Genomic DNA, 57,089 nt, shown 5'->3' on the forward strand with positions numbered 1-57,089 from the left:
CTGGCCGAGCGGGTCGCCGCCGCCAACACCGCCCGGCACGCCTACGAGCTGTGGGAGGAGGCCGGGCTGCTGGGGCCGTGCGGGCGGGAGCTGTGCCGCCGCGTCGCCGGGGTGCTGGAGCGCTTCGCCGCCGAGGCCGCCGGCGGGGGCCGCAGCCCGATCGCCGCCCAGGTGGTGCTGGTCGACTTCACCGGCGAGCGCATGGTCGGCATGTACGGGCGGGTGGCGCGGCAGCGGTGAAAGCCATGATCACGGTGATCGGATACGACGGGTCGCCGCTGCCCGACGCGGCCCGCACCGCCCTGGAGGGCGCTGCGCTCGTCGTGGGCGGCGCCCGGAACCTGGCGGCCGTCCCCGTTCCCGACACGGCCCGCCGCGTCGTCCTGGGCGACCTCGCCGCCGCCCTGGACGAGATCGACGCCGCCGGGGCCGAGACGAACGTCGCGGTGGTGGCCAGCGGCGACCCGGGGTTCTTCGGCATCGTGCGGGCGCTGCGGGAGCGGGGGCACCGCCCGCTCGTGCTCCCGGCGCTGTCGTCGGTGGCGCGGGCGTTCGCGCGCGCCGGACTGCCCTGGGACGATGCGCTGGTGGTGTCCGCGCACGGACGCCAGTCGCGCCGCGCCGTGAACGCGTGCCGGGCCCACCCCAAGGTCGCCGTGCTGACCGCCCCGGGCTTCGGGCCCGCCGAACTGGCGCGCGAGCTGTTCCCCCAGACGCCCCGCACGTTCGTGGTGTGCGAGAACCTGGGCGAGCCCGACGAACGCGTGGTGCACGTGCGTCCCGCCGAGGCCACCACGCGGCCCTGGCGCGACCCCAATGTCGTGCTGGTGCTGGACCCGTCCCGTTCGGTCGGCGCCAAGGGATGGATCGCCGGGACGCCGCCGGGCCCCGCGGGCTGGGCGCTGCCGGAGGAGGCGTTCGACCACCGCGACTCGATGGTGACCAAGGCGGAGGTGCGGGCGTTCGCACTGGCCAAGCTCGGGCCGCGCGTGGGCGACATGGTGTGGGACGTGGGCGCCGGCAGCGGTTCCGTGGCGATCGAATGCGCCCGCTTCGGCGCCGCCGTGGTGGCCGTCGACCGGGACGCGGCGTCGTGCGAACGCATCCGCGCCAACGTGCGCGCGCACGGGGTGAAGGTCGCCGTGTCCCGGGGGGAGGCCCCCCGCGTGCTGGAGCACCTCCCCGAGCCCGACGCGGTGTTCGTCGGGGGCGGCGGGCCGCAGGTGGTGCGCGCGTGCGCGGCCCGGGCGCTGCGCACCGTCGTCGTCGCGCTGGCGGCCGCGGAACGCCTGCGGCCGACCCTGGACGCCCTCACCGCCGAGGGCCTTACCGCCCAGGCCGTCCAACTCCAGGCCAACCGGCTGTCCCCCCTGCCCGGGGACGTGCACCGCCTGGCCGCGACCAACCCGGTGTTCGTGGTGTGGGGCGACCGCGAGCCGCCCCCCATGCCCTCTGCCCGCAACCACCGCGCGGCGCGCCGCCCCCAGACCATCGCCGAACTTCCGGACGACAGCCACACGAGGAGCGCACAGTGACGATCGGCATAGTCGCGGCCACCGCGGGCGGCCGCACCGCCGCCGACGCGCTCGCCGCCGCCTGGCCCGGCCAGGTGCGCCTGTTCACCGACGTCAAGGCCGCCGACGGGCTGCGCGAGGCGTGGCGGACGTGCGACGCCATCGTCAGCTTCCTGGCCGTGGGCGCGACGGTGCGCGTGCTGGCGCCGCTGCTGGAACGCAAGGCGACCGACCCTGCCGTGGTGTGCGTGGACGAGGGCATGCAGTTCGCCGTCGCTCTGCTCGGCGGCCACCACGGCGCCAACGAGCTCACCCACCGGCTGGCCGGCGTGCTCGGCTGCACCCCCGTCGTCACCACCGCCAGCGACCAGGCCAACGTCACGCCCCTGGACTCCTACGGCGCCGACCTCGGCTTCACCGTGCACAACCCCGACATGCTCCCCTACGTCGGCGCGGCCGTGCTGTCCGGCGAGCCGGTGCTGCTGGAGGGCGCCGACGACTGGCCGCTGCCCCCGCTGCCGCCCAACGTCCGCCCGTGGTTCGACGACGCCGGTCCGTCCGTCGGGATCCTGGTCACCGACGGCGCCGAGATCGAGTGCGTGTGCCACGAGGACTGGTTCGGCAACCGGCTCGTCTACCGGCCCCCGTCGCTGGTCGTCGGCGTCGGGTCGGCGCGCGGCGTCGCCGCCGACGAGATCGACGAGCTGATCGGCCTGGCGCTGGACATACCGGGCCTGGCCGCGGAGTCGGTGCGCTGCCTGGCGACCGTCGACCGCAAGGCCGACGAGGAGGGCATCCTGGAGGCGGCGCGGCGGCGCGGCTGGCAGGTCGTCGCCTACCCGGCCGAGGTGCTCGCCCGCGTCGAGGTGCCCAACCCGTCGCCGGTCGTGGCGGCCGAGGTCGGCACGCCCAGCGTCGCCGAGGCGGCCGCCCTGCACGCGGCCCGCACCTTCGGCCGCGCCGCCGAGCTGGTCACCGAGAAGACCAAGTCGGCCAACGCCACCGCCGCCGTCGCCCGGCTGCGGCCGCGCGGGCGGCTGAGCATCGTCGGGCTCGGACCGGGCGCCCGCGACCTGCTCACCCCGCGCGCCGCCGAGACGCTGCGGCGCTCGTCGGTCGTGGTCGGCCTGGACCAGTACCTCGACCAGGTCCGCGACCTGCTGCGCCCCGGCACGCGCGTGCTCGGCAGCGGGCTCGGCCGGGAGGAGGAACGCGCGCGCACCGCCGTGCGGGAGGCCGCGGCCGGACGCGCCGTCGCGCTCATCGGCTCCGGCGACGCCGGCGTGTACGCGATGGCGAGCCCCGCGCTGGAGATGCTCGCCGCGGAAGGCGCCGCGCACGCCGTGGACGTCGACGGCGTTCCCGGCATCACCGCCGCTGCGGCCGCGTCCGCCCTGCTCGGCGCGCCGCTGGGGCACGACCACGCCTACGTGTCGCTGTCGGACCTGCACACACCCTGGGAGGTCATCGAACGCCGCGTCCACGCCGCCGCCGAGGGCGACTTCACCGTCTGCTTCTACAACCCGCGCAGCCGCGCCCGCGACTGGCAACTGGCCGAGGCGCTGCGCATCCTGGCCGGGCACCGCCCGCCGCACACCCCGGTGGGCCTGGTCCGCAACGCCACCCGCCCGGACGAGTCGGTCACCCTCACCACGCTCGCGGACGTGGACCCCGCGCAGGCCGACATGTACACCGTCGTCCTGGTCGGCTCCAGCCGCAGCCGGGCCATGGCGGGCCGCTTCGTCACCCCCCGGGGCTACCGATGGGCGTAGCAGACGCACCCCGACGGGACGCACGCCGCCGGGGCGCGCGCCGTGACAGGCTTGGCGTGATCGTCACGGACCGGTGCCGAGGATGCGGCGCGTGCCTGCTCACCTGCCCCGAACACGCGATCCGCCCGCACGGGCAGCCGCTGCAGGTGCTGGACGCGCTGTGCACCGGCTGTGGCGAGTGCATCGAGGTATGCCCCGCCGACGCCATCGAGGAGTGCCCATGAGCGCGCGCCAGCCCCACCCCATCGAGGTGCGGTCCTACGAGATCCTGCGGTCCCGCGTCGACCTGTCGCCGATGCCGCCGCTGTGGCGCGCCGTGGCCGAACGGGTCATCCACGCCAGCGCCGACCTGGAGTACGCGGTGGACCTGGTCACCACGGAAGAGCACCTGGCGCGCGGCCTGGCGGCGCTGCGCTCGGGCGCGCCGATCGTCACCGACGTGGGCATGGTCGCCGCCGGCATCACCGAACGCCAGACGCTGTGCCACATCGGCGACCCGGCCGCCGCCCGGCTGGCGCGCGCGGCGGGCATCACCCGCTCGGCCGCCGCCGTCCGCCTCTCCTACGCCGAGGTCGGCCCGGGCGCGGTGTGGGTCGTCGGCTGCGCCCCCACCGCCCTGTTCGAGATCATCGAACGCAAGGTCGCGCCCGCGCTGGTCATCGGGCTGCCGGTCGGGTTCGTCGGCGCCGCCGAGGCCAAGGAGGCGCTGCGCGCCAGCGGCCTGCCCCAGCTCAGCAACGTCTCGGAGAAGGGCGGCTCCGCGGTCGCGGCGGCGGCCGCCAACGCGCTCCTCTACTACGAGGGGGACCCCGTGACAACGCAGGAAACCTCATGACAGCGCAGGAACAGGACCGCGGCGCGCCCCGGGCGCGCCGGAGCAGAACGGGGAACGCAGTGAAACCGCCCATGCTGGTGGTCGGACACGGTACGCGGGACGAGGCGGGCGTCGCGGAGTTCGGCAGGTTCGTCGAACGGTTGCGCCGCCGGATGGCGGTGGACGTGGCGGGCGGGTTCATCGAACTGTCCCCGCCGCCGCTGACGGAGGCGGTCGCCGACCTCTACGGCAGCGGCCACCGCTCCCTGACCGCCGTGCCGCTGGTGCTGGTGTCGGCCGGGCACGGCAAGGGCGACATTCCCGGGGCCATGGCACGCGAGCTGGTGCGCCACCCCGGCCTGTCGTACCGCTACGGCCGCCCCCTGGGGCCGCACCCGACCCTGCTGGCCCTGTTGCAGGAACGCCTGGACGCGGTGCTGCCCGACGCGGACCGCACGCCCGACACGGCGGTGCTGCTGGTCGGCCGGGGATCGACCGACCCCGACGCCAACGCCGAGGTGCACAAGGTCGCCCGGCTGTTCTGGGAGGGACGCGGCGCCTCCGGCCTCGACCAGGGGCACGGGCTGCTGTGCGTGGAACCGGCGTTCATCTCCCTGGCGCGCCCCAGCGTCACCGAGGGACTGGAACGTTGCCGGAGGCTGGGCGCACACCGCGTCGTCGTGCTGCCCTACTTCCTGTTCCCGGGCGTGCTCCCCGACCGCGTGGCCGACGAGGCCCGCGCCTACGGCGCCGCGCACCCGGACGTGGACGTGCGCGTCGCCGACGTCATCGGCGACTGCGACGGACTGGCGGACGTGGTGGCCGAACGCTACGAGGAGGCCCTCGCCGGAGATCTGCGCATGAACTGCGACACCTGCGTCTACCGCGTCGCCCTGCCCGGCTTCGAGGACCGCGTCGGCGCCCCCCAGACCCCGCACCACCACCCCGACGACCCCTCCGCCCACGGACACGGACACGCCCATGCGCACTGACCCGCCGCGCGCCGACTCCGCACGCGCCGACTCCGCACGCGCTGAATCTGCACGCGTTGACTCTGCACGTGCCGACTCCGCACGCGCTGGCTCTGTACGTGCCGGCGACGTCGATCTGCGGCATCACGGGGACGCCGAGGTCGCATCCGGACTCGTCGACTTCGCGGTGAACGTCCGCCCCGGCACGCCCCCGGAGTGGCTGGCCGAACGGCTGCGCGCGTCCGTGGCCGACCTCGCCGCCTACCCCGACCCCGGCCCGGCCCGCAGCGCGGTGGCCCGCAGGCACGGCCGCGCGGTGGAGGAGGTCCTGCTCACCTCCGGCGCCGCCGAGGCGTTCGTGCTGCTGGCCCGGGCGCTGCGGCCGCGGCGCGCCGCGATCGTCCACCCCCAGTTCACCGAACCCGAGGCCGCCCTGCGCGCCGCCGGGCACGCCGTGCACCGCGTGATCCTCGGCAAGGACTTCACTCTGGACCCCGACGCCGTGCCCCGCGGCGCCGACCTCGTCGTCGTCGGCAACCCCACCAACCCGACCTCCGTGCTGCACCCGGCCGAGACCATCGCCGCCCTGGCCCGCCCCGGCCGCACCGTGGTGGTGGACGAGGCGTTCATGGACTGCGTGCCCGGCGAACCGGAGACCCTCGCCGCGACGCTCCCGCCGGGGGTCGTCGTCATCCGCAGCCTCACCAAGACGTGGGGGCTCGCGGGCCTGCGCGCCGGATACGTCCTCGCCGAACCCGCGCTCATCGAACGGCTGGCCGAGGCGCAGCCCCTGTGGGCGGTGTCCACCCCCGCCCTCGTCGCGATCCAGGCGTGCTGCGAACCGTCCGCACTGGCCGAGGCGGAGCGGTGGGCCGCGGACCTGGCCGCCGAACGCGACCGCCTGGCCGGAGAGCTGAGCGCACGCGGACTGTACGTGGTGCCCCAGGCGCGCGCGTCGTTCCTGTGCCTCAACATGCCCGACGCCCTGGGAGTCCGCGCCCTGCTCCGCGAACGCGGATACGCCGTACGGCGCGGCGACACCTTCCCCGGGCTCGGCCCCGACTGGCTGCGCGTCGCCGTCCGCGACCGCGCCACCAACGACGCACTCCTGGGGGCGCTCGGTGAACTCGGCATCTGAGCCCGCCGGCCCCTACCCGGAGCCGGTGCGCCAGGCCGTCTACCGGGCGATCGCCGAACGGCGCGACATGCGCACCGGCTTCCTGCCCGACCCCGTGGACGACGCCGTCCTCACCAGGGTGCTGGAGGCCGCGCACCGCGCCCCGTCCGTCGGGCTGACCCAGCCCTGGGACTTCATCGTCATCCGCGACCCGCAGCGGCGCGCGCGCATCGGCGCCCTGGCCGACCGGCAGCGCGCCGTCTACGCCGAGACCCTGACCGCCCCGCGCGCCGCCGCGTTCGACCGGCTCAAGGTCGAGGCCATCCGCGAGGCCCCGGTGAACATCGCCGTCACCTGCGACCCCACCCGGGGCGGCCGCAACCCTCTCGGCCGCCACGCCCAGCCCCGCACCGCCCACTACTCGGTCGCCTGCGCCGTGCAGAACCTGTGGCTGGCCGCACGCGCCGAAGGGCTCGGCGTCGGCTGGGTCAGCTTCTTCGACGAACGGGAACTGGCCGACGAGCTCGGCCTCCCCGGCCACGTGGACGTCGTCGCCTACCTGTGCGTCGGCCACGTTGCCGACTTTCCGCCCGCGCCCCAGCTCGCCCTGACCGGCTGGGCCCGCCGCCGCCCCCTCGCCTGGGCCGTGCACGACGAGCGGTACGGGCGGCGCGCCCTGCCAGGAGAGGACACCATGGACCTGATCGAGCAGACCATCGCCGCCATCCGGCCCCTGGACCGGGCCGCCATGCGCGACGCCCGCGACCACCAGGCCCGGCTCACCAAGCCGCCGGGGTCCCTCGGCGTCCTCGAAGAGGTGTCGGTGCGGCTCGCCGGGCTGGCCGGGAGCTGCCCCCCGCCGGTCCCCGAACCGGCCGCCGTCGCGGTCTTCGCCGCCGACCACGGCGTCCACGCCCAGGGCGTCACCCCCTGGCCGCAGGAGGTCACCGCGCAGATGGTGGCCAACTTCCTGGCCGGCGGCGCGGTCGTCAACGCGTTCGCCGCCCAGGTCGGCGCCGAGGTCAGCGTGGTCGACGTCGGCGTGGCCCGCGACCTGGACCCCGCCCCCGGGCTGCTGCCCCGCAAGGTCGCCTACGGCACCGCCGACATGACCGCCGGCCCCGCGATGACCGCCGAGCAGGCCCGCCGCGCCGTCGAGACCGGCATCGAGGTCGCCCGCGACCTGGTCTCGGCCGGGGCGCGCTGCCTGCTCACCGGCGACATGGGCATCGCCAACACCACGGCCTCGGCCGCCCTGGTCGCCGCGTTCACCGGCCGTCCGCCCGAAGAGGTCACCGGCCGCGGCACCGGCATCGACGACGCCACCCACGCCCACAAGATCGACGTCGTGCGCGCCGCCCTCGCCCGCCACGGACTGGACGGCGGCGACGGCGCGGCCGCCGCACGCGACCCCCTCGCCGCGCTGGCCGCCGTCGGCGGCCTGGAGCACGCCGCCCTGGCCGGATTCCTGCTCGGCGCGGCCGCCCTGCGCGTCCCCGTCGTGCTGGACGGGGTGATCGCCGGAGCCGCCGCGCTGGTCGCCGCGGCGCTGTGCCCCGACGCGCTCTCGGCGTGTGTCGCGGGACATCGTTCTGCCGAGCCCGGACATTCGGCTACCGTTGCTCACCTGGGGCTTCGTCCTCTGGTGGACCTGGAGCTGCGGCTGGGGGAGGGCACCGGCGCCCTGCTCGCCCTGCCGCTGGTCCAGGGCGCGGTCCGGGTGCTGCACCGGGTCGCCACCTTCGACGCGGCCGGGGTGAGCGGCAAGGACGCCGCACCGACGGCGGAGCCCCCGCACGGTGACGACGGCGACGAGGAGTGACTGGGTGGGAGCACTCTCCATGAGCACCTCAACCCGAGTACCTTTGATCCACATACACCCTTGTCCGTCCCCGGCGTCCCGGAACGCCTGCCAAGCCCCGATCGAGAGAGCGACGTGCCCCCCTACCTGCTAGGACTGCGACTGAGCGGACGGAAGGTCCTCGTCGTCGGCGGGGGCCGGGTGGCTCAGCGCCGCGTCCCGGCGCTGCTGGCCGCGGGCGCCGCGGTGCGGCTGGTCGCCCCCGAGGTCACGCCGTCCCTCGAAGACCTGGTCGACGCCCGGGGCGGGGACGGCGCCGGGCAGATCGTCTGGCACCGGCGGCCCTACCGCGACGGCGACTGCGCCGGAGCCTGGCTGGTGCAGGCCCTCACCGACGACGCCAAGGTCAACGCGGCCGTCGCCGCCGAGGCCGAGCGGACCCGCGTCTGGTGCGTGCGCGCCGACGACGCCGAGTCGTCCGCCGCCTGGACCCCGGCGAGCGGGCAGGTCGGCGACACCACCGTGGGCGTGCTGGCGGGCGGCGACCCGCGGCACGCCGCCGGCGTGCGCGACGCGATCGTCGACGGGCTGCGCGACGCCACCCTCGAAGCGCGGCACCACCGCCGCAAACCGGTCGGGGTGGCACTGGTCGGCGGCGGCCCCGGCGACCCCGGCCTGATCACCGTGCGCGGGCGGCAGCTGCTCGCCCAGGCCGACGTGGTGGTCACCGACCGGCTCGCCCCCCGCGAACTGCTGGACGAGCTGCCCGCCGACACCGAGGTGATCGACGCCGCCAAGATCCCCTACGGGCGGACCGTCACCCAGGAGCGCATCAACGACTACCTCGTCGAGCACGCCCGGCAGGGCCGCTTCGTGGTGCGGCTCAAGGGCGGCGACCCGTTCGTGTTCGGCCGCGGCGCCGAGGAGGTGCTGCACTGCGCCCGGCACGGCATCCCGGTCACGGTCGTGCCCGGCATCACCAGCGCCGTGGCGGTGCCGTCGGCCGCGGGCATCCCGGTCACCCACCGCGGCGTCACCCAGGAGTTCCACGTGGTGTCGGCGCACGTCCCCCCGGGCGACCCGGCCTCCACCGTCGACTGGCCCGCGCTCGGCCGCGCGACCGGCACCCTGGTGCTGCTGATGGCGGTGGAGCGGATGACGCTCATCGCCGAGACCCTCATACGCTATGGTCGTTCGTCCACCACGCCCGTCGCCGTGATCCAGGAAGGCACCCTCCCGGGGCAGAAGGCGCTGACGGCCACGCTGGGCACGGTGGCCGGTGAGATGGCCGCGGCCGGGATCCGGCCGCCGGCGATCGTGGTCGTGGGCGATGTGGTGAACGTGGCACGAGAGATCGACATGATTCGAACGGACATGGGGCGGGATCCGTGACCAGGTACTTGACGGGAGAATCGGTCGGCCGCCTCTGGGCCGTGGCGTCCCGCCGGGGTGCCACGTGAGCGGCGCCGTAGGAGTCCCAGGGCGGCGCTCCGGGCAGGACGTCGCCGCTGAGGAGACCGCCTCCTCGGCCGCACCCGCGGACACCGAACCGGGCGCTGAGCGGCCCGGCGACGGGACGTCCGGGGGCGGCAGACCGGCCAAGGGCAAGGGCGCGTCCCCGAAGAAGGGCGGGCCGTCCGAAAAGCCGGACGACGCCCCCGTCGCAGGTGCGCCGCGGCCCCGGGACGCCTCAGCCGGGCAGGAGCAGCCCCTGCCCCCCGGCGCCGTGGACCTCTCCCAGACCGAGGCGCTGTCCGGCCGCGAGGCCTCGCCTTCCGCCCGGCGCCGCGGGACGGTGCGCCAGGGCGAGCTGATCCGCGCCCTGCGCACCCTGCGCGACCAGCTCGGCGCCTTCGAGCTGGTGCTGGACGTGCCCGGCGTCGAGGAGGCCCGCGAGGCCCAACTCCAGATCCGCAACCAGCTCGACGACTACGTGCTGCCCCGCATCCAGGCGGCCGGCACACCCATGCTGGTCGTCCTCGGCGGCTCCACCGGCGCGGGCAAGTCCACCCTGGTCAACACGCTCGTCGGGTCCCGTGTCAGCGCCACCGGCGTGCTGCGCCCCACCACCAGCAGCCCCATCCTGGTGTGCCACCCCGACCACGCCCAGTGGTTCCTGGAGGGGCCGCTGCTGCCCGGCATGGGCCGCGTCCCCGGCCCCGCGCCCGACGCCATCGCCGGCGACCAGCTCGTCATCATCTCCAGCGACGCGCTGCCGCCCGGCCTGGCCCTGCTCGACAGCCCCGACTTCGACTCGGTCTTCGAGGACCACTACGAGTTCGCCACCAAGCTGATGGCGGCCGCCGACGTGTGGCTGTGCGTCACCACCGCCGCCCGCTACGCCGACGCCATGGTGTGGCAGATGCTGCAGCGCGCCCGCGACAACGGCGCCACCATCGGCGTCGTGCTGTCGCGGGTGCCGCAGGGCGCGGGCGCCGAGGTCGTCGACCACTTCGCCGAGATGCTCACCGAGCACGGCGTCGGCGACGCGCGCCGCTTCACCATCCCCGAGACCCGGGTCGAGGACTCCCGGCTGCCCGAGGAGACCGTCGAGGACCTGCGCGAATGGCTGGTCGGCGTGGCCGAGGACGCCGAGGGCCGGCACATCGTCATCGAGGACACCCTCGCCGGCGTCCTGGACAGCTTCCGCACCCGCGTCCCCGAACTGGCCAAGCACGTCGAGACGCAGGTCGAGCAGCGCGCCGAGCTGGCCCGGCTGGTCGAGTCGGCCTACTCCACCGCCCTGGCCGAACTGGACGAGTCCACCCGCAACGGCTCGCTGCTGCGCGGCGAGGTGCTGGCCCGCTGGCAGGACTTCGCGGGCACCGGCGACCTGCTGCGCTCCCTGCACATCCGCGGCCGCGGCGCCCGGCGTTCCAACCGGCGTCGCAAGGGCAGCCCCACCCGGGTGCGGGCCCTCAAGAGCGCCCTGCGCGCCGGGCTGGAGTCGCTCATCCAGTCGTCCGCCGAGCACGCCGCCGAGCAGGTCATCGCCCGGTGGCGGGAACACCCCGCGGGCGGGCACGTGCTGGCCGGCCCCGCCGCCGACATGGGGCACGCCTCGCCCGAGCTGTCGCGCCGCATCACCCGCGCCGTCAGCGCCTGGCAGGACCACGTGCACGAGCTGGTCCGCACCGAGGGCGTCACCAAGCGCTCGGTCGCCAAACTCGTCTCGTTCGACACCGAGGCCCTGTCGCTGGTGCTGACGATCGGCCTGCTCGGCTACGGCACCGCCGACGTCGCCGTCGAAGGCGGCACCAGCGCCGTGCCGCAGCGGCTGCTCAAGGCGCTGTTCGGAGCCGAGTCGCTGCGCGGCATGGGCGCCAAGGCCCGCGCCGACCTGCGCAGCCGCATCGGGATGCTGTTCGACGAGGAGGCCATCCGCTTCGGGCAGGCGCTCGACGCGGCCGGCATCCCCGACGAGACCGTCCCCGTCCAGCTCTACCAGGCCACCTACGACCTTGAGGTTGCCCGATGACCACCTCGGCGCTCCCCGTGAACCCGTCGCCGGGCTCCGGCGCGACGCCGCCCGCGGCCGGCTCCGCCACCGAGCCCGAGCAGGCCGCGGCGCCCGCGCTGACCGAACGGCTCGACCACCTCGACGCGCTCGTGCGCCTCGGCACCGGCCGACTCGACCAGCCGCTGCTGGACGAGGCGCGGAGCCTGCTCGACCGCGCCGGCCAGCGGCTGCGGCTGTCCGGCGAGCACACCGTCGTCACCCTGGCCGGCGGCACCGGCAGCGGCAAGTCGTCGCTGTTCAACGCCATCTGCGGGCTGGAGCTGTCGCCCACCGGCATGCGCCGCCCCATGACGTCCCGCGCGCACGCCTGCGTGTGGGGCCTGGACGGCGCCGGCCCGCTGCTCGACTGGCTCGACGTCGACAAGCGGCACCGCTACGCCCGCGCCAGCGCCCTCGACCTGGAACGCGCCGACAGCTCCCTGCAGGGCCTGGTGCTGCTCGACCTGCCCGACCACGACTCCATCCGGGCCGTGCACCGCGCCGAGGTCGACCGCTTCGTCACCGTCGCCGACCTGCTGGTCTGGGTCGTCGATCCGCAGAAGTACGCCGACGCCGCCCTGCACCGCGACTACATCGTCCCGTTCGCCCGGCACGCCGGCGTCACCCTCATCGTGCTGAACCAGATCGACCGGCTGCAGCCCGGCGAGGCCGACGACTGCGTGGCCGACCTGCGCCGCCTGCTGGAGGCCGAGGGCCTTTCCGACCCGCGCATCATCACCACCTCCGCGGTGAGCGAGGACGGCGTGCGCGGCTTCCGGGACGTCCTGGTGGACACCGTCGCCGCCCGCCGCGCCCGCACCCAGCGCCTGGCCGCCGACATCGACCGGCTCGCCGAGCGGTTCGCCGCCCACCGCCCGCCCGCCGACATCCCGTCCGGCGTCGACGCCCCGCGCCGCGACGGGCTCGTCCAGGCCCTCACCGACGCGGCCGGGGCGCCCGCCGTCGCCGAGGCCATGGAGAGCGCCTACGAGCTGCGCGCCGCCGACTTCATCGGCTGGCCGGTCCAGGCCCTGGTGACGCGGCTGCGCAGCGACCCGCTGCGCCGCATGCGCCTCACCGAGCTGCGCGAGGAACTGCGCGGCGCCTTCACCGGCCCGGTCGGCGCCCAGCAGGGCGACGTCGACACCGCCCTGCAGGGCGTCACCGACGGCGTCACCGCCGACCTGCCCGCCCCCTTCGCCCGCTCGGTGCGCGCCGCCGCCCGCACCCACGCCGCCGAACTGCCCGAGGCGCTCGGCACCGCGGTGCGCGAGGCGCTGCCCACCTTCAACCAGGTGCCGCGCTGGTGGTGGCTGGTCAAGACCTGGCAGTACTTCCTGGTGCTGGTGAGCGTGCTCGGCGTCGCGTGGATCGTCCTGCTGGTGGTGTACGGCGCCGCCGGGGGAGAGTCGGGCAACCCGCTGCTCGGCGAGACCGGCCTGATCCCGTACGTGGCCGTGCTGGTGGTGTGCACCCTCGGCATGGGAGCGCTCACCGCGTCCGCCTGCCGCAACCTGGTGGCGCTGCAGTCCGCCAAGCACGGCGACCGCATGGAAGAGCACATGCGCGAACGCATCACCGAGGTCGCCGAGTCCAAGGTCCTGGCCCCGGTGGCCGACGAACTGAAGCTGTGCGCCGAGTTCCGCGACCACGTCGACGCGGTCAAGGGCTGAGTTATCCACAATCGCGCGGCGGCCTTCTCTCGCCGGTTGCGCTCCGCGACGCTGGAGTGACAGCACGAGAGGAGGCCACGTTGAACGAGGCGCACATCACCGTGATCGGCTGGGTCGCCGCCGACCCGTACTACACCGTCACCGCCAACGGCACCCCGTTCCTGTCGCTGCGGGTCGCCTGCACGCCGCGCCGCTACGACCGCGCCACCGGCCAGTGGCAGGACCTGGACACCATGTTCCTGACGGTCAACTGCTGGCGGCATCTCGCCGACAACGTCAACGGCTCGGACCTGCGGCGCGGCCAGCCCGTCGTGGTCACCGGCCGGCTGCGCATCCGCCAGTACGAAAAGGACGGCCAGTGGCGGTTCTCCGCCGAGATCGAGGCCAGCACGCTCGGCCACGACCTCAACCGCGGCACCGCCGAGTTCCGCCCCGTCCTGCGCGGCAACGCCCTCACCGACGACGACCGCCGCGAGGCCCAGGAGGTCGCCGACCAGTGGGCCCTGGGCGGCTCCGACCAACCCGCCGCCGACCCCACCGCCGAAGCCGCCGAAGCCGCCTGACCTGGGCCCGTGCCCGGACCCGTCCATGCCCCCACCACGCGCCCCGGGCCTGCGGACGACCTGTACGGCGTCCGGAGGGCCGCTGGCTCGTCGCCCAGAACCGACCGGATCCGCGCAGCGGGCTTCGCGGCACGGCGGGGCGGGGCCTGTCCGCCCTTGCTGCGGTCACGTGAGCGGACGCGACGGGCGGCTGCGGGGGTGCGGTGGCGGTGGTGGCGTTATGCGGATTATTCTCGCGTGCCTCATGAAAACGATGTCCGTCAATGGGCCCGATGCCGCACTGATATCTCGTGATTTCAGGGCAAGCGTTCGATCTGCTGCCGGCGGCGAGGGGTGAAAGAGCAAAGCCGCGGGCGCAGCCTTCGCGTCCGCCGCGCGACCGAGGTCCGCCAGGGGTCGGCGATACTCGACGAGAACGAGTTCCGGATTTTTGCGGCGCCGTCATTGACGCCGTTCCCGGCCGCCCGACGGCCGAGCGAACCGGAGCGGTCCAAGCCACCGCGGCAGTGCGGGGGAGACCGGCGCGCTGCGGCCCCCGCCCCTGATCGCGGGCATGGCGGCGCGTCGATCCGCCTCGCCGGGCATCGGGCGGTGCGCCCGTGCCGCCGGGGCGGACGGCGGGCTCAGATCCGCGAAACGCAGTGCATGATTCTTCCCCTCCGGAGGATGCCGGGGATAGCGTGTTCACCGCTCCGGCCGCAGGCGGCGTATCGGCCAGGCGCCTGCGCGCAACCGAGGTACCGGATTCCAACCCGCTCCGCACACGTTGCAATTATCGTGTTACACAACGTGATGCATTGGGGGGAAGGATGACGGCAGTGCAGTCGTCCGCCGAGGATCGCGGTGGGGAGTTGGCGCCCGCGCCGCGACGAGCAGGGCTGCCGGGGCGTCCGTCCCTGCTGGCGGTCTACGTGTCGGGGGTCGTCACCCTTCACCTGGCGCTGGCCGTGGCGGGAGTGCTGAGCACCCCCGTCCGCATCCACGATCTGGTCACCTTCACGGCGCTGCTGGTGTGCGGCGCGGTCTGCATCGAGGCGTCCCGCCGCCTGGGCATGCCCGCCGGGGTGGGGCGGGACCTGCTGTCGGCGTGGTGGCTGCCGGTCGCGCTGCTGCTGCCGCCGGTGTACGTGTTGCTGATCCCCATCCCGCTGCAGCTGCTGCTGCAGTACCGCGTCCGGCGCACCCTGCTGCACCGCAGGGTCATGGTGACGTCGGCGCTCGCGCTGGCGGGGGCGTGCGCGTCGGTGCTGTTCCACCTCGTCGTGCCCGAACCGCTGGTCCACGGCGCCGCGTGGGTGATCGACGGCTATCCCGGCATCCCGCTGGCGGTCGGGTGCGCCGCGCTGTTCACCGTGGTCAACCTCGCGCTGGTGGCGATCGCCGCGTACACGGCCAACCCCGAGAGCCGCTGGCGGGAGGTGCTGTGGAACCGCGAGAACCTGCTGCTGGACGTGGTGGAACTGTGCGTCGGCGTGATCGTGGCGATCAACAGCGCCCTGTCGCTGTGGCTGCTGCTGCTGGCCCTGCCGCCCGTCGTCCTCCTGCAGCGCAGCCTGATGCACCAGCAGTTGCAGGCCGCGGCCCGCACCGACGCCAAGACGGGTCTGCTGAACGCGGCGGCGTGGCAGCGCGAGGCCGACACCGAACTGTCCCGGGCCCAGCGCACCCACGAGCCGGTGGCCCTGCTGCTGATCGACATCGACTACTTCAAGCGGGTGAACGACACCCACGGCCATCTGGTCGGCGATCAGGTGCTGATCGGCGTCGCCAGCACGCTGTGCAACCAGCTGCGCGACTACGACGTGGTCGGCAGGTTCGGCGGCGAGGAGTTCGTCGTGCTGCTGCCGGGCGCCGACACCGTGGAGGCGTGCCGCGTCGCCGAACGCCTGCGCGGACGGGTGCGCCGACTGGCCGTCCCCGCCGAGGAGGGCACGGTCGGCGTGACGATCTCGGTGGGGGTGGCGCTGTTCCGCATGCACGGCGAGGACCTGGTCGACCTTCTGGCGGCGGCGGACCTCGCCCTGTACCGCGCCAAGCAGTCCGGCCGCGACCGCGTCTGCCTCCCCGCCGTGGACGGCCCCAAGCCCCCCGAAACCTGACGCCCCGACGCGGGGACTGCCTCGCGGCGCGGATCCCGTCCGTCGCGTCCTGCCGCGGCTGGTGACGGCCGCTCGTGCAGTGCGGATCATGTGACGATGGTGGCGGCCTGAGAGCGCACGCGAACGTGCCCCTGCCTGCCGGACGGCGGACAGGGGCACATCCCGGCCGATCAGTCGCGGGTGAGCTTGCGGTGGGTGACCCGGTGCGGGCGGGCCGCCTCGGCGCCCAGGCGCTCGATCTTGTTCTTCTCGTAGTCGGCGAAGTTGCCCTCGAACCAGAACCAGCTCGACCCCTCTTCCCAGGCCAGGATGTGGGTCGCGATCCGGTCCAGGAACCACCGGTCGTGCGAGGTGATGACGGCGCAGCCGGGGAACTCCAGCAGCGCCTTCTCCAGCGAGCCGAGCGTCTCGGTGTCCAGGTCGTTGGTCGGCTCGTCCAGCAGCAGCACATTGCCGCCGATCTTGAGGGTGAGCGCCAGGTTCAGCCGGTTGCGCTCACCGCCCGACAGCACTCCCGCGGGCTTCTGCTGGTCGGGGCCCTTGAACCCGAACGCCGCCACATACGCCCGCGACGGCATCTCCACCTGGCCGACCTTGATGTGGTCGAGGCCGTCGGAGACCACCTCCCAGACGGTCTTGTTCGGGTCGATGCCGCCGCGGCCCTGGTCCACGTACGACACGCTGACCGTCTCGCCGATGCGCAGGGCGCCGGAGTCGGGCTGCTCCTCGCCGACGATCATCCGGAACAGCGTGGTCTTGCCGACGCCGTTCGGGCCGATCACGCCGACGATGCCGTTCGGCGGCAGGTTGAACGACAGGTTCTCCATGAGCAGCCGGTCGCCGAACCCCTTGGTGAGGTTCTCGGCGACGATCACGGTGCTGCCCAGGCGCGGACCCGGCGGGATCTGGATCTCCTCGAAGTCCAGCTTGCGGGTCTTGGCCGCCTCGGCGGCCATCTCCTCGTACCGCTGCAGTCGGGCCTTGCTCTTGGCCTGGCGCGCCTTGGGGTTGGAGCGGACCCACTCCAGTTCCTCCTGCAGGCGCTTCTTGCGCTTGGCGTCCTTGTTGCCCTCGACCTTGAGGCGCTCGGCCTTCTTCTCCAGGTAGGTCGAGTAGTTGCCCTCGTAGGGGTAGCAGCGGCCGCGGTCGAGCTCGAGGATCCAGCCGGCCACGTTGTCGAGGAAGTACCGGTCGTGGGTGACGGCCAGGACCGTCCCCTCGTACTTCTCCAGGTACCCCTCCAGCCACTGCACGCTCTCGGCGTCGAGGTGGTTGGTGGGCTCGTCCAGCAGCAGCAGGTCGGGTGCCTCGAGCAGCAGCTTGCACAGTGCGACGCGGCGGCGCTCGCCGCCCGACAGCTTGGTCACGTCGGCGTCCGGCGGCGGGCAGCGCAGCGCGTCCATGGCCTGCTCGAGCTGGCTGTCCAGGTCCCAGGCGTTGCGATGGTCGAGCTGCTCCTGCAGCTTGCCCATCTCCTCCATCAGCTCGTCGGAGTAGTCCGTCGCCATCTTCTCGGCGATCTCGTTGAACCGGTCGAGCATCGCCTTGGTCTCGGCCACGCCCTCCTCGACGTTGCCGAGGACGGTCTTCGCCTCGTTCAGCGGCGGCTCCTGCTGCAGCAGCCCGACCGTGTAACCGGGCATCAGCCGCGCCTCGCCGTTGGACGGCTGCTCCAGACCGGCCATCATCCGCAGCAGCGTGGACTTGCCGGTGCCGTTCGGCCCCAGCACGCCGATCTTGGCACCGGGCAGGAAGTGCAGGGTGACGTCGTCCAGGACGACCTTGTCGCCATGTGCCTTGCGCACACGCTGCATCGTGTAGATGTACTCGGCCATATCGTCAAGCCTAGGGGGTCCCGCGCACCGTTCGTTGCAGCGTCAGTAGGGTTCCGGGCCCCATCAGCACCGGCATGACCGCAATCCGCCGATCCCCCGTCCCCGCCGTCCCAACCGCCCCCCCGAACACCACCCGAACACACCCCCGCGCGACTTCCGGTAAGGCATCGTGCGCCGAGAGCCACCAGACGCTTGATCCTCGCGGTGTGCCGCGCCCGCCGGTTCTCCCTGGCCCGACCACGCCGGCCTGTGTCGCCGCCTGGTCTGCGCGTTGTGCTCTGCCTGCGCCCTGATGCGGCGGTGATCTGATACGCCGGGCATGCTCACGACCAAGGCCGGTCTGGGCGTGGTCCTGTCTGCAAGCGTGATCACTCGGGTACCGGAACCGCTGTCGCTCGCGGGACGGTCGGGATGGAGTACGCGGCGGTGGTGCGCGACGGCCACCGGTTCTTCGCCGACGCGTTCCGCAACCACCAGATCCCGAGGCTGTGATTCCCGCCTCCGGCGCGGTGCCATGCAGCCGTGTCGGCGGGGGTGTGGGGCGACCTTCGTGCTCGGCAGCGCCGAGGGGGCAGGTGTGCGGCGGAGTGAGGCCGGGCCGTGGCGAGCCAGTAGCCGCGGGGGCGTGGGCGACGGGGGCGGACTCGGCTCCGGTCTCGTCGACGTTGCAGGTTGTGCTGTGCGGTCCGGGGAGCAGCGTCTTGGCGTGCAGTATCGGCGCGTGATTGTTGCTGGTGGGGGCGGGGTGTGGGGTGCAGGTTCCCGCTCAGTGGGTTGGGTGGCAGTGGGGGGTGCCTGTGTCGTGACCTTCGCTGGCCGAGCTTCGGCCGGGGGGAGGGGGGATACGGGCCGCGATCCGCTTACGGGCGTGCTCGCATTCGGCGAAGCCGTGCGGGCAGGCGAGCGCGTGCTCGACCAGCTCTTTGGCCGCGCGTGCCCGGGCGATGCGCCGTTCGAGCTCTTCGACATGGCGGCGCAGCAGGTCGCGATGGTCCACCGGGCCGGGGGAGAACAGCAGCGTGCGGAGCTCTCCCAGCGTGAAGCCGGCCTCCTTGCCGATGAGGATCAGTGCCACGCGCTCCAGGTCCGCCCGCTTGTAGGTGCGCCGACCGCCCGCGCGCCGCGCGGGTTCCAGCAGGCCCCTGCTCTCCCAGAAGCGCAGTACGTGCGTCGGGAGGCCGAAGCGCTCGGCCAGCTCACCGATGGTCAACTCCTCGCTCGACTCCATCCCTCCATGTAAGCGGCTGGGGGCGTCGGTGCGGTACGCGGCGGGCGCGGCTGCCGCGGGTGAGGAGTGCACGGTCTGGCACTGGTTATTGTTTTCGCACGCTGCGGGGTGTCCGAATGGTATTCGGGAATTGGCAATGATCATTTTGATATTGACCGGGTGGTCGGAAGTGAATTGGGTTCGGGTGGTATTGGTGGTGAGTGGTGGTTGGTGGTGAGTGGTTGTGGGGTCTGACTGTTTGTTGGGGGTGTGTCGGGTTTGTAGGGGATGGCGGTGGCGAATTTCGGTCACGTTTTGGGTAACGCGGCCGACGGCGCGGATGATTTGGGGGTGATGTCAACTTTTGCTGGCTCGGGTGGCAGTCATATGCGTAACACTGATGAGGTGGAAATGGCCGTCCACGGTCTCAAGCCACCCCCCGGAGTCGAGGAGAGCCCGTGCATGGATTTCTGACAGCATCCGCCGTCCCCCTCGGCGGGTGTCCGCGACACGTCCGGACGGACGGCCGGGCGGCCGTCTGGAGGGAGCCCAAGGGAAGCGTCATCGTCATCGGGGCGGCGCGGTGACGCGGGAGGGGAAGGAGCCTCCCGACCGGGCGGGTCGCGAGGCGCTGGGGTCGTACGCGGAGTTCTACCGCTACTGGATGCCGAGGCTGACCGGGTATCTGCGGGCCCAGACGTCCGACTCGCGGTGGGTGGAGGACGTGGCGCAGGAGAGCATGCTGGCCGCGCGCGCCCGCTGGGACGAGCTGATGACCTACGACAAGCCCGGAGCCTGGCTGTTCCGGGTCGCGACGATCATGTTGCGGCGGTGGCAGGCGCGGGCCCGGGAGCAGTGCACCTCGCTCGACGACATGGTGACGCGCGGCACCGCGCCGGTCGTCGTGGACGCAGGCGGCGCCGAGGAGCGGGTCGATCTGATGAACGCGGTGCGGACGCTGCCCCGGCGCCAGCGGGAGGCGGTCGCCCTGCACTGCCTGCTGGGGTTTCCGCTGGGGGAGGTGGCGCAGATCCTCGGGATCAGCGAGGGGGCGGCCAAGACCCACGTCCACCGGGCCCGGCGGAGGCTCGCGGAACTGCTGCGCCCGGCGGCCGGGCCCGCTGCGGCGCCGCGCGCGGAGGGGATGACGTGAAAGAGCAGGAGCACCTTGACCGGCTGCTGGCCGACGCGGCGTCCGCGATCGCGGCGATGCCCGAGGCCGAGTTCGCCGTCGGCCTGCGCGAGCTGGAGGAGGCCTACCGCAGGCGCCACCGCGACGACCTGGCCAGGGCGCGGTACGCGGCGTTCCTGGACTCGTTGGAGCTGGAGCGGGCGGCGTACGAACTGGCCGAGCGGTACGACCGGGAGGGCGGGCTGGAGGAAGCCGCCCGGTGGTACCGGGTCGCCGCGCGCAACGACCACGCCGACGCGGCGCTGCGGCTGGGGCGGACGCTCGATCTGCTCGCCGGACGGTGCGCCGAGCGGGCCTGCGGCGACTCCTACAGCGCTCAGCGCGAGGAGTTCCATCTGGTCACCGAGGCCGCGCAGGCGTACGCGGAGGCGTATGCGGCCGGGCATGTGGAGGCGGCGGACCTGATCGACGAGATGCTGGCGGCGTTCACCCGGCGGCAGCGGGTGCCGGTGCGGCCGGCGGACGGGGCCGAGCCCGCCGACGGCTGCACCTACATCCGCGACTTCACGCCCGCCACCGGAGTGCTGCGGGAGGAGGAGATCCAGGAGCTGAGCCGGCACGCCGCGCAGTGCCTGCCGTGCCTGGCGGAGTTCGTCCTGCTGGTGAAGGCGGCGGCCGCGGCGACCCCGGCGGGCTACGTGGCCGATCCGTTCGCCGTGGCGGATTAGCCCGAGGCCGGCGTCGCGGCCGTTGCGGGGCGTGGATACGATCGGCCCGGTTCGTCCGCTACTCCCGGGTGAGGGCATGCAACGCGAGATCTCCGCCGATGCCGGCTTCCGGCACGTCTACGAATTCCACATCAGGTTCGGCGACATCGACTCGCAGGGGCATGTCAACAACGTCAAGTTCCTGGGATACCTGGAGGACGCGCGGCTGGAGATGTTCCACGGCGACCCGGTGCGCAAGGGCGAGGAGCCGGTGCGCGGCATGGTCGTCGCCCGGCACGAGATCGACTATCTCCGGCCGCTGCTGCCGTCGGTGTATCCGGTGCGCGTGGAGAGCTGGGTCACCGAGGTGCGGAGCGCGTCGTTCAAGCTGGCCTACGAGGTGCGCGACGACGAGCAGGTGTACGCGCGCGCCGTCTCGGTGATGGTGGCGTTCGACGTGGAGGCGGGGCGGGTGCGCCGTTTCACCCCCCGCGAGCGGGAGTTCATCGCCCGCTATCAGCCCGCCGACCTGGGGTAACGATCTCCCTTTACGGGTAGTGAAGGGGAAGCGAAAACCTCCCTTGAGGTGGCGTTCATGTCCCCCTATATCGCTGCCTGGATCTTCTGGATCCTGATGTTCTTCGCCATCGAACTGCCCGCGGTGTTCAACCGGCAGCCCGGTGACACCCTCTCCGAACTGGTCTGGGGTGTGTTCGCCGTGCGCGGCAAGCCGGCCGGATGGCAGTTGCGACGGCTGGTGCTGGTGCTCGGGCTCGGATGGCTGGTCGCGCATTTCCTCTCCGGCGGCCGCATCTGAGCCGCATCCCCCCGGCGGGCCGGTCCGTTGTTGCGCGCTGTGCCTGTTGCGGATGCCACGACGCGTCCGTCACACACGGATGCGTAGCGAGCAGCGCAGGAGCCCGCGGCACAGGCTGAGTGGCCGGCCTTCGGACGCCACGTCCTACTGGCCGGAGACGGGGGCGTTGACCAGGCTGTGCGCGGCCATGGTCAGGTAGTTCCACAGCATCTCGTCGAGGTGCTCGGGCAGGCCCAGCTCGTCGACGGCGTCGCGCATGTGCTTCAGCCACGCGTCGCGCTCGGCCTCGCCGATCACGAACGGGGCGTGCCGCATGCGCAGCCGCGGATGCCCGCGCCGCCGGCTGTAGGTGTTCGGGCCGCCCCAGTACTGGATGAGGAACAGCCGCAGCCTCTCCTCGGCCGGGCCGAGATCCTCCTCCGGGTAGAGGGGACGGAGCAGGGGGTCCTCCGCGACGCCCTGGTAGAAGCGGTGGACCAGACGCCGGAAGGTCTCCTCGCCGCCGACCGCTTCGTAGAAGGTCACCTGTTGCTCAGCCATAGCGCGTCCAGCCTATTTCACACGGCGCACCCCGGCCGCCGGGCCGGGCCGCCCGCTCAGGCCGGGGCGGCGGGGGCGGCGACGGACACGCCCGCCTCGTCGAACGCCTTCTTGACGCGTTCGCGCAGCTCGCGGGCGACGTCGCCCTGCCGCCCGGGGGCGGTCTTGAGCACCACGCGGATGACCATGGCGTCGCCCGCCAGCGCCTGCACGCCCCATACCGACGGCTCCTCCAGGACGAGCTCCTCCCAGGCGGGGTCGGCGGCCAGCGCGTCGGCGGTGTTCTTGAGGATCTGGCTGACCTTCTCGGTGTCCTCGTGGATGTCCACGGGGATGTCCAGCACGGCGCGGCCCCAGTTCTGGGACTCGTTGCCCACCTTCTTGATCTCGCCGTTGGGAACGTACCACACCACCCCGTTGACGTCCCGCATCCGGGTGACCCGCAGGGTGACCGCCTCGACGGTGCCCTTGGCGCTGCCCACGTCGATCACATCGCCGACGCCGTACTGATCCTCCAACAGCATGAACAGCCCGGCCAGCACGTCCTTGACGATGTTCTGCGCGCCGAAGCCCACCGCCGCGCCGATCACGGTGGCGCTGGCCAGCACCGGGGTGAGGTTCAGGCCGATCTGCCCGAGGATGCTGAACAGCGCGGTCCCCATGATCACAATCGAGGCGATGCTGCGCAGCACCGACCCCACCGTCTTGGCGCGCTGGGCCCGCCGCTGGTTGAGCAGCGCCGGCGACCCGTCGAACACCGTGCGGGTCCGCTCGCGGACCTTCTCCGACATGGTGCTCTCGGCCATCCGCAGCGTGATGCGGGTGATCATGCGGTGCGCCATCGAGCGCAGCAGCAGCGCCACCGCGAGCGTGACGATGATCGTGAGGATCAGGTAGAGGGGCCGGTCCAGCCATGTCTTGAAGAACCGGGTGAACCCCTCGTTGTGGGAGATGCCCCATACCAGCCGGCAGGCGACGCTGGGGTCCTGGCTCTGGCACGCCTGCTCGGGTGTGCCGTCCTGGGCCCAGGGCAGGGACGCTTGGAGGCTGAGCGGCATAGGTGTCGAACCCTCCCGGCAGGTCGTCGACGTCGCCGCGGGTGCACGGCGTCAGCGGCGTGGACGCTGCGGCCACCGCCGTGGGGCGAGGCGTCCGCGACGATCGTAAGCGACGTCGCGCGGCGTTCCCACCTCGGCGAGCACGCCCTCACCCCACCGGCGGCGGCCACCGCACCCGACCGGCCGCCCGCTCCAGACGACGCCGACGCGGCACGTCCGAGGCGCGTGTCGGGTGGATGAAAGTCGCAAGGGCGGCGGTCGGTCGCGTGGGGCGGTGTGCGGACCCCAACGTGCCCCCGGGCGTCCGCGGGTATCGGCATGAGCCCACCGGGTGGGGGTGCGTGGAGATCGGAAAGAGTGGCGGTGGAGGATGGTCCGGGACCTCGTGGGGTCCGCGGCCGCCGCGCCAGGCCGCGGCCCCACGAGGCGGTGCCCCGGCTAGGCGTGGCGGTTGGGCCACTTCCCGGCCGGGTCCGGACCGCGACCCCGGAGTCCCTGCCCCTCCGGATCGCGGGTCTGAACGCAACTTTCGTCGCCAGTTTTGCCGTGAGTTTCGCGGCGCGTCTCCTCGGGAAGCGGCTGCAGCACGCGCTCCAGTTTGACGGCGGCGCCGGACGGGTCGTCCACCCGGTGCATACGCTCGCCCCAGGACCACCAGTAGTAGTGGTCCGGCGACTCGGGGGCGGGGGCGCAGGTGATGTCCTCCGCCAGGCTGGCCGCCTCGGGGTTGACCACCCGCAGGAACGCCGGGCCCGAGCGGGTGTGCACCACCCGGGCGACCAGCCCGCGCGTGTCGAGTTCCTGTTCAAGCTCCCTGAGGTAGCCGACGCGTTCGTCGCTGACCACCCGGGCACCCCCTCTGTCGATCGTGCTGCGACGAGGACCGACCGGACGCTTCCCCGTGGGCTCGAAGTGATCGAACTGTGTGGATCGGTTCTGTCGCTCGCCGTGAGAATTGCAACTCTCACGGTGGCCGGTCAAGAGGCGGCTGTCTCGCGAAGTCCCGGATTCGCCCGTGACTGGGCGACGGACGTCCACCGGCGGAGGAAAAATCTCTACCATCAGATCTCCTCCCACACACGATCCGTTCGCGTTTACGGGAAATGGCTTGGCCTGTCCCGGCGTCAGGGTTACGCTGCGTGCGCAAGAAATCATCTCCCGTGGTCATTGCAAACGCCGGTCGCCACGGCTCCGGGACGGTCCTAAATGATCATCCTGCGCCGTGCGGTGAGGAGGCCGGAAAACGATGTCGGACCCCCCACGCAAGGAAACCGACATAGCGCGCCAAATACGCGCGCGGGGTCTTGCGCACGGCCGTTCCCCCGTGCAGATCGCGCGGGAAATCCACGACCACTGCGGGCCGCTGTTCGGCACCAGCCGGATCAAGGCGCACCGGCTGTCCCACGGGGTCTCGCTGTCCGACATCGTCGCCCAGGTCAGGGCCCTGTACGAACTGGACGGCAAGGCGCCGCCCCGGCTCGGGGAGACGCTGCTGTCGGCCTATGAGAGCGGCTACAAGCGGCCCGGCCCCGAGTACCTCCACTACCTGTGCGCCGTCTACCGGGTGGAACCCGACGATCTCGGCTACCAGAACCCCTGCATCTGCGGCCGTGGTCACGCCGTCCGCCCCGCCGTCGCCGCCGCGGGCGGGCGCCCCGCCCCCGCGGCCGCGCCGGTGCCGGACGGGGAGGCCGACGCCCTCGTAGGAGCGGTCGTCCCGCGACCGGACGACCGCCAGTTGATAACGGTCAACGATTCGCGGGGGCCGGACCGCGCCGACGGGCCCGCGCCCATCGATGTGGGTGAGGAGGACATCGTGCTTCGTAGAACCCTTCTGCAGCTGCTGGCCGGGGCGGGCGTGACGCTGGACGGCCAGTTCCTCGGGGCGGTTGACGGCATCCGGCGCAAGATGGACGACACCCTGGTCAACGCGACCGTCTCGGCGACGATGCTCGACCAGTGGGAGGAGACCACGCTCGCCTACGGCCGCCAGTACCAGGCCACGCCGTCGCTGCGGATGCTGTGCGACGTGCTGCTCGACTTCAGCGAGGTGCGCCGCATGTGCGACCGGCGGCAGCCGGTGGAACTGCAGGAGCGGCTGTGCCGGATCGCCGCCCAGCTGGCCGGGCTGTCCGGGCTGATCATGATCAACCTGGGGGACCACCGGCTGGCGCGGTCCTTCTTTCGCACCGCCCGCACCGCCGCCGACGAGAGCGGCGACCGCGCGCTGCGGGCCTGGGTGACGGTGCGCGAGTCGCTGGTGCCGATGTACTACGGCGATCCGCGCGAGGCCCTCCAGCTGGCGCGCAAGGCGCAGGACCTGGCGGGACGCGGGCCCAGCGTGGCGGGCGCGATGGCGCCCGCCGTGGAGGCGCGCGCCCTCGGCATGCTCGCCCTGCGCGGACGCGGCGACGCCGCCCCCAGCGCCCGCCGCGCCCTGGTGCGCGGCCGCGCCGTGTTCGACCAGCTGTCCAAGGACAACACCAGCGACTTGGTGTTCGGATTCACCGAGCGGCAGCTGACGTTCTACGAGGGCGACACGCTCACCAGCCTGGGCGACCACCGGCACGGCGACGAGGTGCTCAGCCGCGCGCTGACCCTGTACTCGCCCAGCGACCACGTGGACCTGACCCTGGTCCGCCTCGACCGGGCCGCCTGCAAGTTGCAGGCCGGCCATCCGGACGCGGCGCTGCAGGAGGCGCAGGCCGCCATCACCGAACTGCCGGCCGAGCACCGCTCCGACATCCTGGTGCACCGCGCGCGTCAGCTCGGCGCCGCCGTGCGCGGCAAGCACGGCGAGATGCCCCAGTTGAACGAGTTCTACGAGGCACTGGCGGCGGCGCCGTGGGTCAAGAGCCCCGCCGCCGGGGACGCCCCGCCGGCCGTCCCCCCGGCCGAGCAGGTGTGACCGCGCCATGGCGGCGGCACACCGCGGCGCCGTCCCGGCGTCCGGCGCCGACGCGCACGGCGCGGGCGCCGACGGGCGGGGGGCGGCGGAGCGCACCCGGGGCTGCGAGGCGGCGGGGGCCGGTTCGCTCCGGAGCCTGGTCCGGCTCCGGGGCGAGCCGCCGGAATGGTGCTTCGGACGGCTCAGGCTGCGGCGCTACCGGCGCGGCGACCATGCGACGGTGCTCGCCCTGCACCGCGAGGGGCTCGCCCAGGTGGGGCTGCGGCCCGGCGACGGCATCTACTACGAGCACGACCTTTTCCGCATGGAGGAGATCTACCTGCGCGACGGCGGCGAGTTCCTCGTCGGGGAACTGGACGGGGAGATCGTCGCCATGGGCGGGCTGCGCGCCGCCGACCCGGCCGAGGGCGCGGCCGAGATGGTACGGCTGCGGGTGCGGCCGGACGTCCAGCGGTGCGGCTACGGGTCGGCCGTCGTCCGGGCGCTGGAGCAGCGGGCCGCCGAGTACGGCTACCGGCTGCTGCGCGCCGACACCACCGAGTTGCAGGAGCCGGCGCTGCGCCTGTACCGGCGCTTCGGCTGGACCGAGACCCGGCGCGCGGTGATCGGCGGAATCGTCAACATCTACCTGGAGAAACGCCTGCGCTGAGCGGCCCCGGTCACCCGGTGGCCGGGCCGTCCAGCCGCGCCCCCACCATCTGCATCAGCGGATACCGGCGCTGCCGGACGCCGGTGAGGCCCCGGTCGATCAGCGCCCTCGTGATCTCCCGGTCGCCGAACATCCGCATGCCCACCACCGCCCGGACCAGCTCGCCGCCCGCCCGGGACAGCGGCAGGTCCGGACGGCGCGAGGTGAGGATGACCAGGCGCCCGCCCGGTTTGAGGACGCGCACCATGGCGTCCAGGGCCGCCCACGGGTCGTCGAACAGATACAGGGCGCCGAAACAGCAGACGGCGTCGAAGCAGCCGTCCCGGAACGGCAGATCGACGGCGTTGCCGCGCACATAGCCGATCGCGGCGCGGCCCGGGGCCGGGGTGGGCCGCGCGACGGCCTCCTCCAGCATGGTGCGGGACGCGTCCAGCCCCACCACCAGGCCGCCTTCGGCGACGCCGGCGGCCAGCGCGCGGGTCACGTTGCCCGGCCCGCACGCCACGTCCAGCACCGTCGCCGCGGGCCCGGCGTCGCCGGGCTGCCCGAGCCCCAGCCAGTCGCGGGCCAGGGCGTGCTCCTCGGCGGTGTCGGGGCCGAACGGCCAGCCCTTGGCGATGTTGAAGCCGACCGGCCGCCACACCCGCTCGTAGATCCGAGGCAGGAACGTAGACTGCATCACCCGCTGGGCGAGCGTCGGGGACGGCCCGGCCCGCCGCCCGAGCAGGTCGAGATAGCCCGCGGACGGCTCGGCGGGCGCATCGGCGGGCACGCTGTCGGGCTCTGCGAGCAGCTCCGCGATCCGTTCCGATGGGAAGGGCGGCCGCTCGCGGGCGCCTCGGCCGTGGGCCGTCAACGAACTCATCCTCTTATTGGATCACTCGTCAACGCCTGCCGTCACCTCGGGGCGCCCGACCAGGATCAGGCCCCGCCGTCCAGCGCCAGGCCGGTCTGGGCGGCCAGGAACGACAGGGTGTCGGTCATCAGCTCCACCGACCGGCTGACCGAGCGGGCCGCGTGCCCGACCTGCGTCTCGTTGCGCAGCAGGATCGGCGCGTCGGCGAAGTCGCGGGACGTGGCGTGCTGCAGCGCCGCGCACATCTTGCGGGCGTGCAGCGGGTCCACGCGGGTGTCGCTGTCGAACACCGTGAACAGCACCGCCGGGTACGCCACGCCCTCGCGCACGTGGTGGTACGGCGAGTACGACAGCAGCCACCCCAGCTCCTCGGGGACCGCGGCCGAGCCGTACTCGTCGGTCCACGTCTCGCCCAGGCCGAACCGCTCGTACCGCACCATGTCCAGCAGCGGCGCCGAGCACACCACGGCCCGGTACAGGTCGGGACGCTGGGTGAGCGCCGCGCCCACCAGCAGCCCGCCGTTGGAGCCGCCGGAGATCGCCAGCCGGTCCGCAGCGGTCACGCCGTCGGCGATCAGGCGCTCGGCGGCGGCGTGGAAGTCGTCGAACACGTTCTGCTTGCGGTCCCGCATGCCCGCGCGATGCCACTGCTCGCCCTCCTCCGAGCCGCCGCGCAGGTTGGCGATCGCGTACACGCCGCCCGCCTCCACCCAGGCCAGGATGCTCGCCGAATAGGCGGGGGTGAGCGAGATGTTGAAGCCGCCGTAGCCGTAGAGGATCGTCGGCCGCGGCCCGTCCCCGCCGCCGGGGCGGGCCAGCACCAGCATCCGCACCGGCGTGCCGTCGTAGGACTCGTAGGTCACCTGCCGCGCCTCGATCGGCGGGACGTCCACCGCGCCGGGCGCCGTCGCCCACGTCGTGGTCTCGCCGGTGCGTGCGTCGTAGCGCAGCACGGTCGACGGCGTGACGTTGTCGGTGTAGCCGAACCACGCCTCGTGGCCGCCCTCCGGACGCTCCACGATGCCGCCGATCGAGCCGAGCCCGGGGGTGGGGACCCGGCCGATCCGCTCGCCGGTGGCCAGGTCGTGCACGGTGATCTCGCTGATCGCGTGGCGGGTCCAGCCCGCCAGCAGGACCGCCCGGCCGCCCAGCTCGGGCCCGTCGAGGACGGCGTAGTCGGTCAGCACCGCCTCGTCGTCCTGCGGGATCAGCTCGCGCCAGTTCTCGTAGCCGGGATCGGCCGGGTCGGTGACGCACAGCCGCGACCGGGGCGCGTCGCGGTCGGTGAACACGTAGGCGCGGCCGTCGCGGCCGACGTGCAGCCAGGCCGAGGCGTCCACGCCGACCTGCACGGGCTTCAGCTCGGGCCGTTCGGCGGGGGAGGAGGCCAGGTCGGCGAGCCACAGGTCGTTGCGCGGGGCGGTGCCCTGGGCCGCGGTGACGGTCAGCCACCGGCCGTCCCGGCTGACCCCGACGCCGTAGTAGTTGGTCTTGTCCAGCCCGTCACCGAAGATCAGCACATCGTCGGTGTCCGGGTCGGTGCCGACGCGGTGCAGGTAGACGCGGCGGTGGTACTGCTCCTCCCCGGCGGGGACGGCGTCGGCGGGCAGGCGCCGCACGTAGTAGTACGCCTCGCCGCCGGGCAGCCAGGACAGCGACGCGTGCCGGGTGCGGTCGATCGGGCCCTCGACGCGCTCGCCGGTCGCGACGTCGATCACGTACAGCCGGGACTCCTCGTCGCCCCCCTGCGACACCTTGTACGCCAGGCGCCGGCCCTCCTTGTCGGGGATCCAGGAGTCCAGCGTCGTGGTGCCCTCGGGGTCGATCGCCATGGGATCGACGAGCACGCGCTCGGTGCCGTCCGGGTCCACCGTGTAGAGGACGGGGTGCTCCTGCCCGCCGCCGCGGCGGGTGAAGAAGCGGCGTTCGCCCCGCCACACCGGGGAGCCGACGCTGCCCGCGCCCAGCAGCTCGCCGAGCCTGCGGCGCAGCCGGTCGCGGCCGGGCAGCCCGTCCACGGCCTTGTGGAACAGCTCCTCCTGGGCCGCCATCCACCGCTCGGTGTCGTCGCCGCGTTCCTCCAGCCAGCGGTAGGGGTCGGCGACCCGGTGGCCGTGGAGAACGTCGACGATGTCCTGGCGCTGCGCGAACGGATACGGCGGTCGGCTCATGGTTGGCACTGTATGCGCCCGCGCGCGGCGATCGCGCCCCCGGCCGCGAAGATCACCGGCTGTTCCCCGGCCGGCGCGGCGGCGGGGCCGGGCTCAGGAGCAGCAGCCCCCGCCGCAGCAGCCGCCTCCGCCGCCCGCCGCCGGACGCGGGGCGGAGGCGGTGGACCGTCCCATCCCGGTGACGGCCACCGTGGACAGCAGCTTCACGGTGTCGTCGTGCCCGGACGGGCAGCGCGCGGGCGCGGACGCCTCGCTCATCGGCCGGGACACCTCGAACGTCGATCCGCAGGCGCGGCAGCGGTAGTCATAACGTGGCACGCATCCCAGGATACGGCGTTGCGGCCGGAGAGCCGGGCCGCCGATCCGGGGCTCAGGCCGCCGATTCCGAGACGTAGGGCGCCCACTGCGGATCGCCGTCGTGGATGACGCCGATGAGCCTCCAGTGGGCGCCGCGTGGCACACCGGGCGTGACGTTGAGCGTCCACCCGAGTTCCTCCAGAAGCCGATCGGCCTTGCGGTGGTTGCACGCCATGCAGGAGGCCACGCAGTTCTCCCACACGTGCTTGCCGCCCCGGCTGCGCGGCAGCACGTGGTCGATGGTCTCGGCGCGGCGGCCGCAGTAGGCGCAGCGGTAGTTGTCGCGCCGCATCAGCGCGGCGCGGGTCAGGGGGACCCGGGTGCGGAACGGGATGCGCACGTACCGGCGGAGCCTGATGACCGAGGGGACCTCGATCGACATGCTCGCCGAGTGCAGTACCGCACCCGAGGAGTCGTTGTGCACGACCACGGCCTTCTCCCTGAGCACGAGGCAGACCGCCCGCCGGAGGGGAAGCGTGGTGAGTGGCTCGTACGTCGCGTTCAGGAGAAGGACCTGTCTCATCAGACGGCCCTCGCAGGGTCATGGTTGTCGTCCGCCTCGGTGGACGCGCTCGAGCGCGCCTCGCACCGAGGCCCGAGTATTGTCTCCGGCACCTGTGCACCCACCATGAGGACCTCCCCAGGGGCATAACTGGCCGAACCAGCGCTCGCCGACCGTCACGGCCGACCCGAAATCAGTGTGGCGCCTGAGAAGGTCGTCCGCTACCCCATTAATACCCCGCAAATTGGCCGATCTGAACGCGTGGCGGCCCCCGAGATCTTCGCGAAGTCCCTCGGGGGCCGCCATGGACGCGCACCCCGTCGACGGGTCGGCGCGACGGGTCGGCGCGTCCGGGAGGGCGGGGTGGGACGTGCCGCTCCGCTCCTGGACGTCCCGGCCCCGCCCCCGGTCTCAGTCGTCCTCGGCGGGGATGTCGCCCCGGTACGGCACGGTCCAATAGTGCATGCTGCCCACCTGGGTGCTCGGCTTGGCCTTGTCCGCCTGCACGGCGGCGGCCGGAACCGCCTTCTCACGCGGCTCCTTCCGGCGGGGCCGCATCTTGTCCTGCTGCTGGGCCTTGACGTGCTGGGCCTTGCTCTGGGGCCGCTTGCCGTGCTTGGCCTTGCCGCGCGTAACCGCCTTGCTGCGAGGAGCCTTGCCGCTCGCGGCCTTGGCGCGCGGGGCCTTGGCGCGCGGGGCGTGTGAAGCGGGCTTTCCGTGCCGGCCCTTGCTGCGGGGCTTCGTCCTGCCCCGGGGCTTCTTGCCGTGCGCGGACGCCTCGGCCCGCGGTGACGCGCCGTCCCGCGGCGGCCTGTCCCCGCGCGGTGTGCGCGGGTCGGCCGGCGCCGTCTGGTCGCCCTGCGGGGCCGCGGCGGGCGTCGTCTGCGGCTCGGACAGGTCGTCCGCCGGCCGGGTGGGCCGCCCGGCGGGCCGGTCGGGACCGTCCTGCTGCCGCGCGGTGCGGCGCCATGCCACCTTGCCGGCGAGGTTCACCCCGCCCTCCAGATTTTCCGGCAGCCGGGCCACCAGCGTGCCGGTGCGCGACTGCTTGGCCCGCAGCGACGGGTAGGCGCAGCGCACCACCCCCTCGGCGACCTTCCGGCACGCCCGGTTCGGCGAGCTGATCGGCACCGCCGGCTTGACGGTGTGCGTGACGACGACCCGGTACGCCGTGCGGCCGGTGCGGTTGCGCAGCCGCCACCGCCAGGTGACCTCGGTGCCGTTCGCGGAGATCCGCGGCACGGAGTAGGTCACCTCGACCTTGCCTCCGGCGGCCGGACGCGCCGCAGCCGGCTCGACCTTGGCGCATGCGGGCGGGCCCGCGGCCAGGCACGCGCCGGCCATGGCGGCTCCGACGGTGCCCAGCGCCGCGCGCGCCGACGCGCGGCCTCCCCCGATGACCATGTTCATGCTCCACCCCCAGTGTGGAAGACCAGCTGGTCAACGAGTCCCTTCTACCGAAGATCACCTGCGCGTTCACCTCGCCACACATGACGCGGACAGACGCTGGCAGGACTTTGCCGCGGGACGGGGGAGAACGCATCACGCCCCCGGAAACGCCGCCGCCGCCCCGCCCCCGCGCCCCCGAGGCGGGCCGAGCGGCTCGCCCGGTGGTGTGTGGCGCGGAGGTTGCGGGTACGGCCGGCCGCGCCGGGGGCAAAGACGCGCGTGGCGGCCCGTCCGGCTCATCCGCCGGCCGGGCCGCCAGTCCGATCATCCTCCGCGGGCACGCGCGGGAGGACGGTTTCGCCTCCGTCAGCCCTGTGCGGCGGCCGCGGCGGCGCGGGCGCGCAGCCGGCCGGGCTGCAGTTCGCCGCCGGCGCGGGCCTTGCTCAGGGCGGTCGACCACCAGGTCAGGTCCTCCAGCAGGATCTGCAGGCTGACACCGGCCATGGGGTCGGTGGGCTCGCCGGACGCGTCGAAGGCCTTGTGCACGAAGGGGAGGACCACGGTGTTGCGCAACGGGACGGCCTCGGCCTCGACGAACATCTGCGCCAGGTGCTCGATGGCGCGGATGCCGCCGCCGATCCCGCTGCTGTAGCCGACGGCGGCGACGGGCTTGTTGCGGAATCCGTACGACAGCCAGACGGTGTCGATGGCGTTCTTCAGCGCGCCCGGCACGCTGTCGGATCTCGTCGTCCTCGGCGCGGCGGACGCCTGTCCCTGGGGTTTGCGGGCACGTCCGCTAGCCCTCAGCTGCGGAGTGGGCGGTGTGTCACAGGCCGAGCAGGCGGGCGATCGTTCCGCCCATGACCATGTCCCGCACCTCGCCCGGTTCGGTGACCCGCTCGATGGTCGTCCGGGCCAGGACCGGGTCGCCGTACGGGGCGTCCGAGCCGAACAGGGTGCGCTCGGGGATCTCCCTGATCGCCAGCCGCACGGCGAAGACGATGTAGGCCGTGGACAGCTCCAGGTACATGCTCGGCGTGTCCCGGACCAGGTCGACGGCCTGCATCCAGTTGAGGCCGCCGAGTTGGCTGACCACCAGGGGGACGGCCGGATACCGCGCCGCCAGTTCCGCGAGGGTCGCCAGGTCGTCCGCGGTGGTCGGCGCGAATCCGTGGACGACCACCGGCAGGCCGCTGTGATCGGCCGCCGCCCGCAGGACCGGTTCGATCAGGTCCGCCCGTCCCGGCGGGGGCGTCAGCTCGCCGATCCCGCGGAACCCGCCCCCGACCACGTCGCGCTCCACCGCTTCGGCGATCTGCTCCGGCTCCAGATCCAACCGCACGCTTTTGAACCCGATGAACCGGTCCGGCCGCTCCGCGAGCGCCTCGTCCAGTTCACGCCACGCGATGCGGTACCCCTCGGCGTCGTCGGCCCGGCCCCCGATGGCCTCGTCGAGACGCGCCATCTCGCGGCGGAGCGACCCCAGATCGCCGGCCCGCTCGGGATGCGGCCGGGTGGGGAACAGCACCGCGCGGTCCACTCCCGCCTCGTCCAGCAGCCGCACGTGCGCCTCCACCGGATCGTGCACGTGGCTGTGCGCATCGATGATCAACAGTGTTTCCCTTCCGCGATGACCGGCCGGAATGCGGCCGGTGCAGCCACTGTTGCTCCTTGACACGGTTGGAAGGTCAAGCCGGAGGAGCGTGGATCTTGCTGATAGGGGAGCTGTCGCGCCGCACGGGGGTCAGCGAACGCCTGCTGCGCTACTACGAGCGCGTGGAGCTCATCCGGTCCGAGCGGCTCCCCAACGGCTACCGGGACTACGCCCCCGAGACCGTGGAGACGGTGCGCCGCATCCGCGCCCTGCTGGCCGCAGGCCTTTCCACCCGGATCATCCGCCGAATCCTTCCCTGCGCGTCCGGGGAGGGGATGCTCCGTCCCTGCCCCGGCGTCCTTGACAGCCTGCGCGACCAGTTGACCGTCCTCGACCAGCGCGCCGCCGACCTGGCCGAGGCCCGGGAACTCCTCCGCCAGACCATCGCCGCCACCGAGAACGCAACCGCCCCCTGATGGTGTGCGGGGGCCTGTGACCGGCTCAGGGCGGTCGGAGGCGTTCCGGCGGCATTCGGTCGAGCGCGTCCAACGCGTGGCCGATGCGGCCTCTCAGACCGATCACGCCACGACGGATCCGGGAGCGATCCGCACGGCTGCTGCCCTGGGCGAGGCTCCGTCACCGCTCTGGTCGGCTGCGAACTCGGGTGTCACGGCTCGGTGCGGCCGATCTGATAACGGCGGAGATGATCACGTTCAGGGAGCAGTTCCGCGCCATCGCCGATCGCTTTGACGAGCCGGTCGGCCGCCACCGCTGCGGCGTGTTACTCCGCTGACGCGAATTGTCGGACGCGCCTTAAGGAGAACCGGTGAGGGAGGACCAGACGGTGAAGTGCCTCGCATGGCGATGCGGGCGCCTTCGCTGTCGCGTTCGCCGATGGCTTCGACGATGCCATAGTGGACGGTGTCGATGACCCGGGTCTTGCCGGGTGCGGTCGGTTCGAGTTCGGCGGCCTGCTTGCGGCGTTCGGTCAGTTCCTGGTGGAGGACGTGGCTGAGGCCGTCGTGGAGGAGGTGGAAGACGGGGTTGTCGACGATGGCGTTGAGGCGCCGGTGGAACTCCAGGTCGGCTTTGAGGGCGCGTTCTTCGTCGCCGGCGCCGCTGGCGGCGACCATTTCGTCTACGAGTTCTCGGAGGCTGTCCACGTCGTCGGCGGTGGCGAGCCGCGCCGCCGCCTCCGCTAAACAGATTGGTCGGACCTTCTCGCCGTGCGGGAGTGCGGCGCGCCGGGCCAGGGCGGGCGGCAGCACGCGCGGCGGCCCCGGAGCCGAGCCCCGGGGCCGCCACGCGGTGCAGCGGTCAGTTGCCGGCCAGCTGGCTGATGTCGCGGGCGGCGCCGGTGGAGGCGGAGGTGGTCATGGCGGCGTACGCCTGGAGCGCGGCGCTGACCGGGCGCTGCCGGTCGCGGGGGCGGAAGCCGCCCAGGTCGGCCAGCAGCTTCTCGCGGCGGGCGGCCAGGACCTCCGCGGGCACGTCCAGCTCCAGCGTGCGGCGCGGGATGTCGATGACGATGCGGTCGCCGTCCTCGACCAGCGCGATGTCGCCGCCCGCGGCGGCCTCGGGGGAGGCGTGGCCGATGGACAGGCCGCTGGTGCCGCCGGAGAACCGCCCGTCGGTGATCAGCGCGCACGCCTTGCCGAGGCCGCGCCCCTTGAGGAAGCTGGTCGGGTAGAGCATCTCCTGCATGCCGGGGCCGCCCTTGGGGCCCTCGTAGCGGATGACGACCACGTCCCCGGGCTTGACCTTGCCGCCGAGGATGCCCTCGCAGGCCTCCTCCTGGCTCTCGAACACCACGGCCGGGCCGGAGAAGGTCCACAGCTCCTCCTCGACCCCGGCGGTCTTCACGATCGCGCCGTCGGGGGCGATGTTGCCGTACAGGACGGCCAGGCCGCCGTCGGCGGTGTAGGGGTGCTCGATGTCGCGGATGCAGCCCTCGGCGCGGTCCAGGTCGAGGGACTCCCAGCGCGCGCTCTGGCCGGAAGCCCGGGTGGTGCGCTCGCCGCCGGGCGCGGCGTGGTACATCTCCACGGCCTCGGGCAGCACGTCGGGGGAGCGGACGTCCCACTGGGACAGGAACTCGGTGAGCGACGCCGAGTGGATGCTGTGCACGGTGCGGTTGAGCAGCCCGGCGCGGTCGAGCTCGCCCAGCAGCGCGGGGATGCCGCCCGCGCGGTGGCAGTCCTCGACGTGGTACCGGGGGGTGGCGGGCGCCAGCTTGCACAGGCACGGCACCCGGCGCGACAGCTCGTCGATCTCTTTCAGCCCGAAGTCGACCTGCCCTTCGCGGGCGGCGGCCAGCAGGTGCAGGATCGTGTTGGTCGACCCGCCCATGGCGATGTCGAGGGCCATGGCGTTCTCGAACGCGTCGCGCGTGGCGATGCTGCGGGGCAGGACGGACTCGTCGTCGTCCTCGTAGTAGCGGCGGGCGATCTCCACGACGGTGCGCCCGGCCTTCTCGTACAGGCGGCGGCGCTCGGTGTGGGTGGCCAGGACGGTGCCGTTGCCGGGCAGCGCCAGCCCGATCGCCTCGGTGAGGCAGTTCATGGAGTTGGCGGTGAACATGCCCGAGCACGACCCGCAAGTCGGGCAGGCGCTCTCCTCCATGCGGGCCAGCGTGTCCTCGCCGATCGCGGAGTCGGCGGAGGCGATCATCGGGTCGATCAGGTCGAGCTTGTGGCCGCCCATGACGCCCTCGACCGGCTTGCCGGCCTCCATCGGCCCGCCGGAGACGAACACGGTGGGGATGTTCAGCCGCATCGCCGCGATCAGCATCCCCGGGGTGATCTTGTCGCAGTTGGAGACGCAGATCAGCGCGTCGGCGCAGTGCGCGTTGACCATGTACTCGACCGCGTCGGCGATCAGCTCGCGGGACGGCAGCGAGTACAGCATGCCGCCGTGGCCCATGGCGATGCCGTCGTCCACCGCGATCGTGTTGAACTCGCGCGGCACGCCCCCGGCCTCGCGGACGGCGGCGGCGACGATGTCGCCGACCTCGCGCAGGTGGACGTGGCCGGGCACGAACTGGGTGAAGCTGTTGGCCACCGCGACGATCGGCTTGCCGAAGTCCTCCCGGGCCACGCCGGTCGCGCGAAGGAGCGCGCGGGCGCCCGCCATGTTGCGTCCATGGGTGACCGTTCGTGACCTGAGCGGGGGCATGATGCTCCTCGGCGTGCTGACGTTGCGTGCTGGTGATCTTACGTCGCAGCGGCGGATCGCGCCCTGCCTGCAAGGCCCGTGCCTCCCGTCCCTTCGGGGAGGCGGCCCGCCGGCCCGGCAGAGGTCCCCTGGGGGGTCGGCCTTTCGATGCTACCAACGCCGCCGGCGTGCGGGTCCGCCCAGGGGAGCCGGGAGGACGGGCGGGAACGCGACGAGGGCGCCCCGGGGATCGGGGCGCCCTCGCCAAGCGGTGCCCGGGCGGCCGCGGCCGCCCGGGCCGGGGGACCGGTCAGACCGTCTCCTGCCGCTCGTCCTCCTCCTCTTCCTCGCGGTAGATCGGCGGCAGCGTCTCGCTGGCGACCTTGTAGATGCGCTGCACGTCGGCCTCGTCGAGGATCTTGGGGCGGCGGCGCAGGTAGCCGCGCGCCTGGTTGCCCGCGTAGACGTCGACGTCGCGCACCCGCATGACCTTCCACGGGATGGACGGCCCGTAGATGGCCACCGAGGGCTGCACCGGCACCTCGAAGCCCACCCGTTCGGACAGCATCCGGCTGGCCTGCTCGGCCTCCCAGCGCGCCTCGTCCAGGCGGTCCTTCTTGTTGAAGGGGCCGTGGAACAGCTTGAGGTGCGACAGGGTCCGCACGGGCAGCCGCTTGTCCCATTTCTCCGAGTCGATGGCGTAGACGCCGCTCGGGCCGATGACCAGGTGGTCGATGCGGCCGTCGCTGACGCCTTCGGCGTCGCGCGGGACCGCCCGGGCGTGCAGCACCAGATAGCCCTTCTTCTCCAGGGCGCGCAGCTGCCGCTCGGTGCGGCGCTCGGCCGCCGACGACTTCTGCCAGGCCGCCACGCTGGACGAGGTGCGGGCCCGGTACACGACGTCGGCGATGACCGCCAGTATCGCGGCGGTGAGCCCGATGCGCAGGCTGAACACCACCGCGAAGACGATGAGCACCGCGACCGCCACGCCCGCGCGCACCGCCCAGCGCCGGATCGTGGGATCGTTCAGCAGCTCGCCGTAGGTCTCGGGCCGCGGCGGTAGCCGACCCGGCTTCTTGCCGGGCTCCGGGGAGGGACGGCCGCCCGTCTCCTGGCCGTCGTCGCCCCGCTCCGTGATCGCCATAGGTGACGCTCCGTATTCCCTTCGCGTCGGAAGCATGATCCTCCGTGCGCAGGGTAATCATTGTCGCTGTTCCGCGACTAGTCATGCCGGGTTAATACTTTTGTCGCCACTTCAGTGTGATTCGCCAGGGCGCTGCTCGGGTAGGACGGCTTTCACCCCCTCTTCGCGGCGTGCCGCGGTTGTCATCTTTGAGACCGGCGGCCGCGCGGTCTACCGTTCGACGGTGTGACGCTTCCTCATGACCTCACCGTGCTGCAGCAGGCGGCGGCGATCCGGACCCGCGAGCTGTCCCCGCTGGAGCTGGCCGACCACTACCTGGACCGGATCGAACGGCTGAACGCCCAGGTGGGCGCCTATGTGACGGTGGACGCCGAGCATGTGCGCGAGCAGGCGCGGGCCGCCGAGAAGCGGGTGCTGGAGGCCGCGGGCCCCGAGGAGCTGCCGCCGCTGCACGGGGTGCCGATCCCGATCAAGGACCTGAACATGGTGAAAGATGTCCGGGCCACCCTGGGATCGCGGGCTTTTTCCGATCTGGTGGGGTTTGTCGACGACAGTGTCGTCACACTGCTGAGGCAAGCCGGATGTGTGCTGCTGGGTAAGACCACGACCCCCGAATTCGGTCTGCCCTGCTATACGGAAAGCGCCGTCGCACCCCCCGCCCGCACCCCGTGGGACCTGGAGCGGTCCGCGGGCGGCTCCAGCGGCGGCGCCGCCGCGGCGGTCGCCTCCGGCCTGGCCCCCGCGGCGCAGGGCAGCGACGGCGGCGGCTCGATCCGCATCCCCAGCAGCGTGTGCGGCCTGTTCGGCATCAAGCCGACCCGGGGCCGCGTCTCCCAGGGCCCGGTCGTCCCCGACCTGTTCGGGCTGGCGACCAACGGGCCGATCGCCCGCGGCGTCCGCGACGCGGCCGCGCTGCTGGACGCGATGGCCCGGCCCATGCCCGGCGACCTGTACATGGCGCCGCCGCTGCCGGCGGGGGAGACCTTCCTCGGGTACGCCGACCGCCCGCCGAGGCGGCTGCGCATCGCGCGCAGCGCCGAGCCGGCCGTCCACGGCGTCGAGGTGCACCCCGATTGCCTGGCCGCCTACGAGGAGGCGTCGGCGCTGCTGGAGGAGCTGGGGCACGAGGTGGTCGAGCTGCCCCCGGTGCTCGGCGCCGACCTGGTGCCGGTGTTCGAGACGCTGTGGGGCGTCATGGCCACCCTCACGCCCGTCGAGCCCGACAAGGAGCACCTGCTGCAGCCGCTGACCCGCTGGCTGCGCGAACGCGGCAACGCCGTCGGCGCGTCCCAGCTGTTCCAGGCGCATGCCATGCTGCAGTCGGCGCTGCGCCAGGCGTTCCCCGTGATGAACGAGTTCGACGCGATCCTGCACCCGACCCTGGCCCAGCCGCCCCGCCCCCTCGGCTACTTCCACGACCAGGAGCCCGAGGAGAACTTCGCGCGGCAGAAGGCGTTCACCCCGTTCTGCGCCGTGTACAACGTGTCGGGGCAGCCCGCCGTCAACGTGCCGCTGCACTGGAACGCCGACGGCCTGCCCATCGGGGTGATGCTCGCCGGACGCCTGGGCGGGGAGGCCACCCTCATCTCCCTGTCGGCGCAGCTGGAGCAGGCCCGTCCCTGGGGCGACCGCAAGCCGCCCATCTGGACCGCCTGACTGCGCCCCGCCTCAGGGGGCATGGTCCCCCCGTGGTGGACGAGCAGGTGCATGAGCAGGCGGACGGGCGGTCGGCCGACGAGCGGCTGCGCAGGCTGGCCCGGGCCCACGGCGTCGCCGACAGATACAAGGACTGGCGGGAGCGGGAGACCCCCGTCGCCAAGGAGACCCTCGTGGCGGTGCTGGCCGCCCTGGGGGTGGACGCCTCCACCTCCGGCGCGGTACGCGACGAACTGGCGCGGCTGGAGGAGGAGCGGCGCCGGCTGCTGCTGCCACCCGTCGTGGCGTGCCGCCGCGTACCCGGCGCCGACCGGATCCACGTGCCCGCGGGGACCGAGGTGTCGGTGGAGCTGGCCGACGGCACGACCCTGACGCCGCCCCCGGCGTCCCCTGCGGCCGAAGGCGCCCTCGCCTACACGCTGCCCCCCGATACGCCGCTGGGATGGCATCGCGTGCGCGCACACAGGGGCGCGCAGGAGCAGGACGCCGCGCTGCTCGTCGCCCCGGACCGGCTGCGCACCCCCGAACGGGTGTGGGGCTTCACCGCCCAGCTGTACTCCGTGCGGTCCCGGGCGTCCTGGGGGATGGGCGACCTGCACGACCTGGCGCAACTGGCGGCCTGGAGCGGCCGGGAGCTGGACGCGGGTTTCATCCTGGTCAACCCCCTGCACGCCACCGAGCCTGCACCGCCGATCAGCCCGTCCCCCTACTCGCCGATGAGCCGCCGCTTCGCCGGCCCCCTGTACCTGCGCGTGGAGGACGTGCCCGAGTACCGGGAGCTGCCCGCGGACGACCGGGAGAACATCGCCGCCCTGGCCGCCCCCCTGCGCCTGGACGGGCCCCTCATCGACCGCGACGCGGTGTGGACGGCCAAACGCCGGGCCCTGGAGATCCTCTACCGCGCCTGCCGCACCCCGGCCAGGCGGCGGGCCTACGAGACGTACCTCGAGCGCGAGGGCGCGGCGCTGACCGCGTTCGCCACCTGGTGCGCCCTGGCCGAGGAGCACGGCAACGACTGGCGCCGCTGGCCGTCCGCCCTGCAGGACGCCGGCGGTACCGCCGTGGCACGCGAAGCCGAACGCCTGGCGCCGCGCGTCGACTTCCACGCATGGCTCCAGTGGCAGCTCGACGAGCAGCTCACCGCCGCACAACGCGCCGCAACCGACGCGGGGATGCCCATCGGCATCATGCACGACCTGGCGGTGGGCGTGACCCACTCCAGCGCCGACGCCTGGGTGTACCGGGACGTCTTCGCGGAGGGCATGAGCGTGGGGGCGCCCCCCGACGAGTTCAACCAGCGCGGCCAGGACTGGGGCCAGCCCCCATGGCACCCCCGGCGCCTCGCCCGGGCCGAGTACGCCCCCTACCGGGACATGCTGGCGGCCTGCCTGCGGCGCGGGGGAGGACTGCGCATCGACCACGCCATGCAGGTGTCGCGCCTGTGGTGGGTGCCCGCCGGGGCCTCGCCCGCAGAAGGAACGTACGTCGGCTACGACCGCAACGCGCTGCTGTCCTGCCTCACCTGGGAGGCCGCCCGCACCGACACGGTGATCGTCGGCGAGGACCTGGGCACCGTCGAACCCCAGGTGCGCGAAGACCTCGCCGAACGCGGCGTCCTCGGCACGTCCCTGCTGTGGTTTGAACGCGGCCGCAACGGCCGGCCGCAGCCGCCCGGACGGTGGCGGGAGCTGTCGCTGGCGACCGTCGGCACTCACGACATGCCGCCGATCATCGGGTTCCTGCACGGCGACCACGTCGCCCTGCGCGACCGCCTCGGGCTGCTCACCCGCCCCGCCGCCGACGAGGCCGCCGACCATCGGCGGCTGCTGGCGGGCTGGCTGGAGCTGCTGCACGCCGAGGGCCTGCTGGCCGACCCGCCCGACGTGCTGCTGCGCGCCCTGGCCCGCGGCGCGCACGACCGCGACGAAAAAGTGGCGGCCGCCCTGCACGCCCTGCTGGCGCGCACCCCGGCGCGGCTCATCGGCGTGTCCCTCGCCGACGCGGTGGGCGAGCGCCGCACCCAGAACCAGCCCGGCACCAGCGACGAGTACCCCAACTGGCGCGTCCCCCTCGCCGACGCCGGCGGCCGCCCCGTCCGGCTCGACGACCTGCCCGCCGACCCGCGCGTCGCCGCCGCCGCGGCCCCGGTCAGGGCCGCGACGCGGACGCGGGCGTGACCACCCGCCGTGGCCGCGCCCGCGCCCGCGCGGAGGATCAGGACGCGGCGGCGTCCTTGGCCTGGGCGCGCAGCGCCCGGGCCACGCCGTCGCGGCCCTCCGACAGCAGCCGCACCAGCGCCGCGGGCGGCCGGTGCTCGGCGATGTAGGCCTCGGTGCGGTCGATCGTCGCCTGCTCGATGATCAGGAACGGGTAGGCGACCTCGGCGAACGTCTGCGCCATGTCGCTGCTCCACTCCTGCCAGATCCGGCCGACCTCGGCGAAGAACCGGTCGACGTACGGGCGCAGCAGCTCGGCCTGGTCCGGCTCGACGAAACCGCCCAGCGTGGCCCGGTACACCGCGTTCGGCAGCTTTCCGGAGACGATCCGCTCCCAGGCGGCGGCCTTGGCCTCGGCGGACGGCAGCGCGGCCCGGCAGCCGGCGGCGTTCCGCTCGCCCGCCGCGGTCGGGTCCCGCTGCAGCTCGGCGTCGATCTCGGCCTCGCCCGCCCGGCCCGTCACCACCAGGCGGCGCAGCAGCGACCAGCGCAGGTCGGTGTCGACCGTCAGGCCCTCCAGCGACTGCGAGCCGTCCAGCAGCCCGGCGACGAACGCCAGGTGCTCGTCGGTCTCGGCGACGCCGGCGAACGCCTGGACGTAGGCGAGCTGGAAGTCCGAACCCGGTTCGGCCTCGCGGGCCAGGTCGTACAGGGCGTCGGCCATCAGCCGCCGCCCCTCGGGCCGCCACGCCGGGTCGGCGTACTGCTGCAGCGCCGTGCGCGCCTGCCGCAGCAGCGTCTGGGCCACCGAGATGTCGGTCACGCCGCGGACCCCGGACAGGACCAGCCGGATGTAGTCGCGGGTGGCCATCTCGGCGTCCCGGGTCATGTCCCAGGCCGCCGACCAGCACAGCGCCCGCGGCAGGCCGTCCCGGATGTCGCCGATGCCGTCGATCAGCGTGGCAAGCGAGTGCTCGTCCAGCCGGATCTTGGCGTAGGTGAGGTCGTCGTCGTTGACCAGCACCAGGTCGGGCCGCCGCTCGCCGACCAGCTCCGGTACCTCGGTGCGGTCGCCGACCACGTCCAGCTCCACCCGCCGGCGCCGGACGATCCCCTCGGGCGTGCGGTCGTACAGGCCGATCGCCACGCGGTGCGACCGCAGGGTCGGGTACTCGGCCTTGGCCTCCTGCCGGACGCTGAACGAGGTGAACTTGCCGTCGGCGTCCACCTCGTACACCGGGCGCAGCGTGTTGACCCCGGCGGTCTCCAGCCACTCCTTCGACCACGACTTCAGGTCGCGGCCCGAGGTCTCCTCCAGGGCGTCCAGCAGGTCGCCCAGGACGGTGTTGCCCCACGCGTGCCGCTGGAAGTAGCGGCGCACGCCCTCCAGGAAGTTGTCGCGTCCCACGTACGCCACGAGCTGCTTGAGGACGCTGGCGCCCTTGGCGTAGGTGATCCCGTCGAAGTTGACCTCCACCGCGCGGATGTCGGGGATGTCGGCGGAGATCGGGTGGGTGGACGGCAACTGGTCCTGCCGGTACGCCCACGCCTTCATCAGGTTGGCGAACGTCGTCCAGGACCCCGTCCACTTGGTGGCCTCGGCCTGGCACAGGACGCTCATGTACGTGGCGAACGACTCGTTCAGCCACAGGTCGTCCCACCAGCGCATGGTGACCAGGTCGCCGAACCACATGTGGGCCATCTCGTGCAGGATGGTCTCGGCGCGCCGCTCGTAGGCCGCGTCGGTGACCCGCGACCGGAAGACGTAGTCCTCCAGGAAGGTCACGCAGCCCGCGTTCTCCATGGCGCCGGCGTTGAACTCCGGCACGAACAGCTGGTCGTACTTGCCGAACGGGTACCGCCGGTCGAACACCTTTTCGAAGAAGGCGAAGCCCTGCCGGGTGACGTCGATGATCGCGTCCGCGTCCAGGTGCTCGGCCAGCGAGGCCCGGCAGAACACCCCCAGCGGGATCGCGCTGCCGTCCTCGCGCCGGTACTCGTCGCGCACCACGTGGTACGGCCCCGCCACCAGCGCGGTGATGTAGGTGGACACGCGCGGCGTCGGCGGGAAGTGCCAGCGCCCGTCCTCCTGCGCGTCGGGGGCCTGGTTGGTGACGACCTGCCAGCCCTCCGGGGCGATCACCGTCAGCTCGAAGGCCGCCTTCAGGTCCGGCTGGTCGAAGCAGGTGTACATGCGGTGCGCGTCGGCCGTCTCGAACTGCGTGTACAGGTACACGTTCCGGTCGACCGGGTCGACGAACCGGTGCAGCCCCTCACCCGAGCGCGAGTAGGCGCAGTCGGCCACCACGCGCAGCTCGTTGCGCTCGGCCAGCGACGGCAGCGGCAGCCGGCCCTTGTCGGCGTCGTAGGTCGCGGGGGCGAGGGAGCGTCCGTTGAGCGTCGCCTCCCGCACGACGGCGCCGTGCAGGTCGACGAAGGTCGAGGCGCCCGGCTCGGCGCACCCGAACGATATGACGGTGGTGGACCCGAACCGCTGCTCATCCCTGGTGAGGTCCAGCTCGACCGTGTACGAGTCGACGCTGAGCAGCCGGGCCCGTTCCCGCGCCTCATCGCGCGTGAGGTTGCCTGCCACGTGCACTCCTTGGACGTCTTTGTAAGTGGTCAGTCCATGTCTACCAACCGGCCGGGTCCCGGGTCCCCGCAGCACGGTCATCGGTTTCCCCGGGTTGGCCGGGGAATGGGCGCGCGGGCCCCGGGGTTGGCCCGGATGGACCTACATCCCGGCAGGCATAAGGAGGCCCGCGTTGTCGCAGACCGCGTCGCAGACCGCGTCGCAGACCGCCCGCACCCCGGTCGACTTCTGGTTCGACCCGCTGTGCCCGTGGGCGTGGATCACCTCGCGCTGGGTGCTGGAGGTGGCCAAGTACCGGCCGATCGAGCCGCGCTGGCACGTGATGAGCCTGTCCGTGCTCAACGAGGACAAGGACATCCCCGAGGACTACCGGAAGCTGCTGAAGGACGGCTGGGGCCCGGTGCGCGTGTGCATCGCCGCCGAGCAGAAGTACGGCGGCGATGCGCTCGGCCGCCTCTACACCGAGCTGGGCACGCGCCGCCACCACGAGCGGCGCAAGTTCGACCGGGAGATGCTGGAGGAGGCCCTGGCCGCGGCCGGCCTCGACCCCGCCCTGGCGGCCGCCGCCGAGTCCACCGAGTACGACGCGGCTGTGCGCGCGTCCCACAAGGACGGCATCGACCGCGTCGGCCAGGAGGTCGGCACCCCGGTGATCGAGGTCGAGGGCTCGGCCTTCTTCGGCCCGGTCGTCACCCCGATTCCGCGCGGCGAGGACGCCGTCCGGCTGTGGGACGGGGTGACCCTCGCCGCCTCCGTCGACGGCTTCTTCGAGCTGAAGCGCTCCCGGACCCGGGACCCGATCTTCGACTGAGCCCGGGCCGCGGCCGGTCACCCTGCCCTCACCCTCGGTACATGCTAGTTGCAACCGTCTTGCAGCTGCTAAAAATGTGCATCACACTGTTCCTGCTGAATTCGTACAGGCAGGTGGTGACATGCACGTACCGGACGGGTTCATCAACGCCCCGGTGTCCGTCGCGGCGGGGGTGGTGGCCGCCGGCGGGGTGGCGGTGGCGCTGCGCGGCGCCCGGCGCGAGCTGGACGACCGCACCGCGCCGCTGGCCGGGCTGACGGCCGCCTTCGTGTTCGCCGCGCAGATGCTCAACTTCCCGGTCGCCGCGGGCACCAGCGGGCATCTGCTCGGCGGGACGCTGGCGGCGATACTGGTCGGCCCTTACACCGCGGTGCTGTGCATGGCCGTGGTGCTCGGGATGCAGGCGCTGCTGTTCGCCGACGGCGGGCTCAGCGCGCTCGGCGTCAACATCACGATCATGGGGCTGGTCACGGTCGCCGTCGGGTACGGCGTCTTCCGGCTGCTGCTGCGGGTGCTGCCCGCCACCCGCCCGGCGGTGACCGGCGCCGCGTTCGGGGCCGCGCTGGTCTCGGTGCCCGCCGCGGCCGCCGTGTTCACCCTGATCTACGCGATCGGCGGCACCGCCGAGGTGCCGATCGGCACGGTCGCGGGCGCCATGATCGGTGTGCACGTGCTGATCGGCATCGGCGAGGCGCTGATCACTTCGCTGACCGTGTCCAGCGTGCTGGCGGTCCGGCCGGACCTGGTGCACGGGGCGCGCGGGCTGCTGCGCAAGCCCGAGCTGCGCACGCGTGCCGCGTCCGGTGCCGGAGCCTGAGAGACGGGGGGATCATGACGACCAAGCGGTTCTTCGTCGTCGCCCTGCTGGTGTCGCTCGTGCTGGCCGGGGGCGTCAGCTACTACGCCAGCAGCCGGCCCGACGGACTGGAGAAGGTCGCCGCCGACAAGGGCCTCGACGCGAAGGAGAAGGACCACGCGCTCAAGGACTCCCCGCTCGGCGACTACGGCGTCAAGGGAGTCGACAACGCCCGGCTGTCGGGCGGCCTGGCCGGGGTGATCGGCGTGGGCGCCGTGCTGGCCGTGTCCGGCGGGCTGTTCTGGGCGGTGCGGCGCCGCGGAACCCGTACGGGCGCGGACGCCTAGATGGGCGCCGGCCACGCGCACCGCCTCTACCTGCCCGGGGCCTCGCCCGTGCACCGGCTGCCGCCGCAGTGCAAGCTCGTGGCGGTGCTGGTCTTCGTGGCGGCCGTGGTGGCCACGCCGCGCGAGCGGATCTGGGCGTTCGCCGGGTACGCGCTGCTGCTGGCGGCGGTCGCGGCGGTGGCGCGGGTGCCCTACGGGGTGGTGCTGCGGCGGACCCTGATCGAGCTGCCGTTCGTGGTGTTCGCCCTGCTCATGCCGTTCGTGGCGAGCGGGGAGCGAGTCACCTGGCTGGGGCTGTCGGTGAGCGAGGCGGGGCTGTGGGGCGCCTGGAACATCCTCGCCAAGGGCACCCTCGGGGTGGTCGCGTCCATCCTGCTGGCCGCCACCACCGAGCCGCGCCTGCTGCTGCTCGGGGTCGAGCGGCTGCGCATGCCGCAACCGATCGTCCAGATCGCCGCGTTCATGCTGCGGTACGCCGACGTGGTCGCAGGAGAGCTGCGCCGGATGCGGATCGCGCGGGCCTCCCGCGGGTTCGAGGCGCGCGACGTGCGGGACGCGGGCGTGCTGGCGCGGTCGCTGGGGGCGCTGTTCCTGCGGTCGTACGAGCGGGGAGAGCGCGTCCACCTGGCCATGGTCAGCCGCGGCTACGACGGCCGCATGCCGGCTTGGCACGCCGTCGGCGCCACCGCCGCCCAGTGGACGGCCGCCGCCGCGCTGCCGGCCGCCGCCGCCCTGATCGCCGCCGCAGCCTGGATCATCCCCTGACCTCGGAGTCTTCCATGACCACCTCGGACGAGCGGACGGCGGCGGGGGCCGCCGCACCGCAGGACGACGCGCCCCCCTCGCTGGAGGTGCGCGGCCTGGCGTACGCCTACCCCGACGGCACCCAGGCCCTCTACGGCGTGGACGTCACCATCCGGCGCGGCGAGCGCGTGGCCCTGCTGGGCCCCAACGGAGCGGGCAAGACCACGCTCGTGCTACACCTCAACGGGATCCTGCACGGCGGCCTGGGGTCGGTGCGCGTCGCGGGCCTGGAGGTCGACCCGGGCGACAAGCGGGCGCTGCGGGAGATCCGCCGCCGGGTCGGCATCGTCTTCCAGGACCCCGACGACCAGCTGTTCATGCCGACCGTCCGGGAGGACGTGGCGTTCGGCCCCGCCAACATGGGGCTGCGCGGCGAGGAGCTGGACCGCCGCGTCCGGGATGCGCTGGACCGCGTCGGCATGCTGGAGGCCGCCGACCGGCCGCCGCAGCACCTGTCGTTCGGGCAGCGCCGCCGGGTCGCGGTGGCCACCGTCCTGGCGATGGAGCCGGAGATCCTGGTGCTGGACGAGCCGTCGTCCAACCTGGACCCGGCCGGCCGCCGCGAGCTGGCGGAGATCCTGCTGTCGCTGGACGTCACGGTGCTGATGGTCACCCACGACCTCCCGTACGCGGCCGAGCTGTGCCCGCGTTCACTGATCCTGTCCGGCGGGGTCATCGCCGCCGACGGCCCCACGCCCGACCTGCTGTCGGACGCGGACCTGCTGGCCGCCCACCGCCTGGAGCTGCCGTTCGGGTTCGACCCCGCCGCCATCGCCCGCTGACCCCCGGGCACCCGTCCGACGGGATCGCCGGCGCGCCCCGGCGGTCCCGTCGGCGTTTCTCCGGCGTTTCTCCGGCGTTCCGCTTGCACGCACCGCGACGTGTCGTAGACTCGGTGCCACCTGAAAGTGGCAACGGTTTTCATATCCGATTCGGGGGTGAACGTGAAGGTAGCGTTCGTCGGCAAGGGCGGCAGCGGCAAGACCACCCTGTCCTCGCTGTTCGTGCGGTTCCTGGCCGACCGCGGGCTGCCCGTGGTGGCCGTCGACGCCGACATCAACCAGCACCTGGGCGTGGCGCTGGGCCTGGACGAGGGCCGGGCGGCCAAGATTTCGGCGCTGGGCGACCACCTGCCGCAGATCAAGGAGTACCTGCGCGGCGACAACCCGCGGATCTCCTCGACCGCGGCGATGGTCAAGACGACCCCGCCCGGCGCGGGCTCGCGGCTGCTGCGGCTGCGCGGCGACGACCCGGTCCACGCGCTGGGCGAGGACGTCGACGGCGTCACGCTGCTGGCCACCGGGGCGTTCACCGAGGACGACCTCGGCGTGGCCTGCTACCACTCCAAGACCGGGGCGGTCGAGCTCTACCTGAACCACTTGGTCGACGGGCCCGGCGAGTACGTGGTCGTCGACATGACCGCGGGCGCCGACACCTTCGCCTCCGGGCTGTTCACCCGCTTCGACCTGATGTTCCTGGTCGCCGAGCCCACCCGCAAGGGCGTGAGCGTCTACCGCCAGTACACCGAGTACGCCCGCGACTACGACGTCGCCATCGCGGTCGTCGGCAACAAGGTGCAGGGCGACGACGACGTCGCCTACCTGCGCGAGCACGTCGGCGACGACCTGCTCACCTGGCTCGGCCAGTCCGCCGCCGTGCGCGCGCTGGAGCAGGGCCGCCACGACGTGCCGCTGGAGGTCGCCAACGAGCGCGCCCTGGCCCGCATGCTCGCCGCGGTCGACGCCCGGGACAAGGACTGGGACAAGTACCAGCGCCAGGCCGTGGAGTTCCACGTCAAAAACGCCCGCAGCTGGGCCAACCGCGCCGTGGGCGAGGACTTGGAGGCCCAGATCGACCCGGGCTTCAGCCTGGCGGCCGCCCGCTAGCCCGCCGCCCCCTCGGCGGCGGCCCGCCTTGCTCGGGGGCGGAGTCGGCGGCACCGCGGCGGCCTGCGAGAATTGCGCCCATGCGCGTGTTTCTTGGATGCGACCATGCCGGCTTCGAACTGAAGGAGCACCTGGTCGCCTGGCTTTCAGCCAACGGTCACGAGCCCGTCGACTGCGGGGCGTTCGTCTACGACGCCGTCGACGACTATCCGCCGTTCGTGCTGAGGGCCGCCGAGCGCACCGCCGCCGAGCCGGGGACGCTGGGCATCGTCATCGGCGGCTCCGGCAACGGCGAGCAGATGGCCGCCAACAAGGTCAAGGGCGTGCGGGCCGCCCTGGTCTGGAACGACGACACCGCCCGCCTCGCCCGCGAGCACAACGACGCCAACGTGATCAGCATCGGCGCACGCCAGCACGACCTGGAGACCGCCACCCGGTTCGTGCGCCTGTTCCTGGAGACCCCGTACTCGCAGGACGAGCGGCACACCCGGCGGATCCGGATGCTGAGCGACTACGAGCGCACCGGCCAGCTGCCGCCGATCTCCGTGGAGAGCTGACCCGGGCCGCTCACCGGGGCTTGCGTCCGCCGCCGCCGCGTTTGCCGAGGCGGCGGCGTTCGTTCTTGGACGCCCGCGACCTCCTGGCCGCGTCTGCGGCGGCGGCCGCGCCTCCCGCGGCCGCCGCCCGGTCCGGCGGGCCGCCCGGGCCCTCGTCGTCCGGCGCGGGCCGGGACACGTCGCGTGCCCGCATCGCCGCGTCGATCGTGATCCGCATGTTGGGCAGGGCCACGTCCACCTCCCGGAGCCGCGCGACGCGTCCGAACCGGCAGTGGGGCCGTGCTCTGCCGCGCCGCCGTGCGCGGGGCGTCCCCCGCGCGATGGACACCATTGGACACCATGCGGCGGGGCGCCCGGCAAGACCCGGGTCCGATGATCACCGAGCGTGATCGGGGACACGCCGGATCCGTCAAGTGCCGATCTGGACCGTTGTAACAGGTCGTCCATGGTGCGGATGTCCGTCGGCACCGCCCGATGCCAGATACAGTGCCGGAGATGCTTCAACGTCTGGTCCAGCTGCTTCCGCCGGGAGTCCGCGCCTTCCTGCGGCGGATTCCGCTGCTCGTGCGGATCTACGGGTGGCTGCGGCGGGGCAAGGCCGTCCGTGAACGCTACGTGTTCACGGCCCTGGCCGTGCTGGCGATCGTGCTCGGCGTCGCCGCCACCGAGTCGCGGGCGTGGGCGCCGCCCGCCGCCCTGGTGCTGACCGTGGTCGCCGGCGGGCTGCTGCTCAAGGTGCGCACCCTGGTCGCGCTGCTGGCGGTGGTCGTGGCCATGACCGCCTACAACGCCGTGGACGACCCGGCCGAGGTCGGCCCCGGTACGATCGCCACCCTGCTGATCACGGCGGTGCTGGCGCTCACCCTGGCCCGCACCCGCCAGCAGCTCGGCGTGCAGGGCCTGCGCGGCGACTCGATGCTGCTGGAGCTGCGCGACCGGCTGCGCCGCCAGGGCGAGCTGCCCGAGCTTCCGGCCGGCTGGGAGGCGCAGGTGGTGATGCTGCAGGCCGGCGGCTCGTCGTTCGGCGGCGACTTCGTGGTGTCCGTGCGCACCGGCGACGTCCTTGAGGTGGCGCTGGTGGACGTGTCGGGCAAGGGCACCGACGCGGGCACCCGGGCGCTGATGCTGTCCGGCGCGTTCGGAGGACTGCTTGGATCGATCCAGACCGACCGGTTCCTGCCCGCGTGCAACGACTACCTGCACCGCCAGCGCTGGGACGAGGGCTTCGTCACGGCCGTCCACCTGGTCCTCGACCTGTCCACCGGCGAGTACACCGTGGAGTCGGCCGGGCATCCCCCGGCCGTCCAGTTCGACTCCGGTACCGGCACCTGGCGGGTGAGCGCCGCCAAGGGGGTGGTGCTGGGCGTCGTCCCGGACCTGCGCTGCGAGCCGGAGCAGGGCACGCTGCGCCCCGGCGACGCGCTGCTGCTCTACACCGACGGCCTGGTCGAGTCGCCGGGCCGCGATCTCGACGCGGGCATCGACCGGCTGCTGGGCGAGGCCGAGCGCCTGGTCCCGCAGGGTTTCCGCAAGGGGGCCAAAGAGCTGGTGCAGACGATGGCCGCCGCGCGGGACGACGACTGCGCGCTCGTCGTCATATGGCGCAACTGAGAACCCCGAGCCCTCTCCTCGCCCCGAGCGTTCCCCCCGTCAGGGGTTGCGGCGGCCGCTTTCGACCGCGCCCCGGCCCGTGCCCCTGGCCTTGGTGCCGTTGCCCTTGGCCTGCCCGTCCACGGCGTCCCCGTCCGCGACACGCGTGCGCCCGTCGCGCCCGGCGGTCTTGCGGGGCTCCGCCGGCCGGGCGCTCTTGAGCGCCTTGTGCGGGCGCTGCGTGGGCGTCCGCGCGGCCTGCCGCCCGGCCTGCTGCCCGGTCGCGGGCGGGTCGGCGGGCGCGGGCCTGACGGTCACCGACGTGCCGGGGGCGTTCATGGGGGTGACGTCGTGGTCCTGGCCGCCCAGGCCCATGAACAGCCCGCCGATCAGCACGGTCGCGGCGGCGGCCGCCGCCCCGGCGAGGATGCGGACGCGGGCGGTCGACCGCGCGCCGACGTGCCGGATCAGGCCGAACGCCTGGGTGTCGGGGCCCTCGTCGTCCGGGGCCGGACGCGGCCGCGGCACCGCCCCGTCCACCGCGGAGAAAGGCGGCGGCAGCAGCGAAGGCGCCGCCCCGCCCGACTTCGGCCGGCCCGCGGCGGGGGAGGCGGGCGTGCCGGGCTGGCCGACGAGCGTGAGCATCAGGTCGGCGGTCGGCGGCCGCAGGGACGGGTCCTTGGCCAGGGCGGCGCGCACCACCGGCTCCAGTGCCGGGGGCAGCTGCGACAGGTCGGGCTCCTCGCGCATCACGCGCAGGGCGACCTCGGTGGGCTGGCCCTCGCCGAACGGGGGCCGGCCCGTCCCCGCGTACACGATCAGGCAGCCCCAGGCGAACACGTCGGCGGCCGGTGTGGCGGCGCCGCCGGACAGCACCTCGGGCGCCATCCAGCCGGGCGTGCCGAGCACGGTGCCGCCGGTGGTGACCGTGGACGAGTCCTGCGCGCGGGCGATGCCGAAGTCGATGACCCGGCAGCCGGACAGGGTGAGCATCACGTTGGCGGGCTTGAGGTCGCGGTGCACCAGGCCCGCCGCGTGGATGGCGGCCAGCGCCGACGCCACGCCCACGGCCACGCCGTGCAGGTCGCCGGGCGGCAGCGGCCCGCCCGCGGTGACCCGGTGCTGCAGCGACATGCCGCCGACGTACTCGCTGACGATGTACGGGCGGCCGTCCTCCTCGCCGTGCGCCAGCACCCGCGCGGTGCAGAACGAGGCGACCCGTCCGGCCAGGACGGCCTCGTCGCGGAACCGGCGCCGGTAGGACGGCTGCGCGGCCAGATGGGGATGGATGGTCTTGACCGCCACCCGTCGGCCGGAGTCCGGATCGCGGCCCAGGTAGACGGTGCCCATGCCGCCCGAGCCGATCCGACCGAGCAGCGGATATCCGCCCACCTCCCGGGGGTCGTCGGACTCCAGGGGGCCCAGGTCGTCGGCCGGGGTGCCGGTCGCGTGCGGGGTGCCGGTCGCGTGCGGGGTGCCGGTCGCGTGCGGGGTGCCGGTTGTGTGCGGGGTGCCGGTTGCGTGCGGGGTGCCGGTTGCGTGCGCGTCCATGCCGTACCTCGTGACCCCTTTCGAGACCTGCATTCCGGACTTCCCCGATTGCGTCCAAGTATGGTGCCGGATACCCGATCGCGGGGGGACGTCCGCGCAAACGCGGGTGGAAACGTGATCGTCACCTTGATGTAGCACTGAGTGCACGAACGTCGGGCACAGTAGTTCCCGGATCGGCAACCGGCCGGCCTCGCCGGATCCTCCTCGGCGCGCGAGGCGCCGGTTGGCGGCACCGAAGGCGATGTCCGCGCGGACGGCACCCCAGGGGTGGGAGGTATCGTCCGCGCGGGCATCGATCTGTTCACCCGTGTCTTCCCAGCTCAGACGGTGGACCGCTGAACGCTTGGCGCAAATCATGCAATACCCATTGACTTTATAGGGAATCGGCGCCAGGATGACGGACGTGAGCTTCACGGTCATCGTCGGCAACCCCCGTCCCGCCTCCCGCACCGCGACCGCGGCGGCCGCCGCCGCACGCGCCGTGGCCGAGGCGGCCGGGCTGCCCGACGCCCCGGACGTCGTCGACCTGTCGGCCCTCGGCCCGGCGCTGCTGGAGGACCCCGCGCCGCAGGTCGTGACCGACGCGCTCGACCGCGTCCGCGCGTCCGATCTGCTGCTGGTCGCCTCCCCCACCTACAAGGGCACCTACACCGGGCTGCTCAAGGCCTTCCTCGACCTGCTGCCGTACCGGGCGCTGGCCGGCAAGACCGCGCTGCCGCTGCTGGTGGTGGGCGCGCCGCAGCACGCGCTGGCCGTGGAGGTCCACCTGCGACCCCTGCTCGTAGAGCTGGGCGCGACGGTCCCGACACCGGGGCTGGCGCTGCCGGAGGAACAGCTCATCGCCCCCGACGCCGTGCTGGCGGAGTGGGCCGGGCAGGTCGTCCCCGCCGTCCGGGGCGCTCCAGCGGCGGGGACTGTCCGGTGACCGGGGCGGTGTTGGCACGGCCTGTCCCGGTCACCGGCCGCGTCCCCGCAGGTCACGGCGCATCCGCAGACCGCGCAGCACAAGCCGGGCGGGCAGGTTTCGCCCCGCTGCCCCTCGGTTATAACCGGACCTGCTGATCGTTCGGTTTTCCCGTTTCGGCAGGCCCCCCGGCCCTCGGGAACCGTCGACGCAACCAGTCGTAGGCGGTCGGGGACGGGAGGGCGCCGCGCATGCCACGTCGCCGACTGCGCTGCCCGCCCCCGTCGGAGTGGTCGCTGCGGACGCGGGTGACGGTCGCGGTGACCGTCATCATGGGCTGCCTGCTGGCGCTCGCCCTGGTCGGCTTCTACCTGATGCTGCGCTGGACGCTGCAGGACCAGCTGAACCAGCGCGGCCGCGAGGCCCTCTACGACCTGTCCGCCTTCGTCCGCCTGCACGACCCCCGGGGCGAGGACGTGCTGCGGACGCAGGACGACGGGTTCAACCTGCTGCAGTCGGTGGACGACCAGGACCGGGTGCTGGCCTCCAGCGCGCCCCTGGCCGGATACCCGCCGATCTCCGAACTGCATCCCTCCCGCCCCGGGGAGGTCGTGAGCGAGCTGCTGAGCGTCCGCGGGATCCACCACAAGGTCTACGTCTCGGCCACGCGGGTGCGGGCGCACGCCGGATGGCGCACCGTCTACGCCGGGGTGCCCGAGTACAACTACACGGCCGTCCAGCGGCTGCTCGCGGTCTCCCTGGGCGCGGGCGTTCCGCTGTTCATGGCGGCGATGGCCTGGCTGGTGTGGACCGCGGTGCGGCGGGCGCTGTCGCCGATGCGGGCGATGAGCGCCGAGCTCGCCGCGATCAGCGGCGGCGAGCCGTACGGGCGGGTGTCGGTGCCGGGCGGCCACGACGAGATCGCCGAACTGGGCGAGGAGATCAACCTGGCGCTGATGCGGCTGCAGCGGACGGTGGAGCGGCAGCGCGCGTTCACCGCGGACGTCTCGCACGAGCTGCGCAGCCCGCTGACCGGCCTGCGGGCGCAGCTGGAGGACGCGCTGGAGAACCCCGAGGACGAGCAGTGGCCCGCCGTGGCGCGCGCCGCCCTGGACGACGCCGACCGGCTGCAGCGCATCGTCGCCGACCTGCTGCTCATGGCCCGCCTGGAGGCGGGCGTGCAGATGGAGCGCCGCCCGGTCGACCTGGGGGAGCTGGCCCGCGAGGAGCTGGCGCGGGGGCGCGGCGAGGTGCCCATCGAGCTGTCGGCCGAGCCGGGCGTGGTGGTGCTGGGCAGCCCCGACCACCTGCGCCGGCTGCTGGTCAACCTGCTGGACAACGCCGAGCACTACGCCCGCTCCCGGGTGTGGGTGCGGGTGCGCGCCATCGAACCGCGCATCGCCGAACTGGAGGTCCTCGACGACGGACCCGGCATCGCCCCCGAGGACCGCGAGCGGGTGTTCCTGCGCTTCCAGCGGCTCGGCGGGGCCCGGCGGCGCGAGCACGGCGGCACCGGCCTCGGCCTGCCGATCTCCCGCGACATCGCGATCGTGCACGGCGGCAGCCTGAACGTGGTCGACAGCGACCTGGGCGCCTGCCTCCAGCTCCACCTTCCCCTGGCCCGTCCCCACGAGCGCTGAGGCCGCCCCGCTACGCTCGGGGACATGAACGGCGGGCCGCGATCACGACCGTCCCGTTCCCCCGGAGCGGCACCGGCGGAGCGGTCGTCGGGCGGCGCGCGGCGCGGCATGCGGGCCGCGGCGCTGGTCGCCCGCGTCCTCGACCCCGGCAGCTGGGTCTGCTGGGACCGGCCGCCGGCCCCCGTGGCCGAACCCGGCTCGCCCTATGCGCGGGAGCTGGCGGCCGCCCGCGAGCGCAGTGGCTGCGACGAGGCCGTCATCACCGGCGAGGGACGGCTGCGCGGACGGCGCGTGGCGTTCGTGGTGTCGGAGTTCGGCTTCCTCGCCGGGTCGATCGGCGTGGCCACCGCCGACCGGATCGTCGCCGCCGTGGAACGCGCGACCCGCGAACGGCTGCCGCTGCTGGCCGCGCCGTCGTCCGGCGGCACCCGCATGCAGGAGGGCACGGTCGCGTTCGTGCAGATGGCCCGGATCGCCGCCGCCGTCATGGCGCACCGCGCGGCCGGGCTGCCCTACCTGGTCTACCTGCGGCATCCCACCACCGGCGGGGTGCTGGCGTCCTGGGGCTCGCTCGGGCACGTCACCGCCGCCGAGCCGGGCGCGCTGATCGGCTTCCTCGGGCCGCGCGTCCACCGGGCGCTGCGCGGCGAACCGTTCCCCGACGGCGTGCAGGTCGCCGAGAACCTGGCCGCCAAGGGGCTGGTGGACGCCGTCGTCGGCATCGACGAGCTGGCCGACAGCACCTCCCGCGCGCTGAACGTGCTGTGCGGTGCCCCCGCGCCGCGCACGCCGCCGCCCGCCCCGCAGTCCCTGGCGGCGTACTTCGAGCAACCGCCGGACGTGCCCGCCTGGGAGTCGATCTCCCGCTCGCGTCGTCCGGAGCGGCCCGGCGTCCGCGACCTGCTGCGCCACGGCGCGTCCGACGTGACGCCGCTGTCGGGGACGGGCGAGGGCGAGGCCGACCCCGGGCTGCTGCTCGCACTCGCCCGCTTCGGCTCGGCGCCCTGCGTGGTCGTGGGCCAGGACCGGGTCAGCCAGCGCTCCGGCCATCCGCTCGGGCCCGCCGGGCTGCGCGTCGCCCGCCGCGGCATGCGCCTGGCCGCCGAGCTGGGCCTGCCGTTGCTGACCGTGGTGGACACCCCCGGAGCGGTGCTGTCGGCCGAGGCGGAGGAGCGCGGCCTGGCCGGGGAGATCGCCCGCTGCCTGGCCGAGTTGATCACGCTCGCCGCGCCCACGCTGTGCCTGCTGCTCGGCGAGGGCAGCGGGGGAGCGGCGCTGGCGCTGATGCCCGCCGACCGGGTGCTGTGCGCACGGCACGCCTGGCTGTCGCCGCTGCCGCCCGAGGGCGCCTCGGCGATCGTGCACCGCACCACCGCCCGGGCGGCCGAGATGGCCGCGGCGCAGGGCGTGCGCTCCGCCGACCTGCTGCGTGACGGCATCGTCGACGCGGTCGTCGCCGAGCGCCCCGACGCCGCCGACGAACCCGGGGCGTTCTGCACGCGGCTGGCCGTCGTCCTCGAACACGAGCTGGCGAACCTGCCCGCCGCCGACCAGGCCGCCCGTGCGGCCCGCCACCGCCGGCTCGGCCGGACGGGCTGACCGCCGCGGGCCGCGTCGCGGGGCTCAGACCTTCTCGTGCTCGCGCCGCTCGGCGCGCTCCTCCGCACGCTCGCGGCGCGGCTCCTCCCCGGCCGGCTTCTTCTCGCCCTGCGCGCCGACCGCCTCCTCGTGGCTCACCACAACCTCGCTGTCGCGGATTTCGCCGCGCCATCCGTGGAGTTCTTCGGGGTGGGTGAGGACGTGGTTGGTGAGGTGGCGGCGGAATTGTTTGAGTTCGAGGCGGGTGCGGCGTCCTTGGGCGCGCCAGAGGTTGGCGGTTTTCTCGAAGAAGCCTTTGGGGTGGTATTCGAGGTTGACGAGGACGCGGGTCATGTCGGGTGCGAGTTCGTGGAAGGT

51 protein-coding genes and 1 pseudogene (2 of these 52 running past the window's edge) are annotated in these 57,089 nt (G+C 73.4%); 33 read left to right on the plus strand and 19 right to left on the minus strand.

Going from position 1 to position 57,089, the window contains the following annotated elements; genetic code table 11:
* The 13 genes from QSK22_RS18745 to QSK22_RS18805 all read left to right on the plus strand — a co-directional run.
* Positions 1-240: the final stretch of a cobalt-precorrin-5B (C(1))-methyltransferase gene (locus QSK22_RS18745; RefSeq protein ID WP_285495510.1), read on the plus strand. Its footprint begins 984 nt before the window's first position; the window shows 240 of its 1,224 coding nt (coding positions 985-1,224); the start codon falls outside the window, past its left edge; it ends in the stop codon at positions 238-240.
* A gap of 5 nt (positions 241-245) precedes the next feature.
* Positions 246-1,535, plus strand: a complete 1,290-nt coding sequence (gene cbiE / locus QSK22_RS18750) for a precorrin-6y C5,15-methyltransferase (decarboxylating) subunit CbiE (RefSeq protein ID WP_285495511.1) — start codon at positions 246-248, stop codon at positions 1,533-1,535.
* Positions 1,532-3,286 (plus strand): precorrin-3B C(17)-methyltransferase, encoded by a 1,755-nt coding sequence (gene cobJ, locus QSK22_RS18755; protein WP_285495513.1) that lies wholly within the window; start codon positions 1,532-1,534, stop codon positions 3,284-3,286. The genes cbiE and cobJ overlap by 4 nt, the downstream gene beginning before the upstream one ends.
* 56 nt (positions 3,287-3,342) lie before the next feature.
* A complete protein-coding gene (locus QSK22_RS18760; RefSeq protein ID WP_285495514.1) occupies positions 3,343-3,510 on the plus strand; it encodes a ferredoxin family protein in 168 nt (55 codons plus the stop codon).
* Positions 3,507-4,121: a precorrin-8X methylmutase gene (locus tag QSK22_RS18765; protein WP_285495515.1), complete on the plus strand. Its 615-nt coding sequence runs from the start codon at positions 3,507-3,509 to the stop codon at positions 4,119-4,121. The genes QSK22_RS18760 and QSK22_RS18765 overlap by 4 nt, the downstream gene beginning before the upstream one ends.
* Positions 4,122-4,192: 71 nt before the next feature.
* Entirely contained in the window at positions 4,193-5,092 is a 900-nt protein-coding gene (locus QSK22_RS18770) for a sirohydrochlorin chelatase (RefSeq protein WP_285495517.1), read from the plus strand.
* 115 nt (positions 5,093-5,207) lie between these two features.
* The gene (gene cobC / locus QSK22_RS18775) at positions 5,208-6,209 is read left to right on the plus strand and encodes an Rv2231c family histidinol phosphate aminotransferase CobC (protein ID WP_285495577.1); all 1,002 of its coding nucleotides are present in this window, start codon (positions 5,208-5,210) and stop codon (positions 6,207-6,209) included.
* Positions 6,193-8,010, plus strand: coding sequence for a nicotinate-nucleotide--dimethylbenzimidazole phosphoribosyltransferase (gene cobT, locus QSK22_RS18780; protein WP_502872330.1), 1,818 nt, complete (start codon positions 6,193-6,195; stop codon positions 8,008-8,010). The genes cobC and cobT overlap by 17 nt, the downstream gene beginning before the upstream one ends.
* 114 nt (positions 8,011-8,124) lie before the next feature.
* Positions 8,125-9,381 carry a uroporphyrinogen-III C-methyltransferase gene (gene cobA, locus QSK22_RS18785; protein ID WP_285495518.1) on the plus strand — a complete coding sequence of 419 codons (1,257 nt, stop codon included), beginning with the start codon at positions 8,125-8,127 and terminating at the stop codon, positions 9,379-9,381.
* A 64-nt stretch (positions 9,382-9,445) separates the two neighbouring features.
* A complete protein-coding gene (locus QSK22_RS18790; protein ID WP_285495519.1) occupies positions 9,446-11,467 on the plus strand; it encodes a GTPase family protein in 2,022 nt (673 codons plus the stop codon).
* Positions 11,464-13,161 carry a GTPase family protein gene (locus tag QSK22_RS18795; protein WP_285495520.1) on the plus strand — a complete coding sequence of 566 codons (1,698 nt, stop codon included), beginning with the start codon at positions 11,464-11,466 and terminating at the stop codon, positions 13,159-13,161. Before QSK22_RS18790 ends, QSK22_RS18795 begins: the two co-directional genes overlap by 4 nt.
* An 80-nt stretch (positions 13,162-13,241) precedes the next feature.
* Positions 13,242-13,724, plus strand: coding sequence for a single-stranded DNA-binding protein (ssb, locus tag QSK22_RS18800; RefSeq protein ID WP_285495521.1), 483 nt, complete (start codon positions 13,242-13,244; stop codon positions 13,722-13,724).
* An 809-nt stretch (positions 13,725-14,533) separates the two neighbouring features.
* A complete protein-coding gene (locus tag QSK22_RS18805) occupies positions 14,534-15,823 on the plus strand; it encodes a GGDEF domain-containing protein (RefSeq protein ID WP_285495522.1) in 1,290 nt (429 codons plus the stop codon).
* 170 nt (positions 15,824-15,993) lie between these two features.
* On the opposite strand, the gene ettA is transcribed toward QSK22_RS18805, so the two are convergent.
* Both ettA and QSK22_RS18815 read right to left on the minus strand, forming a co-directional pair.
* Positions 15,994-17,658, minus strand: a complete 1,665-nt coding sequence (gene ettA / locus QSK22_RS18810) for an energy-dependent translational throttle protein EttA (RefSeq protein ID WP_285495523.1) — start codon at positions 17,656-17,658, stop codon at positions 15,994-15,996.
* 766 nt (positions 17,659-18,424) lie between these two features.
* On the minus strand, positions 18,425-18,886 hold the full coding sequence (locus tag QSK22_RS18815; protein WP_285495524.1) for a MerR family transcriptional regulator: 462 nt from the start codon (positions 18,884-18,886) through the stop codon (positions 18,425-18,427).
* Positions 18,887-19,448: 562 nt separating this feature from the next.
* Here QSK22_RS18815 and QSK22_RS18820 point away from each other — a divergent pair.
* From QSK22_RS18820 to QSK22_RS18835, 4 genes are all read left to right on the plus strand, one after another.
* Positions 19,449-20,018: an RNA polymerase sigma factor gene (locus QSK22_RS18820; protein ID WP_285495525.1), complete on the plus strand. Its 570-nt coding sequence runs from the start codon at positions 19,449-19,451 to the stop codon at positions 20,016-20,018.
* Complete coding sequence (locus QSK22_RS18825; protein ID WP_285495527.1) at positions 20,015-20,725, plus strand: hypothetical protein; 711 nt, start codon at positions 20,015-20,017, stop codon at positions 20,723-20,725. The genes QSK22_RS18820 and QSK22_RS18825 overlap by 4 nt, the downstream gene beginning before the upstream one ends.
* Positions 20,726-20,801: 76 nt before the next feature.
* Positions 20,802-21,242 carry an acyl-CoA thioesterase gene (locus tag QSK22_RS18830; RefSeq protein WP_285495528.1) on the plus strand — a complete coding sequence of 147 codons (441 nt, stop codon included), beginning with the start codon at positions 20,802-20,804 and terminating at the stop codon, positions 21,240-21,242.
* A gap of 57 nt (positions 21,243-21,299) precedes the next feature.
* A complete protein-coding gene (locus QSK22_RS18835; RefSeq protein WP_285495529.1) occupies positions 21,300-21,521 on the plus strand; it encodes a hypothetical protein in 222 nt (73 codons plus the stop codon).
* Between the two features lie 144 nt (positions 21,522-21,665).
* Here the strand turns inward: QSK22_RS18835 and QSK22_RS18840 are convergent, their stop codons facing one another.
* From QSK22_RS18840 to QSK22_RS18850, 3 genes are all read right to left on the minus strand, one after another.
* Positions 21,666-22,061, minus strand: a complete 396-nt coding sequence (locus tag QSK22_RS18840) for a globin (protein ID WP_285495530.1) — start codon at positions 22,059-22,061, stop codon at positions 21,666-21,668.
* A 56-nt stretch (positions 22,062-22,117) separates the two neighbouring features.
* Positions 22,118-23,119 (minus strand): mechanosensitive ion channel family protein, encoded by a 1,002-nt coding sequence (locus tag QSK22_RS18845; protein ID WP_285495531.1) that lies wholly within the window; start codon positions 23,117-23,119, stop codon positions 22,118-22,120.
* 438 nt (positions 23,120-23,557) lie between these two features.
* Entirely contained in the window at positions 23,558-23,965 is a 408-nt protein-coding gene (locus tag QSK22_RS18850) for a hypothetical protein (RefSeq protein ID WP_285495532.1), read from the minus strand.
* A 478-nt stretch (positions 23,966-24,443) separates the two neighbouring features.
* Between QSK22_RS18850 and QSK22_RS18855 the strand changes: the two genes are divergently transcribed.
* Both QSK22_RS18855 and QSK22_RS18860 read left to right on the plus strand, forming a co-directional pair.
* Positions 24,444-26,027 (plus strand): NsdA family TPR-like regulatory protein, encoded by a 1,584-nt coding sequence (locus tag QSK22_RS18855; RefSeq protein ID WP_285495533.1) that lies wholly within the window; start codon positions 24,444-24,446, stop codon positions 26,025-26,027.
* A 7-nt stretch (positions 26,028-26,034) separates the two neighbouring features.
* Entirely contained in the window at positions 26,035-26,676 is a 642-nt protein-coding gene (locus QSK22_RS18860; protein ID WP_285495534.1) for a GNAT family N-acetyltransferase, read from the plus strand.
* Between the two features lie 10 nt (positions 26,677-26,686).
* Here QSK22_RS18860 and QSK22_RS18865 read toward each other — a convergent pair whose 3' ends face one another.
* The 7 genes from QSK22_RS18865 to QSK22_RS18895 all read right to left on the minus strand — a co-directional run bounded on the left by QSK22_RS18865 (position 26,687) and on the right by QSK22_RS18895 (position 33,563).
* Positions 26,687-27,541, minus strand: a complete 855-nt coding sequence (locus tag QSK22_RS18865) for a class I SAM-dependent methyltransferase (protein WP_285495535.1) — start codon at positions 27,539-27,541, stop codon at positions 26,687-26,689.
* Between the two features lie 56 nt (positions 27,542-27,597).
* Complete coding sequence (locus QSK22_RS18870; protein WP_285495536.1) at positions 27,598-29,703, minus strand: prolyl oligopeptidase family serine peptidase; 2,106 nt, start codon at positions 29,701-29,703, stop codon at positions 27,598-27,600.
* 93 nt (positions 29,704-29,796) lie between these two features.
* Positions 29,797-30,021: an FmdB family zinc ribbon protein gene (locus QSK22_RS18875; protein ID WP_285495537.1), complete on the minus strand. Its 225-nt coding sequence runs from the start codon at positions 30,019-30,021 to the stop codon at positions 29,797-29,799.
* A gap of 52 nt (positions 30,022-30,073) precedes the next feature.
* Positions 30,074-30,583 (minus strand): HNH endonuclease, encoded by a 510-nt coding sequence (locus QSK22_RS18880; protein ID WP_285495538.1) that lies wholly within the window; start codon positions 30,581-30,583, stop codon positions 30,074-30,076.
* 390 nt (positions 30,584-30,973) lie between these two features.
* A complete protein-coding gene (locus QSK22_RS18885) occupies positions 30,974-31,972 on the minus strand; it encodes a chromosomal replication initiator protein DnaA (protein WP_285495539.1) in 999 nt (332 codons plus the stop codon).
* A 345-nt stretch (positions 31,973-32,317) separates the two neighbouring features.
* Positions 32,318-32,683 carry an NADPH-dependent FMN reductase gene (locus QSK22_RS18890; protein WP_285495540.1) on the minus strand — a complete coding sequence of 122 codons (366 nt, stop codon included), beginning with the start codon at positions 32,681-32,683 and terminating at the stop codon, positions 32,318-32,320.
* A gap of 94 nt (positions 32,684-32,777) precedes the next feature.
* Entirely contained in the window at positions 32,778-33,563 is a 786-nt protein-coding gene (locus tag QSK22_RS18895) for an amidohydrolase family protein (protein ID WP_285495541.1), read from the minus strand.
* Between the two features lie 98 nt (positions 33,564-33,661).
* Between QSK22_RS18895 and QSK22_RS18900 the strand changes: the two genes are divergently transcribed.
* Entirely contained in the window at positions 33,662-34,021 is a 360-nt protein-coding gene (locus tag QSK22_RS18900) for a MerR family transcriptional regulator (RefSeq protein WP_285495542.1), read from the plus strand.
* Between the two features lie 438 nt (positions 34,022-34,459).
* Here QSK22_RS18900 and QSK22_RS33780 read toward each other — a convergent pair.
* From QSK22_RS33780 to QSK22_RS18915, 3 genes and pseudogenes are all read right to left on the minus strand, one after another.
* Positions 34,460-34,813: pseudogene (locus QSK22_RS33780) on the minus strand (FCD domain-containing protein); the annotation flags it as partial.
* A 49-nt stretch (positions 34,814-34,862) separates the two neighbouring features.
* Positions 34,863-36,719 carry a dihydroxy-acid dehydratase gene (gene ilvD / locus QSK22_RS18910; RefSeq protein ID WP_285495544.1) on the minus strand — a complete coding sequence of 619 codons (1,857 nt, stop codon included), beginning with the start codon at positions 36,717-36,719 and terminating at the stop codon, positions 34,863-34,865.
* A gap of 289 nt (positions 36,720-37,008) precedes the next feature.
* Positions 37,009-37,842 carry a nuclease-related domain-containing protein gene (locus QSK22_RS18915; protein ID WP_285495545.1) on the minus strand — a complete coding sequence of 278 codons (834 nt, stop codon included), beginning with the start codon at positions 37,840-37,842 and terminating at the stop codon, positions 37,009-37,011.
* A gap of 225 nt (positions 37,843-38,067) precedes the next feature.
* On the opposite strand from QSK22_RS18915, the gene QSK22_RS18920 reads away from it, so the two are divergent.
* Both QSK22_RS18920 and malQ read left to right on the plus strand, forming a co-directional pair.
* Positions 38,068-39,498: an amidase gene (locus QSK22_RS18920; protein ID WP_285495546.1), complete on the plus strand. Its 1,431-nt coding sequence runs from the start codon at positions 38,068-38,070 to the stop codon at positions 39,496-39,498.
* A gap of 32 nt (positions 39,499-39,530) precedes the next feature.
* Positions 39,531-41,675, plus strand: a complete 2,145-nt coding sequence (malQ, locus tag QSK22_RS18925; protein ID WP_502872331.1) for a 4-alpha-glucanotransferase — start codon at positions 39,531-39,533, stop codon at positions 41,673-41,675.
* Between the two features lie 37 nt (positions 41,676-41,712).
* Here malQ and pepN read toward each other — a convergent pair whose 3' ends face one another.
* Positions 41,713-44,247 carry an aminopeptidase N gene (gene pepN / locus QSK22_RS18930; RefSeq protein ID WP_285495547.1) on the minus strand — a complete coding sequence of 845 codons (2,535 nt, stop codon included), beginning with the start codon at positions 44,245-44,247 and terminating at the stop codon, positions 41,713-41,715.
* A 172-nt stretch (positions 44,248-44,419) separates the two neighbouring features.
* Between pepN and QSK22_RS18935 the strand changes: the two genes are divergently transcribed.
* The 7 genes from QSK22_RS18935 to QSK22_RS18965 all read left to right on the plus strand — a co-directional run bounded on the left by QSK22_RS18935 (position 44,420) and on the right by QSK22_RS18965 (position 49,448).
* Positions 44,420-45,058: a mycothiol-dependent nitroreductase Rv2466c family protein gene (locus QSK22_RS18935; protein WP_285495548.1), complete on the plus strand. Its 639-nt coding sequence runs from the start codon at positions 44,420-44,422 to the stop codon at positions 45,056-45,058.
* A gap of 121 nt (positions 45,059-45,179) precedes the next feature.
* Positions 45,180-45,875: an energy-coupling factor ABC transporter permease gene (locus QSK22_RS18940; RefSeq protein WP_285495549.1), complete on the plus strand. Its 696-nt coding sequence runs from the start codon at positions 45,180-45,182 to the stop codon at positions 45,873-45,875.
* Positions 45,876-45,889: 14 nt separating this feature from the next.
* Positions 45,890-46,201, plus strand: coding sequence for a PDGLE domain-containing protein (locus QSK22_RS18945; RefSeq protein ID WP_285495550.1), 312 nt, complete (start codon positions 45,890-45,892; stop codon positions 46,199-46,201).
* Entirely contained in the window at positions 46,202-46,966 is a 765-nt protein-coding gene (gene cbiQ, locus QSK22_RS18950; RefSeq protein ID WP_285495551.1) for a cobalt ECF transporter T component CbiQ, read from the plus strand.
* Positions 46,967-46,980: 14 nt separating this feature from the next.
* A complete protein-coding gene (locus QSK22_RS18955; protein WP_285495552.1) occupies positions 46,981-47,787 on the plus strand; it encodes an energy-coupling factor ABC transporter ATP-binding protein in 807 nt (268 codons plus the stop codon).
* Between the two features lie 162 nt (positions 47,788-47,949).
* On the plus strand, positions 47,950-48,891 hold the full coding sequence (locus QSK22_RS18960) for an ATP-binding protein (protein WP_285495579.1): 942 nt from the start codon (positions 47,950-47,952) through the stop codon (positions 48,889-48,891).
* Between the two features lie 80 nt (positions 48,892-48,971).
* Positions 48,972-49,448, plus strand: a complete 477-nt coding sequence (locus tag QSK22_RS18965; RefSeq protein WP_285495553.1) for a ribose-5-phosphate isomerase — start codon at positions 48,972-48,974, stop codon at positions 49,446-49,448.
* A gap of 10 nt (positions 49,449-49,458) precedes the next feature.
* Here the strand turns inward: QSK22_RS18965 and QSK22_RS18970 are convergent, their stop codons facing one another.
* Complete coding sequence (locus QSK22_RS18970; RefSeq protein ID WP_285495554.1) at positions 49,459-49,680, minus strand: hypothetical protein; 222 nt, start codon at positions 49,678-49,680, stop codon at positions 49,459-49,461.
* 263 nt (positions 49,681-49,943) lie between these two features.
* On the opposite strand from QSK22_RS18970, the gene QSK22_RS18975 reads away from it, so the two are divergent.
* Positions 49,944-51,059 carry a PP2C family protein-serine/threonine phosphatase gene (locus tag QSK22_RS18975; RefSeq protein ID WP_285495555.1) on the plus strand — a complete coding sequence of 372 codons (1,116 nt, stop codon included), beginning with the start codon at positions 49,944-49,946 and terminating at the stop codon, positions 51,057-51,059.
* A 39-nt stretch (positions 51,060-51,098) separates the two neighbouring features.
* Here QSK22_RS18975 and QSK22_RS18980 read toward each other — a convergent pair whose 3' ends face one another.
* Positions 51,099-52,589, minus strand: a complete 1,491-nt coding sequence (locus tag QSK22_RS18980; protein WP_285495556.1) for a serine/threonine-protein kinase — start codon at positions 52,587-52,589, stop codon at positions 51,099-51,101.
* A 394-nt stretch (positions 52,590-52,983) separates the two neighbouring features.
* Here QSK22_RS18980 and QSK22_RS18985 point away from each other — a divergent pair, with 394 nt between their 5' ends.
* From QSK22_RS18985 to QSK22_RS18995, 3 genes are all read left to right on the plus strand, one after another.
* The gene (locus QSK22_RS18985; protein ID WP_285495557.1) at positions 52,984-53,514 is read left to right on the plus strand and encodes an NADPH-dependent FMN reductase; all 531 of its coding nucleotides are present in this window, start codon (positions 52,984-52,986) and stop codon (positions 53,512-53,514) included.
* Positions 53,515-53,744: 230 nt separating this feature from the next.
* A complete protein-coding gene (locus tag QSK22_RS18990; RefSeq protein ID WP_285495558.1) occupies positions 53,745-55,133 on the plus strand; it encodes a sensor histidine kinase in 1,389 nt (462 codons plus the stop codon).
* A 108-nt stretch (positions 55,134-55,241) separates the two neighbouring features.
* Positions 55,242-56,732, plus strand: a complete 1,491-nt coding sequence (locus QSK22_RS18995) for a carboxyl transferase domain-containing protein (protein ID WP_285495580.1) — start codon at positions 55,242-55,244, stop codon at positions 56,730-56,732.
* Positions 56,733-56,756: 24 nt separating this feature from the next.
* Here the strand turns inward: QSK22_RS18995 and QSK22_RS19000 are convergent, their stop codons facing one another.
* Positions 56,757-57,089, minus strand: the end of a protein-coding gene (locus QSK22_RS19000) for an SRPBCC family protein (RefSeq protein ID WP_285495559.1). 606 nt of this gene lie beyond the right edge of the window; the window shows 333 of its 939 coding nt (coding positions 607-939); its start codon lies off the right edge, out of view; the stop codon is at positions 56,757-56,759.

It is taken from the genome of Actinomadura sp. NBRC 104425 (assembly GCF_030269545.1).
In the GTDB taxonomy this organism is placed as follows: domain Bacteria; phylum Actinomycetota; class Actinomycetes; order Streptosporangiales; family Streptosporangiaceae; genus Spirillospora; species Spirillospora keratinilytica.

Excerpts from the sequence above, each read along its gene's own strand:
- cbiQ (WP_285495551.1), top strand. The coding sequence starts at position 46,202 with ATGGGCGCCGGCCACGCGCACCGCCTCTACCTGCCCGGGGCCTCGCCC.
- QSK22_RS18975 (WP_285495555.1), top strand. The coding sequence starts at position 49,944 with ATGCTTCAACGTCTGGTCCAGCTGCTTCCGCCGGGAGTCCGCGCCTTC.
- QSK22_RS18805 (WP_285495522.1), top strand. The coding sequence starts at position 14,534 with ATGACGGCAGTGCAGTCGTCCGCCGAGGATCGCGGTGGGGAGTTGGCG.
- QSK22_RS18885 (WP_285495539.1), bottom strand. The coding sequence starts at position 31,972 with ATGAACATGGTCATCGGGGGAGGCCGCGCGTCGGCGCGCGCGGCGCTG.
- QSK22_RS18985 (WP_285495557.1), top strand. The coding sequence starts at position 52,984 with ATGACGGACGTGAGCTTCACGGTCATCGTCGGCAACCCCCGTCCCGCC.
- QSK22_RS18860 (WP_285495534.1), top strand. The coding sequence starts at position 26,035 with ATGGCGGCGGCACACCGCGGCGCCGTCCCGGCGTCCGGCGCCGACGCG.
- QSK22_RS18880 (WP_285495538.1), bottom strand. The coding sequence starts at position 30,583 with ATGAGACAGGTCCTTCTCCTGAACGCGACGTACGAGCCACTCACCACG.
- QSK22_RS18940 (WP_285495549.1), top strand. The coding sequence starts at position 45,180 with ATGCACGTACCGGACGGGTTCATCAACGCCCCGGTGTCCGTCGCGGCG.
- QSK22_RS18980 (WP_285495556.1), bottom strand. The coding sequence starts at position 52,589 with ATGGACGCGCACGCAACCGGCACCCCGCACGCAACCGGCACCCCGCAC.
- QSK22_RS18835 (WP_285495529.1), top strand. The coding sequence starts at position 21,300 with ATGTCCCCCTATATCGCTGCCTGGATCTTCTGGATCCTGATGTTCTTC.
- QSK22_RS18845 (WP_285495531.1), bottom strand. The coding sequence starts at position 23,119 with ATGCCGCTCAGCCTCCAAGCGTCCCTGCCCTGGGCCCAGGACGGCACA.
- QSK22_RS18995 (WP_285495580.1), top strand. The coding sequence starts at position 55,242 with ATGCGGGCCGCGGCGCTGGTCGCCCGCGTCCTCGACCCCGGCAGCTGG.
- ilvD (WP_285495544.1), bottom strand. The coding sequence starts at position 36,719 with ATGCCCCCGCTCAGGTCACGAACGGTCACCCATGGACGCAACATGGCG.
- QSK22_RS18830 (WP_285495528.1), top strand. The coding sequence starts at position 20,802 with ATGCAACGCGAGATCTCCGCCGATGCCGGCTTCCGGCACGTCTACGAA.
- QSK22_RS18765 (WP_285495515.1), top strand. The coding sequence starts at position 3,507 with ATGAGCGCGCGCCAGCCCCACCCCATCGAGGTGCGGTCCTACGAGATC.
- QSK22_RS18815 (WP_285495524.1), bottom strand. The coding sequence starts at position 18,886 with ATGGAGTCGAGCGAGGAGTTGACCATCGGTGAGCTGGCCGAGCGCTTC.
- cbiE (WP_285495511.1), top strand. The coding sequence starts at position 246 with ATGATCACGGTGATCGGATACGACGGGTCGCCGCTGCCCGACGCGGCC.
- QSK22_RS18955 (WP_285495552.1), top strand. The coding sequence starts at position 46,981 with ATGACCACCTCGGACGAGCGGACGGCGGCGGGGGCCGCCGCACCGCAG.
- ettA (WP_285495523.1), bottom strand. The coding sequence starts at position 17,658 with ATGGCCGAGTACATCTACACGATGCAGCGTGTGCGCAAGGCACATGGC.
- QSK22_RS18865 (WP_285495535.1), bottom strand. The coding sequence starts at position 27,541 with ATGAGTTCGTTGACGGCCCACGGCCGAGGCGCCCGCGAGCGGCCGCCC.
- QSK22_RS18770 (WP_285495517.1), top strand. The coding sequence starts at position 4,193 with ATGCTGGTGGTCGGACACGGTACGCGGGACGAGGCGGGCGTCGCGGAG.
- QSK22_RS18795 (WP_285495520.1), top strand. The coding sequence starts at position 11,464 with ATGACCACCTCGGCGCTCCCCGTGAACCCGTCGCCGGGCTCCGGCGCG.
- QSK22_RS18945 (WP_285495550.1), top strand. The coding sequence starts at position 45,890 with ATGACGACCAAGCGGTTCTTCGTCGTCGCCCTGCTGGTGTCGCTCGTG.
- QSK22_RS18965 (WP_285495553.1), top strand. The coding sequence starts at position 48,972 with ATGCGCGTGTTTCTTGGATGCGACCATGCCGGCTTCGAACTGAAGGAG.
- QSK22_RS18840 (WP_285495530.1), bottom strand. The coding sequence starts at position 22,061 with ATGGCTGAGCAACAGGTGACCTTCTACGAAGCGGTCGGCGGCGAGGAG.
- QSK22_RS18990 (WP_285495558.1), top strand. The coding sequence starts at position 53,745 with ATGCCACGTCGCCGACTGCGCTGCCCGCCCCCGTCGGAGTGGTCGCTG.
- QSK22_RS18915 (WP_285495545.1), bottom strand. The coding sequence starts at position 37,842 with ATGGCGATCACGGAGCGGGGCGACGACGGCCAGGAGACGGGCGGCCGT.
- QSK22_RS18870 (WP_285495536.1), bottom strand. The coding sequence starts at position 29,703 with ATGAGCCGACCGCCGTATCCGTTCGCGCAGCGCCAGGACATCGTCGAC.